The organism is Citrobacter sp. W9 (genome assembly GCF_026719375.1).
In the GTDB taxonomy this organism is placed as follows: domain Bacteria; phylum Pseudomonadota; class Gammaproteobacteria; order Enterobacterales; family Enterobacteriaceae; genus Citrobacter; species Citrobacter werkmanii.
Genome location: NZ_JAPPTE010000020.1, coordinates 1 through 57,018, shown reverse-complemented (window position 1 = coordinate 57,018; position 57,018 = coordinate 1). Strand labels below are relative to the sequence as shown.

Sequence of the window (57,018 nt, the reverse complement as noted above, 5' to 3'; positions counted from 1 at the left end):
AATATGCTCGATGACAGCCATATTGATCAGCACAACAAGGTCGTTCTGGAGCAGTTCCGTGGTTTTCTGCGTAGCCTGATGATGCACGCAGGCGTCGGTACGGCGTTAGGCGGCGTAATGACCATGGTTGGTGAACCGCAAAACCTGATTATCGCCAAAGCAGCTGGCTGGCACTTTGGCGACTTCTTCCTGCGCATGTCACCAGTCACCGTTCCGGTGCTGATTTGCGGTCTGCTAACCTGCGTGCTGGTCGAGAAATTACGTTGGTTCGGCTATGGCGAAACGCTGCCGGAGACCGTCCGCGATGTCCTGCAAAAATTTGACGATCAGAGCCGTCAGCAGCGAACCCGCCAGGACAAGATAAAACTGATTATCCAGGCGATTATCGGCGTCTGGCTGGTGGTCGCCCTGGCACTGCATCTGGCGGAAGTGGGATTAATTGGTCTGTCAGTGATTATTCTGGCAACGTCGTTAACCGGCGTTACCGACGAACATGCTATAGGCAAAGCCTTTACCGAGTCGCTGCCCTTCACCGCCCTGCTGACCGTGTTCTTCTCTGTTGTTGCGGTGATCATCGATCAGCAGCTCTTTTCGCCGATTATTCAGTTCGTTTTACAAGCCTCTGAACACGCGCAATTAACGCTGTTCTATCTGTTTAATGGTCTGCTGTCGTCTATTTCTGATAACGTCTTTGTCGGCACTATCTACATCAACGAAGCCAAAGCGGCCCTGGAACAGGGGACTATCAGCCTTAATCAGTATGAACTGTTAGCGGTGGCGATTAACACCGGGACCAACTTGCCTTCCGTGGCCACACCAAACGGGCAGGCGGCGTTCCTGTTTCTGCTGACTTCCGCCCTGGCACCATTGATTCGCCTCTCTTATGGTCGCATGGTATGGATGGCTCTGCCTTATACCCTTGTCCTGACACTCGTCGGGTTGCTTTGCGTGGAGTTCACACTTGTTCCAATGACCGAATGGATGACCCAGTCGGGCTGGTTAGCTACACTTTCATAACAATTAGCCGGGCAAATCACTGCCCGGTTTGACTTTTTGCATGATAATTATCCGATTACGCAAATTTTCAATTCCCGCTAGTGGCGCATAAAGTGAATTGGTTTAAACTGCGGTCTCTACGCATGTTGCAGGGAAATTATTATGTTGCGATTTTTAAACCAGTGTTCCCGTGGTCGTGGAGCGTGGTTATTGTTGGCGTTTACCGCCTTTGCGCTGGAACTCGTCGCGTTGTGGTTCCAGCACGTCATGCTGCTAAAACCTTGCGTGTTGTGTATTTATGAACGTAGCGCATTATTTGGCGTGATGGGTGCGGGACTGGTGGGGGCTATCGCGCCAAAAACACCGCTGCGCTATGTGGCAATGGTTATCTGGATTTACAGCGCCTGGCGCGGTCTTCAGTTAGCGTATGAACACACCATGATTCAGCTTCACCCGTCACCATTTATGACCTGTGATTTTGCCGCGCGCTTTCCGAGCTGGTTACCGCTGGATAAATGGCTGCCGCAGGTGTTTGTGGCATCAGGCGACTGCGCTGAGCGTCAGTGGTCGTTTTTAACCCTCGAAATGCCGCAGTGGCTGCTCGGGATCTTCGCCGCATATCTTGTTGTGGCGATACTGGTCGTCATAGCACAACCGTTTAAACCGAAAAAACGTGACCTTTTCGGTCGCTAACAGAGACGCTCCTTCGGGAGCGTTTTTTTTGGCTTAAATTCATTGCCTGCTGGCATCTATAAGATGTATATTAAATACATCTTATAGATGCCACACGAAGGAGATGTCTTATGTCCCATTTACGCATCCCGGCAAACTGGAAAGTTAAACGCTCTACTCCCTTCTTTACGAAAGACAATGTTCCTGCGGCACTGCTCTCCCACCACAACACCGCTGCGGGGGTGTTTGGACAACTCTGCGTGATGGAAGGAACGGTGACGTATTATGGCTTTGCCAATGAAGACGCAAAAGAACCCGAAGTGAAAGTAGTGATTAATGCCGGCCAGTTCGCGACCAGCCCACCACAATACTGGCATCGCGTTGAATTAAGTGACGATGCGCAATTCAACATCAATTTCTGGGTTGAAGACGACAACCATGGAGATGAGATGTATCAGGCGAAAAAATCTTAACCCTTAACGCCTGCTAATCGATGGGCGGATCAGTCCGCCCATGAAGGTTTGTTCAGGATATGATCCTGCCAGTCGCGCACTTCTGATTCTTTTACCGCAATATGACGTACCGAAATACGTTCGCCATGCATTGCCGCTTTCGACCCGGTCAGCAACGGATGCCATTCTGGCAACCCTTTTCCTTCCGCCAGCAGACGATAGGCGCAGGTCATCGGCAACCATTCAAAGGTAGGCAGATTATCACGCGTGAGTTTGATGCAGTCCGGCTCGTATTCGAATCGACGTTCGTAGTTACGGCACTGGCAGGTTTTAATATTGAGCTGCTTACAGGCGACGTTGGTAAAATAGATTTCGTCAGTATCTTCATCCATCAGCTTATGCAGGCAGCATTGACCACACCCATCACATAATGACTCCCACTCGGCATCGGTCATTTCATCAAGGGTTTTACTTTGCCAGAAAGGTATGTCGCTCATCAGGGTATCCGCTATCGTAATAAAGCTGCACCTTATAACCAGTCTGGCACGCTGATGCAAGTTTTGCCGCCCGAAAAGGCGGCAAGCAGAGATTACAGCACTCGGGTGGTCAGTGTTTGTCCATGGAAACTGATAGCCAGTTCATCACCACTACTTAACGGTCCAACCCCTGCTGGCGTACCCGTCAGCACAACATCGCCCGCTTTGAGCGTAAAGAAACGGCTCATATAGGCAATCAAAGGAACAATGGGATGGATCATATCTGCCGTCGAGCCGTGCTGACGCGTTTCGCCGTTTACCGTCAAGCCGAGCATTGTATCCTGCGGATCACCATCAAATTCCGCCACCGGGATAAATCCTGACAGCGGGCATGAATTATCAAAGCCCTTGGCTTTTTCCCACGGCTGACCGGCTTTCTTCATTTTGCCCTGAATATCGCGCAGGGTTAGATCCAGCGCTACGCCATAGCCAGCGATGGCTTTACGCACATGTTCTTCTGTCGCCTGGCGTAAGGTTGCGCCAATCAGTACCGCCAGCTCAACCTCATGGTGAACCGACCCCATATCGGATGGGATCGCCAGCGGCTGGCGCAAATCACACAGCGCAGTTTCCGGTTTGATAAACAGTACCGGCTCTTCCGGGGTGGTTCCCCCCATCTCTTTTATATGGTTGGCATAGTTACTGCCTACGCAAACCACCTTACTCACCGGATAATCCAGCAGAGCACCATGCCAGTTGTGATGTTGATACATTACTTTCCCCTAACGTAGTCATAGATTTCAGGTACTGCATCGATGGAACGTGCTGCTGCCGGATGCAGTTTAACGTTTAGCGTCTGATGTATTTTGTTTGGCCGCTGCCAGATGCTGTTTGAGCAAATCTTCTGGCGGTGGCGGTATTTGTAAATAATAGCCCTGCTCGATTAGCGCCTGTTTTACTTTTTCAAGATCGGCATTAACCAGTTTTTTTCGACCATCAAGCGGTAACATCATTGCCAGCGTTGGCTGACCAAATCCTTTCATCAGTTCTTCAGGAACTCGCGAGAAATCGTCTTTTTTTTCGACATATAAATAAGTCTGGTCACGTTTGCTGCTTCGGTAGATCACACAAAACATATCTTTTACTCTGAATTCACGGAATGGTGGCTTGCCTCAATATAATACTGACTATAACATGCCTTATAGTCTTCGGAATATCACCCCGCGCTGGGGATGATAAATAGCAAATTGAGTAAGGCCAGGATGTCAAACACGCCAATCGAGCTTAAAGGCAGTAGCTTCACCTTATCAGTGGTTCATTTACATGAAGCAGAACCCGAGGTTATTCGTCAGGCGTTGGAAGACAAAATCGCGCAGGCCCCTGCATTTTTAAAACATGCGCCCGTAGTGGTTAACGTGAGTGGTCTTGAAAGCCCGGTAAACTGGTCGGCGCTGCAGGAAGTTGTCGCGTCTACCGGCTTGCGCATTATCGGCGTTAGCGGATGCAAAGACGCTCGATTAAAGGCTGAAATTGACGAAATGGGACTTCCTTTACTGACTGAAGGTAAAGAAAAAGCGCTTCGTCCCGCGCCTGTTGAGGCTCCAGTTCCCGTCCCGCCGCCGCAAAACGTTACTCCCATCACAAAAACACGATTAATAAATGTACCGGTTCGTTCCGGTCAGCGCATTTATGCTCCACAATGTGATCTGATTGTTACAAGCCACGTCAGTGCGGGCGCAGAGCTTATCGCTGATGGCAATATTCATGTATATGGGATGATGAGAGGTCGAGCGCTGGCAGGCGCAAGCGGTGACCGGGAAGCGCAAATTTTTTGTACCCACCTGACGGCAGAACTGGTGTCTATCGCAGGTGTTTATTGGCTGAGTGATAAAATCCCAGCAGAATTTTATGGCAAAGCGGCACGCCTGCAATTAGCAGAGAACGCTTTGACAGTTCAACCGTTGAATTGATCCCTTTTTAACAAGGAATTTCTATGGCACGCATTATTGTTGTTACTTCGGGTAAAGGGGGCGTTGGCAAAACCACCTCCAGCGCGGCCATCGCTACAGGTTTGGCCCAGAAGGGAAAGAAAACTGTCGTTATTGATTTTGATATCGGCCTGCGTAACCTTGATCTGATTATGGGTTGTGAACGCCGCGTCGTTTACGACTTCGTCAACGTTATTCAGGGCGATGCGTCGTTAAATCAGGCGTTAATCAAAGATAAGCGTACCGAGAATCTCTTTATTCTTCCGGCCTCACAGACCCGCGATAAAGACGCGCTGACGCGTGAAGGCGTCGCAAAAGTTCTGGACGATCTGAAAGCGATGGACTTTGACTTCATCGTCTGCGATTCCCCGGCGGGTATCGAAACCGGCGCGCTGATGGCCCTGTATTTTGCTGATGAAGCCATCATCACCACAAACCCGGAAGTCTCTTCTGTACGCGACTCAGACCGTATTCTGGGTATTCTGGCGTCGAAATCCCGCCGTGCAGAAAACGGTGAAGAGCCGATTAAAGAGCATCTGTTGCTTACGCGCTACAACCCTGGCCGCGTAAATAAAGGTGACATGCTGAGCATGGAAGACGTACTGGAAATTCTGCGAATCAAGCTGGTTGGCGTGATTCCTGAAGATCAGTCAGTCCTGCGCGCGTCTAACCAGGGTGAGCCGGTTATTCTCGACATCAATGCTGATGCCGGTAAAGCCTATGCTGATACCGTAGACCGTCTGTTGGGAGAAGAACGTCCTTTCCGCTTCATTGAAGAAGAGAAGAAAGGTTTCCTCAAACGCCTGTTCGGAGGATAAGTTATGGCATTACTGGATTTTTTTCTCTCGCGGAAAAAGAGCACAGCGAACATCGCTAAAGAGCGACTGCAGATTATTGTTGCGGAACGTCGTCGTAGTGACGCCGAGCCACATTATTTACCGCAGCTAAGGAAGGATATTCTCGACGTTATCTGCAAGTATGTACAAATTGATCCAGAAATGGTCACCGTACAGCTTGAACAAAAAGACGGCGATATTTCGATCCTCGAGCTGAACGTAACATTACCTGAAGCAGAAGAGTCTAAATAACCTTTTGTGTAAATGCGTCATGGTTGCAAAAAAGGCAGATTATTCTGCCTTTTTTAATTTTCGTCCTTTGCCAATCTGCAACACATTTATTCCAACGTAAACTTCGGGTAGTTTTCGGCAAAATAGCGGCGCAAATACTCAACGGTAATACGGATTTTTGCCGACGTCGCCAGGCGTGAAACATAAACCGCCCAAATATTTGCTGGTTGATAATACTCAGGCAATATGTGTATCAGATGTCCGCTGGCAATGTTGCCACAGACATCCCACCACGAACGCAGAGCAATTCCCTGGCCGTCAAGACACCATTGATGCACCACTTCGCCATGATTAGATGACAGAGGTCCGGTCACTTTAATTGAGTGAGTCCCCTCTTTATTGCGCATTTGCCAGATACCAAACGGATGGTCACGCTCTTTAATGACCAGACAGGGAAAAGTAGAGAGATCGTTCAGTTGCTTCGGCATTCCATGCTGCGCCACAAACTCCGGCGAGGCGCAAAGAATACGATAGTTAGTCGCCAGTTTACGGGCAATCAGATTAGGTGCGATATCATCCCCGATACGAATATCGAGATCGACGCCCTCATTCACCAGGTCCACCAGACGGTCTTCAACATCGAATCTCAGCTCCAGCTGTGGGTACTCTTTCGCCAGCGCAGACAACGCAGGAGCCACCACCCGGCGGCCAAAACCAAAACTGCTGATAATACGTAACATCCCTTGCGGGATCTGCCTGACATCGGACAGCTCGTCCATCATCTGATCGACATCATGCAGGATCCGCTGCGCCCATTCGTATATCCGCTCCCCCTCTTCCGTTATGGTCACCCGCCGTGTTGTCCGGTGTAATAGCACCACGTTCAGCGTCTGCTCCAGGAGGGCTACACGCTTACTGATATAAGCCGGTGATACGCCCAACTCTTCGGCAACGGCGGCAAAACCCGCGCGGCGCGCAACCAGCATAAAGACGCGCAAATCATTTAACAGCGGCAGATTATTCATGATCTGTGTTTTATGTTTCACCAGTTAGGGGGATTAACTATCGTCCAGTCAATTATAGGATGAGGGGAAAGTCAATTTTGATGGCGTACAAGTGAGAGCTGCTATGAAGAAAACCTATCGTATTGCCGCTATCCCCGGAGATGGCATTGGTAAAGAAGTCCTGCCTGAAGGCATTCATGTGTTACAGGCAGCCGCCGAACGCTGGGGCCTGTCGCTTAACTTTGAACAAATAGAGTGGGCCAGTTGCGAATACTACGCCCATCACGGCAAGATAATGCCGGATGACTGGCGTGAACAGCTGCAATCCTTCGATGCTATCTATTTTGGTGCCGTGGGCTGGCCGGACACCGTCCCGGACCACATTTCACTATGGGGTTCGCTGCTTAAGTTTCGCCGCGAATTCGATCAGTACGTTAACCTGCGCCCGGTGCGGCTGTTTCCCGGCGTCCCATGTCCGCTGGCGGGCAAACAGCCGGGTGACATTGATTTCTACGTCGTGCGTGAGAACACCGAGGGGGAGTACTCTTCCCTCGGCGGACGCGTGAGCGAAGGTACCGAACACGAGATGGTGATCCAGGAGTCGGTTTTCACCCGTCGTGGTGTCGACCGTATATTGCGTTACGCCTTTGAACTGGCGCAAAGCCGCCCGCGCAAAACGCTAACCTCAGCGACTAAATCAAACGGTCTTGCCATCAGTATGCCCTACTGGGACGAGCGCGTCGAAGCGATGGCGGCCAACTATCCAGAGATCCGCTGGGATAAACAGCATATTGATATTCTCTGCGCCCGCTTTGTGATGCAGCCGGAACGTTTTGACGTCGTGGTCGCTTCCAATCTGTTTGGCGATATTCTCTCCGATCTCGGTCCGGCCTGTACCGGTACAATTGGCATTGCGCCATCTGCCAACTTAAACCCGGAACGCACCTTCCCGTCCCTGTTCGAGCCGGTACACGGTTCAGCCCCCGATATCTACGGTAAAAATATCGCTAACCCAATCGCGACAATCTGGGCTGGCGCGATGATGCTCGACTTCCTTGGTCACGGTGATGCCAACTATAAGGCCGCCCACGACGGCATTCTGGCGGCAATTGAGCAAGTTATTGCCAGCGGCCCGAAAACGCCAGATATGAAAGGTAACGCCACCACACAGCAGGTTGGTGAGGCCATTAGTCGGGCATTGCGCCTTTAAGCTTCGTGCCATTAAAAACGGGAGCACCCGGCTCTAATACCGATCAGTTAAGCATGTATGGAGAACATGTGATTCTTACTCAGGATTCCGTTCACCTCAGCGCTGTCATTTCTTGAAACGCAGTTACCCGTGAACGGGCAAGGGAGGCTCACCGCCTCCTCCCTTGCAACCCAGGCTCCCGGCGGGATTGTAAAGGGCGTGGCGGAGAACGCCCTTTACACGCTCACAGGAATCAGTGTCTCAGAGAAACGATGAACATGAGGTGAACGGAACCCTTTCTCTGATATTGCATGTTCATTACTTCCGCTAATACTGGTTGATGCTTTCTGATACTGAGACGCTAACTGACTAGCATTAAAGCACCCGGCTCCCTTTTTAGCTTGCTTACTGCGGATACTCCAACAACAGCGCGTTGAGACGCTCAGCCATCAGTTCGCCACGCCAGCCGGAAATCAGCTCAGGCAGGGATTGCTGCGGCTTTAATTTCCAGTGCCAGTTGAGCAACTGGTTGATCTGGCGGCGTGAAGCCAGCAGCTCGACGCTGAGATTTTGCTCCGCACTGACTTCGGCAACCAGCGCCTTAATGGCTTTGAACGCCTTGCGGTAGCCTGGCATATCCATCAGATTCAGTAGCGGTTGCGGCAGCGACGCCTCCGGTAAAGCCTGCGCTTTCTCGACAAGGGAAATCAGCGTCTTGCCGTGGAAGCGAATTTCGCTGCCGGAAAGCCCCAGGCTGTCCAGTTCGCCCAGACTACCCGGCATATAACGCGCCACCGCCCATAAGTGTTCCTCACGCACCACGAAGTTTACCGCCAGATCGCGCTCGCGCGCTTTACGCAGTCGCCAGTCGGCAAGCAGTTGCAGACAGGCCAACTGACGGGTACGCAGTTGCCAGGCATTGGTGATCTCGCGCCAGGCATCCTCGGGCGCCAGAATCTCCTGGCGACGCTGCTGCATTAAGCGACATTCGTCCAGCGCGGCGGGCAGCCAGCCGCTGGCTTCGGTTTCAGCCATCAGCGTTGTGGTGATCGGTAACAAATACCAGACGTCAGCCGCCGCGTATTCACACTGACGCTCGGTCAGCGGCCTGGCCAGCCAGTCGGTACGGGATTCGCTTTTGTCCAGGGCTATGCCAGTAAACTCTTCCACCATCGCGGCAAACCCCCACGACAGCGGACGACCGCAAAAAGCGGCGAGGATTTGTGTGTCAATCAACGGCTGAGGGAGTTCACCAAAGGCATTGAGAAACACCTCCAGATCTTCACTACTGGCATGCAGAAACTTGGTTATCGCCGTATCACGTAAAATATCGCGTAGTGGCGACCAGTCAGTGATCCCCTGTGGGTCAATCAGAGCAACGTGTTTGCCATCAAACAGCTGGATCAACCCCAACTGCGGATAATAGGTACGCGTGCGAACAAATTCGGTATCCAGGGCTATCGCCGGAAATTCACGGACGGCTTCGCACAGCGTGGCCAACGCGTCGTCCGTAGTGATCATTTGATAATTCAAATCGTGCTCTCTTAGGTTTACGCCAAAAAAAACGCCGGATTACCCGGCGTTTTCTGCTGGCTGACTTAACGCTCAGCCTTTATTGTCCACTTTGGCACGTGCTTCGTCACGTAATTCTCGTCGCAAAATCTTTCCAACGTTAGATTTTGGCAACTCATCACGAAACTCCACCAGCTTCGGTACTTTATAGCCCGTCAGATGACGACGACAAAAAGTGACCAGCGCTTCTTCGGTTAATGAGGCATCTTTCTTCACCACGAAGATTTTTACCGCCTCACCGCTGCTGCCCGATGGAACGCCAACCGCAGCGACTTCCTGTACGCCAGAATGTTGCATCACCACGTCTTCAATTTCATTCGGATAAACGTTAAAGCCGGACACCAGGATCATATCTTTCTTACGATCGACAATCCGCAGGAAGCCTTCATCATCCATCACCGCAATATCGCCAGTGTGCAACCAGCCGTCTTTGACGATTTCATCAGTCGCATCCGGTCGCTGCCAGTAACCCAGCATCACCTGCGGACCTTTCACGCACAGTTCGCCCGGCTCTCCCGGCGGCACTTCGTTATCGTCGTCATCCACCAGCTTGACCTCGGTGGAAGGAACCGGTAAACCGATACTGCCGCTGTGGTAGTCGATATCGTGAGGGTTGACGCTCACCAGCGGAGCGCACTCCGTCAGGCCATAGCCTTCCAGCAGATACTGACCCGTCAGCTTCACCCAACGCTCGGCCACCGCCTGTTGAACCGGCATGCCGCCGCCTGCCGAAAGATGCAGTGAGGAGAAATCCAGTTGCTGGAACTCTTTGTTATTCAGCAGCGCGTTAAACAGCGTGTTGACGCCAGTCATTGCGGTGAAGGGGTATTTCGCCAGCTCTTTGACCAGTCCCGGAATATCGCGCGGATTCGTAATCAGCAGGTTTTGACCGCCCAGCTCAATAAACAGCAGGCAGTTCATTGTCAGCGCGAAAATGTGATACAGCGGTAAGGCCGTTACCACCAGCTCTTTACCCGGATGCAGCAACGGTCCGTAGGTGGCGTTAACCTGCTCAAGGTTAGCCAGCATGTTGCGGTGCGTGAGCATCGCGCCTTTCGCCACACCGGTTGTCCCACCGGTATATTGCAGAAACGCCAAATCTTCCGACACCACTTCAGGCTTCACATACTGCATGCGATAACCGTTTTGCAGCGCACTGCGAAACGAGATGGCATCCGGCAGGTGATATTTTGGCACCAGGCGCTTAATGTACTTCACGACAAAGTTAACCAGCGTCCCTTTGGCGGTAGAAAGTTGATCGCCCATACGCGTCAGGATCACGTGTTGCACCGACGTTTTATCGACCACCTTCTCCAGCGTGTGAGCAAAGTTAGACACGATGACAATCGCCGACGCGCCGCTGTCATTGAGCTGGTGTTCCAGCTCGCGAGGCGTGTACAGGGGGTTCACGTTCACGACGATCATGCCAGCACGTAAAATCCCAAACAGGGCGACCGGATATTGCAGCAGGTTCGGCATCATCAGCGCGACGCGATCGCCCTTTTTCAGCCCGAGCCCTTGTTGCAAATAGGCCGCAAACGCCCGGCTGCGCTCTTCAAGCTTGCGGAAGGTCATCACCTCCCCCATGTTTACAAACGCGGGCTGATCGGCATAGCGCCTTACTGAGTGTTCAAAGAGTTCCACCAGGGATTGATAACGGTCAGGATTGATCTCCGCAGGGACACCAGCGGGATAACGGTTAAGCCAAACCTTTTTCAATACATCACCTCTAAAATGCATATTCGTCGTCATCACAACCCCAGGCAATAAACAAACTGTTAACATAATATTAACTCAGCGTACCAGTTTGTTTATTACACAACGACAAGGTTGCGAAGCACGTCACTATTTATTTTTCTTATATCCACATTAATGCAGAAACAGCGGACGAGCCGCTGTTTCTTTTACTAATAAAACAAAGAGTTACTCAGTTACTATGGTCTGAACCTGTGCCGGACCGGGATTGTACCATCCCCATCCGCCGTAGCCACCGTAAGGCCAGCCACGCGCGCCGTAGAACCAGGGGTCGATCGGCTGAGGCGGCATAACAATCTGCTGAGTAATATGCCAGCGTTTATAACCGGTTACCTGCATCAGCATGAATTTATACGGCGTACTGCCAATTTTTCCGTCCACTGTTCCGCTAATCGGACCGACGACGGTAACCAGTTGACCACGAAAATCCACCGGGTCGAGAAAGCCGTTTACATCGGCAAAAATTCGTCCGCGAGAGGCTTCGCCCAGCACGGGGCGCGCCCCGCTATCGAGAGGAACCGTGGCAATTTCCAGACGGGATTTCCCCTGCTGGTTCTGAATATCCACCACTTTGCCGCCGAAACGCGCTTCCTGTCCGACATAAAGCTGCGGCGCATTCATCACCCGCACCAGATCCTGCTGTGGCGTAGGGCTTGAGCCTTTAATCGCATCCGGGATGGTAACGCAGCCGCTTAGCATTAACGCCAATACGCCCGCCAACACACCTTTCACTACCTGCTTTTGCACCGCCATATTGCGACTCCCTCTTCTTAGCGCCTGCCCCGGAAAATTCACCGATGCGGGTCACTGACGACTGCGCGAATTAACCGGGGATGTACTACTAAGATTCATTCTTTACCGGGAAGTTTCTTCCACGCCACGGTGTTACGTAAATAAACCGGTTCAGCATGTTCAACGGCCACAGTCTTACCGGCAGCCAGCAATTGCGTGGCGACAGGCAGCATGTCTTCAGCCGCCGGCAGCAGAACAGCGCCATCGCTCAGCGTCAGGCCGCTGTCTTTACCCAGTTCAGGCCAGGCAGGCCACCCAGTTCCGACAGTGACCCATTCGCCAGACAGTTGCAGCAAGCGTTCATGTACTTGTTCAGGCGTTAACACAGCTTCGGTTTCTTCACCGCGCCAGATGCCATTTTCATCACGCTGGTATTCGGCCCAGTAAACCTCGCCCATTCGCGCATCAATCGCCGCAAGCACGCGGGTGGCGCCAGACTTACGCCAGGCCCCCTGCGCCATGGTCGCCAGGGTAGAGACGCCGATCATCGGCAAATTCGCGCCTAACGCCAACCCCTGAGCAATGCCAATCCCGATGCGTACGCCGGTGAAACTGCCTGGGCCGCGACCAAACGCCAGGGCGTCGATATCGGATAAGGCTAATTCGCCAGCGGCCAGGATCTCCTGGACCATCGGTAAAATTCGTTGGGTATGTTCTCGTGGGCAAAGCTCGAAATGAGCTTTGATAGTACCGTCATTCCACAGGGCAACAGAGCACGCCTCTGTGGCGGTATCGATAGCCAGAATTCGCATGGGTGTTTGTGATCAGATCAATAAATTTGGCGCGCATCTTACCACACTCCGTAACAAATTACTCAGTCGATGGTATGGCAAGAAAACGGACAGCACGCGCAATGTCACGCGTGCGCGGCGCAGGCGGAAGACTCGCCAGGAAGGTAGCGCCGTAGGGTCGCATCACCAGGCGGTTGTCGCAAATGACCAGCACGCCGCGATCGTCTGCGTCACGAATCAGTCGTCCTACGCCCTGTTTCAGGGTGATTACTGCATCCGGGAGTTGAACCTCGTCGAAGGGATCGCCGCCGCGCAGGCGACAGTCTTCCATCCGGGCTTTTAACAGCGGGTCATCCGGCGAAGTGAACGGCAGTTTATCGATAATGACCAGCGACAGCGTATCGCCACGGACGTCTACCCCTTCCCAGAAGCTGCTGGTAGCAACCAGTAACGCATTACCTGCGCTGACAAACTGCTGTAACAGTTGCCCTTTACTGGTTTCGCCCTGCAACAGGACCGGCAGCGTCATGGTGGCGCGGAATTGTTCTGCCAGATCGCGCATCATCGCGTGTGAGGTACACAGCATAAAGCAGCGACCGTTGTTTGCTTCAATAATGGGACGCAGCATTGACGCTAACTGGCGCGCGGCTCCCGGCTGGTTGGTTTGCGGGAGATTACGCGGCACGCAGAGCAGCGCCTGACGCGTGTAATCAAAAGGACTCGGCAACAGCATCGACTCGGCGTCATCTATGCCCAGCCGCGCGGTGAAATGATGAAGGTCATCGTTTACCGACAGCGTCGCGGAGGTAAAAATCCAACAGCCCGGCTTTTGTTCCATCACTTCTTTGAATTTATCCGCCACGGTAAGCGGCGTCAGCGCAAGAGTGAAATGGCGGGAGGTGCATTCATACCAATAGCTGAAGCCTGGCTGGTTAATCTCTTTCAGGCGCTTCAAACGGGCGCGATAAAGCGTGGCACGCTCAAACGCAGCATCCAACAACGCCGAACGTCCAAGAGACAGTTTCGCCACGTCGTAACACAGCTCCAGCGTGTCATCGAGCAACAAAAACGCGCGCTGCACACGCTGGTCAGCCAGCAGTTCGCGCAGATTGCCGCGATAGCCCGGCTCGCCAAGTTGCAGGCGGAAGTCCTGCGCGCTTTGCGCCAGGCGATCGGCGCACTTCTGCAACTGCTGAGTGTCTTTCAGCTCGGTGCGATAGGCAATGGTGATGTCTTTCGCCAGGTCTAACAACTGACGACTGGAGAGCGATTGACCAAAGTACTGGCTGGCGATATCCGGTAGCTGATGCGCTTCATCGAAGATCATCACTTCAGCTTCGGGGATCAGTTCGCCAAACCCGCTCTCTTTCACCACCATATCAGCGAGAAACAGATGGTGGTTGACCACAACCACATCTGCCTCCATCGCTTTTTTACGCGCTTTAACGACAAAACACTCTTTGTACAGCGGGCAGTCGCTGCCCAGACAATTGTCGTTGGTGCTGGTGACCAGCGGCCAGGCCTGAGAATCTTCCGCCACGCTGACGCAGGTACTGATGTCGCCATCAAGGGTTTGATTTGACCAGGAGCGCAGCAGAATGACGTCGCTTAAGGTTTGTACCGGCAGGTCGCCGCCCGCCAGCGCCTGCTGTTCAAGGCGTTCCAGACACAAATAGTTGGAGCGCCCTTTCAGCAGCGCCAGTTTGCCGGTGAATTCCAGCGCCTTTGCGACGGTCGGGAGATCGCGGCTATAAAGCTGATCCTGCAATGCTTTCGAACCAGTAGAGACGATGACTTTTTTACCCGCACGCAACGCAGGTGCCAGATAAGCGTAGGTTTTACCCGTTCCGGTTCCGGCTTCTACAACAAGCGGCTGTGATTTTTCAATGGCATGGCTAACGGCGAAGGCCATCTGCCGCTGTGGTTCACGCGGTTTAAAACCCGGTATCGCTTTAGCCAACTGACCGTCTGCTGCAAAATCGTCCGTCACACTGCCCCCTGTTCATTTGAACAGGGATTATGTCAGGCCAGCGGGTCTTTCGCCAGTTGAAGAGGTGACGTAGGCACAACATTATGGCAGTCTTGGCGCAACCTGAAGCCATTATGAAAAACGTAAATGAGGAATGATTTATGACAATTGTGCGCATTGATGCCGAAGCGCGTTGGTCCGACGTGGTTATCCATAACAACACGTTGTATTACACCGGTGTACCGGAAAACCTGGATGCAGACGCCTTTGAACAAACGGCGAATACGCTGGCGCAAATTGACGCAGTTCTGGAAAAACAGGGCAGCAACAAGTCACGTATTCTTGATGCCACCCTTTTTCTGGCAGATAAAAGTGACTTTGCCGCGATGAACAAAGCCTGGGACGCGTGGGTCGTCGCCGGTCACGCGCCGGTACGTTGTACGGTCCAGGCCGGGTTGATGAACCCGAAATACAAAGTTGAGATCAAGATTATCGCTGCGGTGTAAGCGACGTTACTCGTCTTCATCTTCGAAACGCGCCACGATCCGCTCGCCGGTATGGCTGGCGCGTAACTCTTCAGCAACCAGAGCAATCGCTTGTCCGCTGCTCATCCCTTGCGACATCAGTTCCTGAATACGCTCGACCGCTTTTTGCTGCTGCTCATGACTGAGTGAAGGTAAACCTGCAAACATTGTTAACTCCTGCTAAATTGTCTGCGCTAATTATTTCATGCTACCAGGCAGTTAGCCAGTAGAGTAGCAACGAGTCAGGACAGATGAAGACGTTATCTCCCGCAGTAATCACATTACCCTGGCGTCAGGACGCCGCTGAACGCTATTTTTCGACCTTAAGCCATCTCCCCTGGGCGATGCTGTTGCATTCGGGTCATGCTGACCATCCACATAACCGTTTTGATATTCTGGTGGCGGATCCCGTCGCCACGCTGGTTACGCGCGCAGAAGAAACCGTTGTCTATGACGGACACGCAACTGTACGCACGCTTGATGACCCAATGACGGTATTACATTCAGCGCTCAGCGCACGGGGGATTCACCCGAGCTATCACCCCAATCTGCCGTTTCAGGGCGGCGCGTTAGGTCTGTTTGGCTACGATCTTGGCAGAAGATTTGAATCGCTACCCACGATTGCCACGCGCGATATTGCCCTGCCGGATATGGCCGTCGGCATTTACGACTGGGCGCTGATTGTCGATCATCAGCTGCAGACCGTATCCCTGCTCAGCCATACCGATGTCGAAGCGCGGCTGCAATGGCTCAACGCGCAACAATCATCAAAACGTGAGCCATTTACATTAACCTCGGCGTGGCAGTCCAATATGAGCCGTGCCCAGTACGGCGAAAAATTTCGCCAGGTCCAGAGTTATCTGCACAGCGGCGACTGTTATCAGGTCAACCTTGCTCAACGTTTTCAGGCGCATTATCAGGGCGATGAGTGGCAGGCATTTGTACGACTCAATCACGCTAATCGTGCGCCGTTTAGCGCGTTCATTCGTCTTGAGGAAGGCGCAATCCTCAGCCTTTCACCCGAACGGTTTATTCTGTTGGAAAACCAGCACATCCAGACGCGTCCTATTAAAGGGACGCTGCCAAGACGTGAAGAGGCTGATGCCGATCGTGAGCAGGCCCAACTGCTGGCGAACTCACCGAAGGATCGTGCGGAAAACCTGATGATCGTCGATTTAATGCGCAATGACATCGGTCGCGTTGCCGTGCCGGGTTCGGTACAGGTTCCGGAGCTGTTTGTAGTCGAGCCGTTCCCTGCCGTTCATCATTTAGTCAGCACCATTACCGCACGTTTGCCGGAATCTTTGCACGCTACCGACCTGCTGCGCGCCGCCTTCCCCGGCGGCTCCATTACCGGCGCGCCGAAAGTGCGGGCGATGGAAATTATAGATGAGCTGGAGCCGCACCGACGTAATGCCTGGTGTGGCAGCATTGGTTACCTGAGCTTTTGCGGCAATATGGACACCAGCATCACCATTCGCACACTGACGGCCACAAACGGACACATTTATTGTTCCGCAGGCGGCGGCATTGTGGCGGACAGTCAGGAAGACGCGGAGTATCAGGAAACATTTGATAAAGTGAATCGTATTTTGCACCAACTGGAGAACTGACACGTGGAATACAGCAGCCTGACGCTTGATGATTTTTTATCGCGCTTCCAACTCCTGCGCCCGCAGGTCAACCATGCCGCGTTAAACCAGCGCCAGGCAGCCGTACTGATCCCCGTCGTCCGCCGACCACAGCCGGGGCTGCTGCTAACCCAGCGATCCGTTCATCTACGCAAACATGCCAGCCAGGTCGCCTTTCCCGGCGGCGCGGTGGACAGCACCGATGCCTCGTTGATCGCCGCAGCCCTTCGCGAGGCGCATGAAGAAGTGGCCATTCCGCCGTCATGCGTTGAGGTGATCGGCGTACTGCCGCCGGTCGACAGCGTCACCGGTTTCCAGGTTACCCCGGTCGTCGGCATTATCCCGCCTAATCTGCCGTATCGCGCCAGTGAAGATGAGGTTTCCGCGGTGTTTGAAATGCCGCTGGCGCAGGCGTTACATTTGGGGCGTTACCATCCGCTCGATATTTATCGTCGCGGTGATTCTCATCGCGTGTGGCTTTCGTGGTATGAGCAATATTTCGTCTGGGGAATGACCGCCGGGATAATTCGTGAGCTGGCTCTGCAAATTGGCGTCAAGCCCTGACTATACTTATCTTTACGCACGCCATAGACAACTTGAAACTCAGGTCACAACATTAGTAAAACCGCGGTTATCTATTAGTTTAATTCATGTGAATAGTTAAGCCGATCGCCGCGTTCCCTCTTACACTATGCGCAGTTATAACATCGTTACTGGAAAGCCCAGTCGCCCTGTAGGAGTATTATCGTGATTAGTCTATTCGACATGTTTAAGGTGGGGATTGGTCCCTCATCTTCCCATACCGTAGGGCCTATGAAGGCGGGTAAACAGTTCGTCGATGACCTGGTCGAAAAAGGATTACTGGACAGCGTTACTCGTGTCGCCGTCGACGTGTATGGTTCACTGTCGCTCACGGGTAAAGGTCACCACACCGATATCGCCATTATTATGGGTCTGGCGGGCAACGAGCCTGCTACCGTAAACATTGACAGCATTCCCGGATTTATCCGCGATGTAGAAGCGCGTGGACGCCTGCTGCTTGCACAGGGTCAGCACGAAGTGGATTTCCCGCAGAATGATGGAATGCGTTTTCATAACGGCAACCTGCCGCTGCATGAAAACGGCATGCAGATCCATGCGTATAATGGCGAAACCGTCATTTACAGCAAAACGTACTACTCAATCGGCGGTGGATTCATCGTTGATGAAGAACATTTTGGTCAGGATACCGCCAATGAGGTCAGCGTACCTTATCCGTTCAAATCCGCCACTGAAATGCTGGAATACTGCAACAGCACCGGCCTGTCCCTCTCTGGCATGGTGATGCAGAACGAACTTGCTCTGCACAGCAAAAAAGAGATTGAAGAGTACTTTGGCAACGTCTGGCAAACCATGCAGGCCTGTATCGATCGTGGGATGAACACCGAAGGCGTCCTGCCTGGGCCGCTGCGCGTTCCGCGTCGCGCCTCTGCCCTGCGTCGTATGTTGGTCTCCAGCGACAAGCTCTCCAACGATCCGATGAACGTGATCGACTGGGTGAACATGTTTGCGCTGGCCGTTAACGAAGAAAACGCCGCGGGTGGTCGCGTTGTCACAGCGCCAACTAACGGTGCCTGCGGTATCGTGCCTGCGGTCCTGGCCTATTACGATCATTTCATTGAGTCCGTCAGCCCGGATATCTACACCCGCTATTTCCTGGCGGCCGGCGCGATTGGCGCGCTGTACAAAATGAACGCATCTATCTCCGGTGCTGAAGTCGGCTGTCAGGGTGAAGTTGGCGTGGCTTGTTCTATGGCGGCTGCCGGTCTGGCTGAGCTACTGGGTGCAAGTCCTGAACAGGTGTGTGTTGCGGCAGAAATCGGTATGGAGCATAACCTCGGTTTAACCTGTGACCCGGTTGCCGGTCAGGTACAGGTTCCGTGCATCGAACGTAACGCCATTGCTTCCGTAAAAGCTATCAATGCCGCACGCATGGCAATGCGCCGAACCAGTGCGCCACGCGTTTCACTGGATAAAGTCATTGAGACCATGTACGAAACGGGTAAAGACATGAACGCCAAATACCGCGAAACGTCCCGTGGTGGTCTGGCAATCAAAGTTCAGTGTGACTAATACTTAATTTTCGCCCATCTGCGACGGATGGGCGAATTTATCTCCCCTTCCTCGTCTACTGTAATTTTCCCCACTACACTTGCTCTGTTGCTTTTGGCTTTTGTGACCAACGGCTTATCGGGCGGCCCGCATGCATACAGCACAACGGATCATTAAAAACTATCGTCGGAATCGCTTATTTGTTTGCACCCTATGTGCCCTGGTAACGCTTATCCTCACGTTAACGGTCCGATTTATTTCGGAGCGTAATTTAAATCATAGAAATACCGTAACCTTTGCCAACCACGCGGTTGAAGAGTTGGATCACGTGCTTTTGCCCCTTCAGGCCGGACGAGATGTGCTGTTGCCGTTGATTGGTCTCCCCTGTTCAGTCGCGCGTTTACCGTTGAGCAAGCATGCTGCCAGGCTGCAAACGGTACGCTCTGTCAACCTGGTTAAAGATGGGATTCTGTATTGCTCCAGCATTTTTGGTTATCGCAATGAGCCTGTTCGTCGACTGGAGCCTGAATTACCAAGCCAGGAGTCGCTACTGCTGTTATCAACCGACCATTCGATAATTAAAGGCAGTCCGATTCTGACACAATGGTATCCATCCTCTGCCGATGGTGAAGATGGCGTGCTGGAAATCGTCAACATTGAGTTATTATCATCCATGTTGCTTGAGCCACAACTGCCGCAGATCACCCATGCCAGCTTAAGCGTCGGCAATCGCCATCTGCTCTACGGACAAGGTGTTGTCGATACGCTACCTGAACTAAAGAATGAAAAACGCTACCAGCTCTCATCACAGCATTTCCCGTTTACTATCAGCGTTACCGGTCCGGGCGCCAGTGAACTGGCGATTAAACATCTGCCAACACAACTGCCGCTGGCGGTGATCCTCAGTCTGTTAGTGGGGTACCTGGCGTGGCTGGCAACCGCCAACAGAATGAGTTTCTCCTGGGAGATAAATCTGGCCCTTGCCGCCCGGGAATTCGAGCTGTTCTGCCAGCCGCTGCTCAATGCGCAAACGCAGCAATGCATGGGGGTGGAAATCCTGTTACGCTGGAATAATCCGCGTCAGGGTTGGATCTCTCCCGAAGTGTTTATTCCCATCGCCGAGGAGCACAACCTGATCGTGCCCCTGACGCGTCATGTCATCGCAGAAACCATTCAGCAACGACACGTCTTCCCCATGAGCAGTCAGTTTCATATCGGGATCAATGTCGCCGCCAGCCATTTTCGCCATGGCACGCTGTTAAAAGATCTCAACCAGTATTGGTTTAGCCAGCATCCCATTCAGCAGTTAGTCATCGAACTTACCGAACGTGATGCGTTACTGGATGTGGATTATCGGGTTGTACGAGAGCTAAATCGCCTTGGCGTAAAACTGGCGATTGACGATTTTGGCACCGGCAACAGCTCGCTCTCCTGGCTGGAAAAACTCCGCCCGGATGTACTAAAAATTGATAAATCATTTACTTCTGCGATCGGTACCGATGCCGTGAACTCAACCGTTACAGACATCATCATCGCGCTGGGAAAAAGACTGAATATCGAACTGGTGGCGGAAGGGGTTGAAACGCAGGCGCAGGCACAGCATTTGCGCCGGCACGGTGTACATTTATTGCAAGGTTTTCTGTATGCGAAGCCAATGCCGCTACGCGATTTTCCAAAATGGCTGGCGGGCAGCACGCCGCCGCCCACCCGGCATAACGGGCGACATAGTATGCCCGTTATGCCATTTCGCTAAACCCGATTACTCGTCTTCATCGTGAGCAGATTGTTCTTTAACAATGCGAACTAAATCCACACGATAGTCATTCGCTTCGACAATCGTAATACTCAGCGGCGCAACCTCGATAACATCGCCGACGCGTGGAATATGACCGTTAGCCGCGATGACTAAACCTGCCACCGTCGCGATATCTTCGTCTTCATCCACCAGCGTATCCACGTCCAGCGCCTGCTGCAATGCATGCAGGTCGGTTCCGCCTTTCACCAACCAGCCGCCCGCATCAGCAATAATTTCAGGCGTTTCATCGGCATCGGGGAACTCACCGGCGATAGCTTCTAATACGTCCAGCGGTGTAACCAGCCCCTGCACGACACCAAATTCGTTAGTAACGATCACGAAACTGCCGCGGGCACGACGCAGAACGCCCAACAGATTGATCGGGTCCAGCGTTTCCGGGACCACAATAGCCGGAGAGGCTGAGGCAATCGCCGCTACATCCACACCCTCTTCCAGCGCCACCAGCAGTTCTTTGGCACGGACGATACCGATAATTTCGTCCAGTTCACCGCGACATACCGGGAACAGGCTGTGCGGTGACGAAAGCAATTGCTCGCGAATTTCCGCTACGCTCAGGTCCGCATCAACCCAACTAATCTCGCCACGAGGCGTCATAATGCCACGTAATGAACGCGAGGCCAGGGAGAGTACGCCGTTGATCATATAGCGTTCTTCTTCCACAAATGCGCCTTCCGGAACGGGCACAGGTACCGGATTGTCGGATTCCATCTGCGCGCTGGCCTGACGTTTACCGCCCATCAGACGCAGGATTGCATCCGCAGTTCGCGCACGCAGCGGCAGGGTCGACTGGTGGCGAATAAAGTTACGACGGGCAATCTGGTTAAACAACTCGATAATGATCGAGAAGCCAATCGCCGCATACAGATAACCTTTCGGAATGTGGAAGCCAAACCCTTCGGCAACCAGACTCAGACCAATCATCAACAGGAAGCTCAGACACAGCACCACCACCGTCGGATGCTGGTTCACAAATCGCGTCAACGGCTTGGAAGCCAGCAGCATCACGGCCATAGCTATCACGACGGCCGCCATCATGACCGGCAGATGGTTGACCATACCGACCGCAGTAATCACCGCATCCAGCGAGAACACCGCATCAAGGATGACAATCTGCGTCACCACAACCCAAAAGCTCGCATAGCCTTTCGTCTGCCCGGTATCATGTTCACGGTTTTCCAGCCGCTCATGCAGCTCTGTCGTTGCCTTGAACAAGAGGAAGATACCGCCCAGCAGCATTATCAGATCGCGCCCCGAGAACGCATAGTCCATTACCGTAAACAGCGGCTTTGTCAGCGTCACCATCCACGAAATCACGGACAACAAGCCCAGACGCATAATCAGTGCCAGTGATAAACCGATTAAACGCGCTTTATCTCGCTGTTTCGGCGGCAGCTTATCAGCCAGGATCGCAATGAAGACCAGGTTATCAATACCCAGAACAATTTCGAGAACGACAAGCGTGAGCAAACCCACCCAAATCTGCGGGTCCATTAATAATTCCATGACAAGCTCCTGCTTAAGGAATGACCAAACTGCGCGCTGAGGATCTCAGGCGTTAAAGCATTATGCAGAGAAAATTTGTGGCAAAAAGTGCCAATCTGACAGGCGCAAAGCGGCCTGAGGGTGAAATGACGTCGGTGACGATCCATATGGTGGGCTACTGCCCTATACTCCTGAGTAATTAAACAGATGCTAAACATAACAGAGACAACCGGTTTTTAGCAAAGATTTACCTTCCTTTGCAATAAGTTGTTTCGGAGATATTTTACCCTTCGAAATTTCTTTTCATCGGAAGTTAAATTACGGATCTTCATCACATAAAATATTTTTTTCGATATCTAAAATAATTCACGAAAATCATAGGTTTTTCTTTGTAACCCTTATCTGAATCGATTCGATTGCGGACGACGATTCAAATACATCTTTACGTTGATGTGTTAACGATAATAAAGGAGGTAGCAAGTGACCATTGCTATTGTAATAGGCACACATGGTTGGGCTGCAGAGCAGTTACTTAAGACAGCAGAGATGCTGTTAGGCGAGCAGGAAAACGTCGGCTGGATCGATTTCGTTCCAGGCGAAAATGCCGAAACGCTGATCGAAAAGTACAACGCTCAGTTGGCAAAACTCGATACCAGTAAAGGCGTGCTGTTTCTCGTTGACACATGGGGAGGCAGCCCGTTTAACGCTGCGAGCCGCATTGTCGTCGATAAAGAGCATTACGAAGTTATCGCCGGTGTGAACATTCCCATGCTGGTTGAAACCTTCATGGCGCGTGATGACAACCCGAGCTTTGATGAATTAGTGGCACTGGCCGTTGAAACCGGTAGCGAAGGCGTGAAAGCGTTGAAAGCGAAACCGGTGGAAAAGGCCGCTCCTGCCCCCGTTGCGGCACCAAAAGCAGCAGCACCGGCGAAACCGATGGGCCCGAACGATTATATGCAGATCGGTCTGGCGCGTATCGATGACCGTTTAATTCATGGTCAGGTAGCCACTCGCTGGACCAAAGAAACCAACGTAACGCGCATTATCGTCGTCAGCGATGAAGTTGCCGCCGATACCGTGCGTAAAACGCTGCTGACTCAGGTAGCACCTCCGGGTGTGACGGCGCATGTGGTTGATGTCGCGAAAATGATCCGCGTCTACAACAACCCGAAATATGCAGGCGAGCGTGTGATGCTGTTGTTCACCAACCCGACCGATGTGGAACGTATCGTTGAAGGTGGTGTGAAAATTACCTCTGTAAACATTGGCGGTATGGCTTTCCGTCAGGGTAAAACACAGGTAAACAACGCAATTTCTGTTGATGAAAAAGACATCGAAGCCTTCAAAAAACTCAACGAACGCGGTATTGAGCTCGAAGCGCGTAAAGTTTCGACCGATCAGAAACTGAAAATGATGGATTTGATTGCCAAGGCGAAATAATTCCCTGGCATTTACTTAGTTTTCACACTTAAGTCTGTATAGCAATAGGAGAAGTACAATGGAGATTACCACTCTTCAGATTGTGCTGGTGTTCATCGTCGCATGTATCGCGGGTATGGAGTCGGTACTCGATGAATTTCAGTTCCACCGTCCGTTGGTGGCCTGTACGCTTATTGGCGCCGTTCTCGGGGATATGAAAACCGGTATTATCATCGGTGGTACCCTGGAAATGATCGCCCTTGGCTGGATGAACATCGGTGCTGCGGTTGCACCAGATGCCGCACTGGCGTCAATTATCTCTACCGTTCTGGTTATCGCGGGTCACCAAAGCATTGGTGCCGGTATCGCGCTGGCTATCCCGCTGGCAGCAGCAGGTCAGGTTCTGACCATCATCGTTCGTACTATCACCGTAGCATTCCAGCACGCAGCGGATAAGGCGGCCGAAAACGGCAACCTGACGGCGCTCTCCTGGCTGCACGTGTCCTCACTGTTCCTGCAGGCTATGCGTATCGCTATCCCGGCGGTAATCGTGGCGATTTCTGTAGGTACCAGTGAAGTTCAGAGCATGCTCAACGCCATTCCGGAAGTCGTCACCGGCGGCCTGAACATCGCAGGCGGTATGATCGTAGTGGTTGGTTATGCGATGGTCATCAATATGATGCGCGCGGGCTACCTGATGCCGTTCTTCTACCTCGGCTTCGTCACCGCGGCATTTACTAACTTCAACCTGGTTGCTCTGGGTGTGATTGGCGCAGTGATGGCAATCCTCTACATTCAGCTGAGCCCGAAATATAACCGCGTCGCCGGTGCGCCAGTTCAGGCAGCTGGTAACAACGATCTTGATAACGAACTGGACTAGCAGGTGAGCGAAATGGTTGATATGACTAAAACTACCACCGAGAAAAAACTCACTCCGAGTGACATTCGTGGCGTGTTCATTCGTTCTAACCTGTTTCAGGGTTCATGGAACTTCGAACGTATGCAGGCGCTGGGTTTTTGTTTCTCCATGGTACCGGCTATCCGCCGTTTGTACCCGGAAAACGACGACGCACGTAAGCAGGCTATTAAGCGTCACCTGGAATTCTTTAACACCCATCCGTACGTAGCCGCACCTGTGCTGGGCGTTACGCTGGCGATGGAAGAGCAGCGTGCCAACGGCGCAGAGATTGACGATGGTGCTATCAACGGTATCAAAGTTGGTCTGATGGGACCGCTGGCAGGCGTCGGCGACCCCATCTTCTGGGGTACGGTACGTCCGGTATTTGCTGCGCTTGGCGCTGGTATCGCGATGAGCGGCAGCCTGCTTGGACCACTGTTGTTCTTCATTCTGTTTAACCTGGTGCGTCTGGCAACCCGTTACTACGGTGTGGCATACGGCTACCGTAAAGGGGTCGATATCGTTAAGGATATGGGCGGTGGCTTCCTGCAGAAACTGACTGAGGGGGCGTCAATCCTCGGCCTGTTTGTCATGGGGGCATTGGTTAACAAGTGGACGCACGTGAATATCCCGTTGGTGGTCTCCACTATCACCGGTCAGGATGGTCAGACTCGCGTCACCACCGTGCAGACTATCCTTGACCAGCTGATGCCGGGCCTGGTTCCTCTGCTGCTGACTTTCGCTTGTATGTGGCTGCTGCGTAAGAAAGTGAACCCGCTGTGGATTATCGTTGGCTTCTTCATCATCGGTATCGCGGGCTACGCTGTCGGCCTGCTTGGCCTGTAAGACTGTTGTACACCACCGGGGGCTTGCCCCCGGTTTTTCTATTCAGAGGATTGAGGATTCATGACTATCACGGACCTGGTGCTGGTTCTTTTTATTTTTTCGCTGCTGGCGTATGCCATTTACGATCAGTTCATCATGCCCCGCCGTAATGGCCTTACTCTGCTGACGGTCGCCCTGCTTCCTCGCAGCCGTGTTGACAGTGTTATCTTCATTGGCCTGGTAGCTATTCTTATTTACAACAACGTCACCAGCCACGGGGCGCAATTCACCACGTGGTTATTATGCGCACTGATATTGATGGGGTTGTATCTGTTCTGGATCCGTACGCCGAAAATCATCTTCAAGCAAAAAGGGTTTTTCTTTGCCAACGTCTGGATTGAATATAACCGCATTAAAGAGATGAATTTATCAGAGGACGGCGTGCTGGTGATGCAATTAGAACAGCGGAGATTGCTGGTTCGCGTACGAAATATAGACGATCTTGAAAAAATATATAAGCTTCTCATTTCAAATCAGTGAATTAGAAAGATAGCCTGAACTATGTTTTTTATATATTTTTGAAAACAAAACATAGCTAAGGCTATATTACAACGTCCGTAATGTTATTTATTTTAACGTTCTGTTTATAAATAAATCTAAATGAAAATCGTTTTCAATTAGAAGTCAAATATTATTTCCCTGTTTCTTGTTTTATATTCTCAATATATGTTAAGGTTGCGCCCGTCGTTGGGGAGTAGCCGATTTCCAGACTCCGGAAATGTACGTGTCAACATACTCGTTGAAAAACGTGGCGCGTACGGACTGAACATACAGCTTCAGTCAGGCGAGACCATAGGCACATCAACTGCAATGCATACCTGAATGGCACGATATATTTCGTGATTTTAATCTGTGTGCATGGTTACTGGGGGCAGTGATGTGTTTTATGGATACCCCGGTCAGGACGCTGTTATGAATCTCACCGCTACTGTACTTCTCGCTTTCGGCATGTCGATGGATGCTTTCGCTGCATCAATTGGCAAAGGCGCCACCCTGCATAAACCCAAATTTTCTGAAGCTCTGCGCACCGGTCTCATTTTCGGCGCAGTTGAAACCCTGACGCCGCTGATTGGCTGGGGTATGGGCATGCTGGCAAGCAAATTCGTGCTGGAGTGGAACCACTGGATCGCTTTCATTCTGCTGATTTTCTTAGGTGGGCGAATGATAATCGAAGGTTTTCGCGACAACGGTGATGAAGATGAAGAACCGCCGTGCCGCCACGGATTCTGGCTGCTGGTCACCACCGCTATCGCCACCAGTCTCGACGCGATGGCCGTCGGGGTGGGTCTGGCGTTCCTGCAGGTTAACATCATTGCGACTGCGCTGGCCATCGGCTGCGCCACGTTGATGATGTCCACGCTCGGCATGATGATCGGTCGTTTTATTGGTCCGATGCTGGGCAAACGAGCTGAAATCCTGGGCGGGGTGGTACTGATTGGTATCGGCGCCCAGATCCTCTGGGCGCACTTCCACGGTTAATTCTGGCGCTGCCAGATGTGAATACTAAAATCTGTCTGGCAGTCAAACGTCGTTTTTCCTGCCAGCGTTTCCCACACTTCCGGTTTTGCCCGCCAGGCGAACGGCGTCATTTGCAGTAATGCAACGGCCTCGCTGCCCTTGAGCTGCATCTGATAGCCCAGCGCAATACTTTGCTGCAGAACAAAACCTTCCAGTTGTTCGGTATGTGGCGCATGCAAACGCACCTCATCATAAATCAGCCCTTTCAGCTCCATTAAATGACGCGGCCCAGGCGTGGCGGTGATTACCCATCCTCCCGGTTTCACCACGCGAGCCAGCTCTTGCGCTTTACAAGGCGCGTAGATCCTGATGATGGCATCCATGGACGCATCGGCAAACGGCAGACGATGGCTGGAAGCCACGCAAAAGGTGACCTGCGGATAACGACGGGCTGCGGCCTTAATCGCCACTTTAGAAACGTCGAGGCCAACGGTCTTGCCGCCAGTCAGCGTATCGGCAAAGGCATGGGTGTAATACCCTTCTCCACAGCCGATATCCAGAATCGCCGCGTTCTCTGAACTCAGCGTCTGCGCAAGCACATTCACAATCGCGTCACGCAGCGGTTGATAGTGTCCGGCATCAAGAAACGCCCGGCGCGCCTGCATCATCTCAGCGCTGTCACCCGGATCGCGCGACCGCTTATGCTGAACCGGCAGTAAGTTGACATACCCTTCTTTCGCCACATCAAACTGGTGCCGCTCAGGGCAAATAAAACTGTTTTTCGTTTGAGTAAGAGGCTGGTGGCAAAGAGGACAGGAAAACGACATGACAACTCCGGCAGGTGATTTGAGGGCGCAAGTGTAACGCGAATTGCGCCCCGGGAAAATAACTTACAGCGTCGGCGAGGATACGCTGTCACCATGCATCACCAGCAGGTGATCGGAGTCGGCAGGCATGCCGTCTGGTTTAACATTTTCCAGGCGTAAAACATCTCCCATAATCTGGCTGAATACCGGCGCGGAGACGGCGCCCCCATAGTAAGCACCGTTTTGTGGATTATTAATAACCACGACTAAGGCGAATTTCGGGTCGCTCGCTGGCGCAACGCCTGCCGTATAAGCCACGTATTTATCAACATATTTACCATCATCGCCAATTTTTTTCGCCGTCCCGGTCTTCACCGCAACCCGATAATCCCTGACCGCGGCCTTGGTTCCCCCACCGCCGGGTAACGCGACGCTTTCCATCATATGTTCAACCTGATGAACCAGCGCCTCCGGCATCACCCGCGTCCCTATTACCGGCGGATCAATACGCGTGATAGAAAGGGGGCGATAGATGCCAAAACTACCGATGGTGGCATAGACATGCGCCAACTGGAGCGGCGTCACCATGAGCCCATAACCGAATGCAAAGGTGGCGCGATCCAAATCGCTCCAGTAGCGGCGTTGAGGCATTAAACCACTGCTTTCGCCGGTTAATCCCAACCCGGTTGGGTCGCCAAAGCCAAAACGTTTATAGGTATCCAGCAATTTCTGCACCGGCATAGCTAACGACAAGTGCGAAACGCCCGTGTCGCTCGATTTCTGCAAAATGCCGGTCAGCGACAGCTCCGGGTAAAATCCGACGTCGCGAATACGATGCCCGTCGACATTAAAAGGATGGGTATCAATTACGCTGTCCGGTTGCACAATCCCCTGCTGGAGCGCGGTCATGATCACCAGCGGCTTAACGGTTGAACCGGGTTCAAAGGTGTCGCTAATGGCACGGTTACGAAAATCATCCAGTACCGCGCCGTCTCGATTGTTGGGGTTAAAGTCGGGGAAGCTTGCCATGGAGAGAATTTCGCCGGTGTCAATATTAACCAGTACCGCGGCCCCGGATTCCGCTTTATTCCATGTAACGGCATTGTCCAGCGCGTCTTCGGTGACCGTCTGCAAACGCTCATCAATACTGAGTTGTAACTCATGTGCAGGCACCGGCATCACTTCGGTGATATTTTCGATGACATGGCCAAATTTGTCTTTACGGACCAGGCGGGAGCCGGGTTTGCCCATCAACTGGCTATTGAAGCTTTTCTCCAGGCCTTCAATACCCTGGCCATCAATATTGGTGAAACCAATGAGATTAGCCGCAACATGTCCGGCGGGATAAAAGCGGCGTGATTCTTCACGCAGATTGATTCCCGGAAGATTAAGGTTATCGATCCATTCAGCCTGCTGAGGAGAGATCTGGCGCGCCAGATAAATAAAGCGTCCCGCAGGATTACTGTTAACACGCTCAGCCAGAGAACTGAGCGAAATGTTCAGAGTCTTTGCTAACGCCTGCCAACGTTCGTTGTAGCCCACGCCTCCCTTGCTGATAATGGTTTTAGGGTCTGCCCAGACGGCATTCACCGGGACACTTACCGCCAGCGGTCGCCCTTCTCTGTCGGTAATCATTCCGCGTGGCGAGGCAATGGTAACCTCGCGTAACGAACGCATATCTTCCTGTTTTACCAAAGTTGTCGGCGTGACAATTTGTAGCCACGCCACGCGCCCCAGCAGCAATCCCAGGCTTAATAATATCGCCACACAAAGCAGGGCAAAACGTACGGGAGTAAAATTGCGCGCATCTATGTCGTTTTTCTTTTTCACCTGGACTCCCGCATGATAGTTTTTCAGGTGTCTGATTTAACGAGAAATGCCGCGAGAATGCGGGGAAAACTATGCTACGAACATCACGCCTTTGCAACAAAGCGCTAATGGATGGGCTTTCAGAAATATTTTGACGTAATTTGAATTAAAAAGCCCCGCATAAGCGAGGCTTTATATCTGAGATGGTTGCGCAAAAGCGCATCAAATCAGTGGTGTCGATCAGATAGCTGTTACGTTTACAGCAGCCGGACCTTTCTGGCCGTCCTGAATTTCGAACTCAACGTTCTGGCCTTCAGCCAGAGTTTTGAAACCGTTACCCTGGATAGCGGAGAAGTGTACGAACACGTCTTTGCTGCCATCAGCCGGAGTAATGAAGCCAAAACCTTTAGACTCGTTGAACCACTTAACTTGACCTTTAATCTTTGCCATTTGCAAAATTCCTTAGAGTATTTTCTTCGCCCGCGGGCATAACATAGATAAAACTGAGACATTACTGCTTGAGGCACTAATATAAGGTTCGGCAGAGAAGCGGTATTCAACGTCAACGTGTTTACTCAGGACTTCTTTACTGAAAATGCCACACATAAACAGAACTGTACCTCGTTTAACCCAAAACGTGTTATCACATACAACGTAAATAATGGCAAGCCATTTTTAAACGTGTCTCGATCGGTCGCACAAATCCTGTTGTTCATCAAACAACCACTGCACAGTTATGCGCCAGACCGAGCAGAGTTATATTCTCACTTCTCTCCCCTTGCCCCGTCAGGCTTGCACCGTCACAGGGACATTTCAACCATAGCTCAATAGCTTCGGTTGTTCCAGGTTATCTGTCACAGGGGCTGGTGGATATCATTTTTTATGCTTAGTAATGCATAAAATGTCACAAGCGTAAAAATGAGATCCGCCTTCTGGTTTTGCACTAAAATAATGAAAGAATGATGACAATGCACAAAAAAAGTAAGAGAAACGTTTCGCTGTGAATAAGACGATCGCTATCACAAAAATGACATAATCATATTTTTAACGTATGGGAAAATATATTTAGATCAGACCGTACGTAAGATATTAATTGGTTAGAGTATCTGAAAATACTCAGGTGACAGGCGACGCCGAACGCTAATTACGCGGCGAGAGCAGAAGAAAATGATCTGACATGTTGACGACAGGATGAGGTATCTGCGAACCGCATCAGCAGACCTTCACCCTGCTATACTGTTTTTAGCGCTCAGCTACCAGGCGGATGATGTCGTCATCTTCATCCTTCGCAGCAACCGCTGCAGGTTCTGCCGTTTTTTCGGGTTCGTTAGCTTCACAAAGGCGACGGAGCAATGCGTTCTGTCTTTTTTGCTGGTCTAACAATGCTTCAAGCAGTTCTATCTGCTCGTTAGTACGCGAACTTGCCCGATTGACGAAAAACCACAACACAAGCCCAACAACCAAAACCACCACCGATACCGCTAAAGACGCAAAACTCAACGCGCCAGAATTCAAAACTTCGTTCATTTCACCACCTCAATGTAGACAGCGTAGTTTACCACTGCCGCACAAGAAGGTAATCAACTGTTGTAAAAATGCGCTTACCAGGGAATAAATTTATTGATGGCACAAATACCGCTGAGAAATTGTACGTCCTGATCGCACATGATGTTAAACACCTGCGCCCACATCAATATGCATACCAGCACGATAACAATCAGTACCACCCAGCGTATTTTTTTCACTCCAGCTCCACTCTTCAACTCTACATCTTATGACTATAAATTATCATGCGTTACCTAAACCCAGCGTTAACTGTAACGGCATTCCATCTTTTTAGGAATGATTGACTTGTTTCATCCCGTGTACAGGCTAATCTACTAATAACGAGAAAAGATAAGAGGTTGTAATGCGTCTGATTATCCGCGCTATTGTGTTGTTAGCTCTGGTTTGGATCGGTTTATTACTCAGCGGCTATGGCATTTTGATTGGGAGTAAAGAGAATGCGGCCGGTCTGGGTCTGCAATGCCAATATCTGACCGCTCGCGGGACCAGCACCGCACAATATGTCCACTCAAACAGCGGCCTTATTGGCCTTTCAGATTGCCCTGTATTGCGGAAAAGTACTGTCGTTATCGATAACGGTTAAGATAGAAGCAATACATTCTCAATGCTATTTGCGCAAAACAGCGTTAATTTTATTCATTAAAAAACCCCAGGTACGCAATACCTGGGGTTTTACACTTAGCGCTATTGCTGCGGATTAGAACGGATAGTCGTTATAGCCCATTTGTTCAGAAATCTTACGCGCTGCCGTATGCAGCATCGCCACATATTCGTGTAAACGCTCTTCGGAAAAGCGCAGCGTCGGGAATGAGATACTCAAGCCCGCAATCACCACGCCAAAACGGTCAAACACTGGAACACCGATGCAGCGCAGGCCTTCTTCCTGCTCTTCGTTATCTTCGCCGTATCCCTGTTCACGTACTTTATCTAACAATACCAGCAATTCATCAGTATTTGTGATAGTACGGTCGGTGCTGCGTTTATACTCGATGCCGTCAAGAATTTCCTTCACTTCATCGCGGTCACGCCATGCCAGAAGAACTTTACCGATAGCCGTGCTGTACAATGGGTTACGACGACCGACGCGGGAATACATACGCAGATTGTACATGGAGTCGATTTTATGAATGTAGACGATGCTGTCTTCATCCAGCGCACCAAGGTGTACGGTCTCTTTGGTCAAACGTGAAAGTTCACGCATCTGGATGTCAGCACTACGGATCAGATCAACGTTTTGTAACGCGCGCGCACCCAGTTCGAATAATTTCAGGGTCAGGGAGTATTTCTCTGACTCCCCTTCTTGTGCCACATAACCCAGCGTTTTCATGGTCTGCAAAAAGCGATAAACGGTGCTTTTCGACATCATGACGCGTTGCGACAGCTCGGTAATACCAATTTCGCGCTCTTCACCCAGCGCCTGCAGGATGCCAAAAACTTTCAGCACGGAAGATACAGAATCAGGTTGTTTATCCAGATCTGCGATTGCCATTTATCACCTCATTACGAGTGTTTTATAAAAATCAGAACCGGTTTTTATTATAATTTCGCGGACCTGCCCTCGCAATCGCTCTTTGCTTACTTAGTTACAAATCTGCGACCTAACGCCTGTATATCAATGCTAAGATTATTATTCTCATCATAATTCCCGATAAAATGACCCCTTATGGAAAAAATTCAGGCTGATGGCCTGCCATTGCCCCAGCGATATGGTGCAATTTTAACCATTGTTATTGGCATCTCTATGGCAGTACTCGACGGCGCAATAGCTAACGTGGCACTTCCGACGATTGCTACCGACCTTCAGGCGTCACCCGCCAGTTCAATCTGGATCGTTAACGCCTATCAAATCGCCATTGTCGTTTCACTGCTGTCACTCTCATTTTTGGGTGATATGTTTGGCTATCGACGCATTTATAAATGTGGTCTCGTCGTATTCCTGCTTGCCTCGCTGTTCTGTGCTTTATCAGACTCGCTACAAATGTTAACTCTGGCCCGCGTGGCCCAGGGGTTTGGCGGCGCGGCGCTGATGAGTGTAAATACAGCATTAATTAGACTTATTTATCCCCAGCGTCAGCTTGGTCGGGGGATGGGAATTAACTCCTTCATCGTGGCGGTATCCTCAGCGGCAGGCCCCACCATTGCCGCGGCGATCCTCTCTATCTCGTCATGGAAATGGCTGTTTCTGATTAACGTCCCGCTGGGAATAATTGCCCTGCTGCTGGCTATGCGCTTTTTGCCACCTAATTCGTCCCGCAGCAATAAACCACGCTTTGACCTGCCAAGTGCGGTAATGAATGCCTTAACGTTTGGCTTGTTAATTACCGCGCTCAGTGGATTTGCGCAAGGGCAGTCGCTAAAATTGATTGGCACCGAGCTTGTGGCGCTTATCGTGGTCGGTTTTTTCTTTATCCGCCGCCAGTTGGCGTTGCCGGTACCCTTATTACCGGTTGACCTGCTGCGCATTCCGCTGTTTTCACTCTCGATTTGCACGTCAATCTGTTCATTTAGCGCGCAAATGCTGGCGATGGTTTCTCTGCCCTTCTTTCTTCAAACCGTGCTCGGTCGTAGCGAAGTCGAAACGGGCCTGCTATTGACCCCATGGCCGCTGGCAACCATGGTGATGGCGCCGCTGGCCGGATATCTTATCGAACGCGTCCACGCGGGGCTATTAGGTGCACTGGGTATGGCCGTGATGGCAAGCGGATTATTTGCCCTGGTGTTGCTTCCCTCTGCGCCCTCCGATTTTAATATCATCTGGCCGATGATATTGTGCGGCGCGGGTTTTGGTCTATTTCAGTCACCGAATAACCACACCATCATCACCTCCGCACCGCGTGAACGCAGCGGCGGGGCGAGCGGGATGCTGGGGACTGCGCGCTTGTTAGGGCAAAGTACCGGCGCGGCACTGGTGGCGTTAATGCTCAATCAGTTTGGTGACAGCGGGACACATATGTCGCTGATAACTGCGGGTGTACTGGCAACGGCTGCCGCCATAGTGAGCGGCTTACGTATCACGCAGCCGCGCGTTCAGGCATAAAAAAAGCGCGTCTGACGACGCGCTTTTTCTTCCAGACTTCTTCGGGTTACTTCAGGTATTCCCCACTACGCAGCGCTTCAATACGCTTATCCAACGGCGGGTGAGTCATAAACAGCTCACTCAACGATTTGGATTTACCGTTGATACAGAACGCCATCATGCTGGTGGCTTCCTGCGGTTCATAGCTTGTTTTCAGACGCTGCAACGCGGCGATCATCTTCTCACGGCCGACCAGTTTGGCAGAACCGGCATCCGCATGGAATTCACGGTGGCGTGAGAACCACATGGTAATAATGCTGGCCAGAATACCAAACACCAGTTCCAGCACCGTCGCCACCGCAAAGTAGATTAATGGGTTACCGTTGCTGCCCTCGCCCTCATCGCGGTTACCGCCCATAAATCCGGCGGCAATTTGCGCCAGAATACGGGAGATAAAGATAACGAAGGTGTTGACCACCCCCTGAATGAGGGTCATGGTCACCATATCGCCATTAGCAATGTGGCTGATCTCGTGCGCGATAACTGCTTCGGCTTCGTCCGGGCTCATGTTTTGCAACAGGCCAGTACTCACAGCCACCAGCGAAGCATCCCGGCGAGCACCGGTAGCAAACGCGTTAATATCTGGCGCATGGTAGATTGCAACCTGCGGCATAGCGATACCCGCCTGACGGGCCTGATTCGCTACCGTATTCATCAGCCAGCGTTCTCTTTCATTACGGGGCTGTTCGATCACTTCCCCGCCAACGGACTTTAACGCCATCCATTTGGACATCAGCAGCGAAATGAAGGAACCACCAAAACCAAACAGCAGTGCCATGATCAACAAGCCTTGAACGCTGCTTGACTGAATCCCTGTCAGGCTCAATACCAGCCCGAAAACGACCATCACAGCCAGGTTCGTCAGCAGGAAGAGCGCGATTCGCATCATAATTTTCTTTTAACCTCAATTTAACAAAACGCACTATGCGATTACCCATATCGTATGGGTCTTATGGCTATTTTCAAGCATCCATAGGTGCTAAGTCACCAGAAAGACACAACTTTACATTTTATCGTATCAGACTGACGTCTTCATGCGGTTGTTAAAAAAACAGGCACAATTTCTTGTGCCTGTTGGAGGTTATTGACTGGTTGCGGGCTGTTCCGCTGGCTTCTCTTTTTCAAGATGCGCCAGGTCGAGCGCTATTTTTACCGTTTCATCCAGATACGGATCCGGTTCCTGGTAATCTTTCGGCAGATCGTCCAGTTTCTTCAACAACGGTTTGCCTTCACGCTTAAACCGATCGTTGATGCGCGCCAGACGCAGTGCATCATCTTCGTTATTCTCTTTCTCACGCTGAGCGTAATTCAGAGAAGCAATGCTGCGCTTATCCTTCATCGCATTAAATCGCGCAATGTCCTTCATGATGTACTGGAACTCAGGATCGTTCGCAATACGTGCATTGTGCTCTTTTAGCAATTCAGGTCCAAATGGCGTCAGGTTATCAGACTTTGTATAGGTTGCCGCATCAATGCTATCCCACGGCAGTGCGTTATCTTCAAACTTTTCACCGGTTTCAGTTTCTTCATTACCTGTCGGCATGATGATATCCGGCGTAACACCCTTACGCTGCGTACTGCCACCATTTACACGGTAGAATTTCTGGATCGTGTACTGAACGGAACCCAGCGCTGGCCATTCCGGACGCAGCATCTGATCATAAATACGGTTCAGAGAACGATACTGCTGTACGGTGCCCTTCCCAAAGGTCGGTTCACCGACGATCAGCGCACGCCCATAATCCTGCATTGCCGCGGCAAAAATTTCCGATGCCGAGGCACTGAAGCGATCGACTAACACCACCAGCGGACCTTTGTAATACACAACACCGTCGGTATCGCTGTCTTCACGCACTTTGCCGTTATTGTCACGAACCTGAACCACCGGGCCGGAAGGAATGAACAGACCAGAAAGCGAGACCGCTTCGGTCAGTGCGCCACCACCGTTAGTACGCAGATCGATAATCACGCTGCTGACATTCTGTTTTTCCAGTTTCTGCAGCTGAACTTTTACGTCATCCGTCAGGCCAACATAGAAACCAGGAATATCCAGTACGCCGACCTTTTCTTTGCCAACGGTTTTCACAGACATTTTAACCGCGCGGTCTTCGAGACGAATGCGTTCACGCGTTAGCGTGACAATGCGCGTCTTGGTGCCTTTACCAGCAGGCAGGATTTCGAGGCGAACTTTGCTGCCTTTAGGTCCTTTGATCAGCGCCACAACATCATCCAGACGCCAGCCAATCACATCGACCATGCCTTTTCCGGTCTGGCCCACGCCGACAATACGGTCGCCAACGCTTATCGCTTTGCTCTTGGCTGCCGGGCCGCCTGCCACCATGGAGTTAATGACGGTGTAGTCATCATCCATTTGCAGAACTGCGCCAATACCTTCCAGAGACAAGCTCATTTCAGTATTAAACTGTTCTGTGTTGCGCGGAGAAAGATAGTTAGTATGCGGGTCTATTTCACGAGCAAAAGCCGTCATCGCCAGTGAGAACACATCTTCACTGTTCGTCTGCGCCAGGCGGCGAATGGCAAATTTATAGCGACGTGTCAGCGTTTCGCGAATTTCCGCATCGGTTTTACCGGTCAGCTTCAGGCTGAGTTCGTCAAATTTTACTTTGCCGTCCCACAGCGCATTGAGCTCTGCTTCGCTCTTCGGCCAGGGAGCTTTGCTCCGGTCGAGGTTAAAGGTGTCAGTCCCGGTAAAATCCATTGGACGCGCCAGCACGCTTAGCGCGTACTGATATCGTTCAAATCGGCGTTTTTGCGCCAGATTATAAAGATCGTAAAAGACATCCAGCTTGCCCGTGCGCAGTTCATCGCCGAGGACAGTTTTCTTTTTTGCATACTGTTCGATATCGCTCGCCAACAGCACGTTATGGCTGTAGTCGAGCAGATTCAGATAGCGGTCAAAAATTTTTGCCGAAAACGCCTGATCCAGATCGAACTGGCGATAGTGTGAACGTGTAAAACGTGAAGTTACACGTTCACTCACCGTCGCATGCTGGGTTTCTTCCTTTAAAACGGGGATTTGATCGGCACGCGTGATGTCTTCTACAGCAAGTGCCTGGCCTGCTAATGCAAGCAGACCAGCTAACGCAGTAAGCCTAAAAAAAGTGTTCATGCCAGGCCTGGCCTCCGTTTCAGAACACCAGGTGTTCTGCGCGTACAATCAAAGACATACCCGAATTCAGCTGTACACGGACGCCATCTTTGGTGATTTCTAATACGGTGGCATCCATCGCATTATTACCTGCTTTCACCTTCAAGGACTGCCCTACCGTCAGCACTGAAATATCAGATACCGGGGTATGCTGTTCTTCACGAGGAGCACGCGGTGCTTTTGCTGCTGGTTTTTCAGCGCGAGGTTTACGTTCAGCCCCTTCTTTACGACGCGGAGCAGGACGCGGCTTACGCTCGCGACGCGGTGCGTCTTCTTTTTCGCCGGCAGCAGCGGCCGCTTCGCGTTTTTTCGCCTGTTGCTCTGCACGTTGCGCCTGAACGCGAGCTTTAGCTTCTTCCAGCTGTTTGCGAGCATGTTCAACATGTTGCTCATCCAACTCACCACATGGGTTGCCGTCGAGATCAACACGCGTTGCGCCCAATTTAACGCCATACAGATAGCGCCAGCTTGAAGTATAGAGACGTAAGGCAGAACGGAGCTGTGTCTTGCTGAGGTTCATTTCGCCCTCAACACGCTCTACCAAATCCTGAAAAATGCCAATTTTCAGTGGGCGCGCTTCGCCTTCAGCACTAAAACACTGCGGGAAGCGTTCGGCCAGAAACGCGATGACTTCTTTACTGCTATTCAACTTAGGTTGATTTTCCATGAAATTTCCTGATTACAACGGACGTAGCCAACAAGCGCAGGCATGAACAGGCGACATTATAATGACGTCATCAGTAATTGCTACGTTATCCGTTGATTATCCTGCGACGCTCGCAAAGAATTTTTTGTAATCCGTCGTTGCAAGCACGGTTTCAAGCTGTGCCACAAGCGTACGCAGCCCCTGTTCGTCTTCTTCAGTGAAGCGACCAAACGCAGTGCTATCAATATCCAGCACGCCGATTATCTGATTTTCAACGGTGACAGGCAGAACGATTTCCGCGTTGCTGGCGGCATCGCATGCGATGTGCCCGTCAAACGCGTGCACGTCTTCGATACGCTGCACCTGATTGCGCGCCACCGCGGTACCGCATACACCACGCCCTACCGGGATCCGCACACAGGCAATTTTGCCCTGGAAAGGGCCAAGTACCAGAGTCTCGCCCTCAAGCAGGTAAAAACCGGCCCAGTTTACTTGTGCAAGACGCTCGTACAACAATGCGCTGGTATTTGCCAGCGTTGCCAGAAAACTGGTTTCACCTGCCATTAATGCCTGAAAATCACGGTTCAGATCCGTGTATAGCTCTGATTTGTTCATTATGTAATCACTTAGTTGTCTTACTTAAAACTGCAGCCTACTAAAATAAACATTAAATGCGTTAATGCTCAAGATCATTCCCGTCATGAGTTAAGATAACATTACTTCAACATTTTGATACGCGATACATGGCCCTTACGACATCACGCATCACGCCAACTAAAAAAATAGCCATCAGGTCTATCGGCGAGGCACTACCACGTGCACATTATCATCGTTGTCCTGAATGCGACCTGATATTTAGCTTGCCTAAAATGCGCTCGCACCAAAGCGCATTCTGCCCACGCTGTCAGGCAAAAATCCGTGACGGACGCGACTGGTCCTTAACGCGGCTGGCAGCAATGGCTGTCACCATGTTGCTGCTGATGCCCTTCGCCTGGGGAGAGCCGCTGTTACATATTTTTTTGCTCGGTGTACGCATTGACGCCAATGTGATGCAGGGTATCTGGCAAATGACCCGCCAGGGTGACCCACTCACCGCATCTTTCGTGCTATTTTGCGTTGCAGGCGCGCCGATTATTCTCGTTACCTCAATCGCTTATCTGTGGTTTGGTAATATTCTCGGGATGAACCTGCGTCCGGTGCTACTGATGCTGGAAAGGCTCAAAGAGTGGGTGATGCTCGATATCTATCTTGTGGGTATCGGCGTCGCGTCAATTAAAGTTCAGGACTATGCTTATTTGCAACCTGGGGTGGGACTGTTTGCTTTTATTGCGCTGGTGATCCTCAGTATTTTGACGTTATCGCACCTCAACGTAGAACAGCTTTGGGACCGTTTTTACCCACAAAGGCCTGCTCGTCGGCCCGATGAAAAGCTTCGCGTTTGCCTTGGTTGCCACTTTACAGGGTATCCGGACGCCCGCGGTCGCTGCCCTCGTTGCCACATACCGTTGCGCTGGCGCAGAAATCAAAGTATTCAAAAATGTTGGGCTGCTCTGCTGGCCTCGATTGTCCTGCTGCTGCCTGCTAACCTCCTGCCTATCTCGATTATTTATGTCAATGGCTCCCGGCAGGAAGACACGATCATGTCAGGCATACTGTCTCTGGCGAACAGTAATATCGGCGTGGCGGCGATCGTGTTTATTGCCAGTATTCTGGTGCCATTCACCAAAGTGATTGTGATGTTTACGTTGCTCATCAGCATTCATTTTAAATGTGAGCAAGGATTGCGTACCCGCATCAAACTGCTGCGCATAGTGACCTGGATTGGTCGCTGGTCAATGCTGGATCTTTTTGTTATCGCTTTAACCATGTCGCTGATTAATCGCGATCAGATACTTGCTTTTACTATGGGACCGGCTGCGTTTTATTTCGGCGCAGCGGTAATATTGACTATTCTTGCAGTGGAATGGCTGGACAGCCGCTTACTTTGGGATGCACATGAGTCAGGAAACGCCCGCTTCGCAGACTGAAGCGCAGATTAAAACAAAACGTCGTATCTCCCCGTTCTGGCTGCTGCCGTTCATCGCATTGATGATTGCAGGATGGCTTATCTGGGGAAGCTATGAAGATCGCGGTAATACCGTAACCATTGACTTTATGTCGGCGGACGGCATTGTGCCTGGCCGTACCCCTGTTCGCTATCAGGGCGTCGAAGTGGGCACGGTGCAGGACATCAACCTCAGCAAAGACCTGCGTAAAATTGAAGTCCGCGTCAGCATCAAATCAAATATGAAAGATGCACTGCGCAAAGATACCCAGTTCTGGCTGGTCACACCGAAAGCGTCGCTGGCGGGGGTTTCCGGCCTGGATGCGTTAGTTGGCGGCAACTATATCGGCATGATGCCCGGAACCGGCGAGCCAGAGGATCATTTCGTCGCGCTCGATACGCAGCCGAAATACCGTCTGAACAATGGCGATTTGATGCTGCACCTGCGGGCCCCCGACCTCGGTTCGCTTAATAGCGGCTCGCTGGTTTATTTCCGCAAAATCCCGGTAGGTCGGGTCTATGACTACACCATTAATCCAAATAATCAGGGCGTAACCATCGACGTACTGATTGAACGTCGCTTTACCAATCTGGTGAAAAAAGGCAGCCGTTTCTGGAACGTATCAGGGGTAGACGCGGATGTCAGCCTCAGCGGCGCCAAAGTGAAACTGGAGAGTCTGGCTGCGCTGGTAAATGGCGCCATTGCCTTTGACTCACCGGAAGATTCGCAACCCGCCGTTGCCGACGACACGTTTGGTTTGTATCAGGATCTCGCACACAGCCAGCGCGGCGTGATCGTTAAGCTCGACTTACCCAGCGGCGACGGACTGAAAGCAGGCTCAACTTCGCTGATGTATCAAGGATTGGAAGTCGGTCAACTGACCAAACTGGATTTAAATCCGGGCGGGAAAGTCACGGGCGAGATGACGGTCGATCCCAGCGTCGTCACGCTATTGCGCGACAACACGCGTATTGAATTACACAGCCCTAAATTATCATTAAGCGATGCGAATCTCAGTTCGCTGCTGACGGGCAAAACATTCGAACTGATACCTGGCGAGGGCGAGCCGCGTAACCAGTTTGCGGTGATTCCTGCGGAGCAATCATTGTTACACGATCCGGGCGTCATGACGCTGACGCTGACCGCGCCGGAAAGTTACGGTATTGATGCCGGCCAACCGCTGATTCTTCACGGCGTACAGGTCGGTCAGGTGATTGAGCGCACGCTGTCCAGCAAAGGCGTTTCGTTTACCGTCGCCATCGAACCGCAGCATCGCGCGCTGGTGCAAGGTGACAGTAAGTTTGTGGTCAACAGTCGGGTCGATGTCAAAGTTGGGCTTGATGGCGTGGAGTTTCTTGGCGCCAGCGCCAGTGAGTGGATCAGCGGCGGCATTCGTATTTTGCCTGGTACAAAAGGTGAAATGAAAAAAAGCTACCCGCTGTATGCCAACCTGGAAAAAGCGATTGAGAACAGCCTGAGCGATCTGCCAACCACCACGGTCAGCCTGAGTGCCGAGACGCTGCCCGATGTGCAGGCCGGTTCGGTGGTTTTATATCGTAAATTCGAAGTCGGTGAAGTGATTAGCGTTCGTCCACGCGCCGATGCGTTTGATATCGATCTGCATATCAAACCGGAATATCGCAACCTGCTGACCAGTAACAGTGTGTTCTGGGCCGAGGGCGGCGCCAAGGTTCAGCTTAACGGCAGCGGTTTAACCGTTCAGGCTTCTCCCCTGTCGCGAGCGATTAAAGGCGCAATAAGCTTCGATAACCTGAGCGGCGCCAGCGCCAGCCAACGCAAAGGCGACAAGCGGATTCTGTATGCGTCAGAAACCGCTGCCCGTGCGGTGGGCGGCCAGATAACCCTGCACGCCTTCGATGCCGGTAAACTGGCGGCCGGGATGCCGATTCGCTACCTGGGAATCGATATTGGCCAGATCCAGACGCTTGAGCTGATCACTGCCCGTAACGAAGTTCAGGCCAAAGCGGTACTGTATCCGGAGTACGTACAGACCTTTGCGCGGAGCGGCACACGCTTCTCCGTGATTACCCCGCAAATCTCAGCAGCCGGCGTGGAGCATTTAGATACCATCTTACAGCCGTATATCAACGTTGAACCTGGCCGCGGTAACCCGCGCCGTGATTTTGAGCTGCAGGAAGCTACTATCACCGACTCTCGTTACCTCGATGGTCTGAGTATTGTGGTGGAAGCACCGGAAGCGGGTTCATTGAACATCGGTACGCCAGTTCTGTTCAGAGGTATTGAAGTCGGGACCGTCACCGGGTTGACGCTCGGCTCCCTTTCCGATCGCGTGATGATCGCTATGCGCATCAGCCAGCGCTATCAGCATCTGGTGCGTAACAACTCTGTATTCTGGCTGGCATCCGGCTACAGTCTCGACTTCGGCCTGACCGGCGGCGTCGTGAAGACCGGTACCTTTAATCAGTTCATTCGCGGTGGGATCGCCTTTGCAACCCCGCCGGGTACGCCACTGGCCCCGAAAGCACAGGCTGGTAAACACTTCCTGTTGCAGGAAAGCGAACCGAAAGAGTGGCGTGAATGGGGAACCGCCCTGCCACGATAACCTCTCCCTTTGCTCCGGCGTACTCGCGCCGGAGCACTTATGCTACACTGCGCTCCTGTTTTTTTGCCGGTGGTACCAAGTGGCTTATTTTCCCGACGCCTTTCTGACACAAATGCGTGAAGCAATGCCTTCCACGCTCTCATTCGATGATTTTCTCGCTGCCTGCCAGCGTCCGCTGCGCCGTAGCATCCGCGTCAATACGCTGAAAATCTCTGTTGCCGATTTCCTCACTCTGACAGCGCCATATAACTGGTCGCTCACCCCTGTTCCATGGTGTGCTGAAGGCTTCTGGATTGAACGCGATGATGAAACGTCACTGCCGCTCGGCAGCACCGCAGAACATTTAAGCGGCCTGTTTTATATTCAGGAAGCCAGCTCAATGTTGCCAGTCGCCGCGCTGTTTGCCGATGGCAATACCCCGGAACGCGTAATGGATGTCGCGGCAGCTCCCGGCTCCAAAACCACGCAAATTGCCGCCAAAATGAATAATCAGGGCGCGATTCTGGCAAATGAGTTTTCCGCCAGTCGCGTCAAAGTCCTGCATGCCAATATCAGCCGTTGCGGTATCAACAATGTCGCCCTGACCCATTTTGACGGGCGGGTATTCGGCGCGGCATTACCAGAAACATTCGATGCCATATTGCTGGATGCTCCATGTTCCGGCGAAGGCGTGGTACGTAAAGATCCCGATGCGCTGAAAAACTGGTCCATAGAAAGTAATCTGGAAATTGCCGCAACCCAGCGCGAGCTCCTCGACAGCGCATTTCACGCTCTGCGTCCCGGCGGCACATTGGTTTATTCAACCTGTACGCTGAACCGTGACGAAAACGAAGCCATTATGCAGTGGTTGATTGAAACCTACCCGGATGCCGTTGAATTTTTACCGTTGGGCGATTTATTCCCGGAGGCTGAACGCGCCCTGACGCCGGAAGGATTCCTGCATGTGTTCCCGCAGATCTACGATTGTGAAGGTTTCTTCGTCGCGCGTTTGCGCAAAACGGCCGCCATTCCTGCGCTACCCTCACCGAAATATAAAGTGGGTAACTTCCCGTTCAGCCCGCTGAAAGGACGTGAATCCGCGCTTGTTACCCAGGCCGCTAACGCCTGCGGATTACAATGGGCAGACAATTTACGCCTGTGGCAGCGCGATAAAGAGATCTGGTTATTTCCGACAGAGATTGAACCCCTGATTGGCAAAGTTCGTTTTTCCCGCCTCGGGGTTAAACTGGCTGAGACCCACAACAAAGGGTATCGTTGGCAGCATGAAGCCGTCATCGCCCTCGCCGATCCAGGCCACAGCCATGCGTTCGAACTGAGCCTTGCCGAAGCGGAAGAGTGGTATCGCGGTAGAGATGTTTATCCGCAAACTTCACCCACAACTGACGACGTGTTGGTTACCTTCCAGCATCAGCCGATCGGCCTGGCAAAACGTATTGGATCGCGATTGAAAAATAGCTATCCACGCGATCTTGTCCGGGATGGCAAACTCTTTACAGGATAACGCACGTTTTGACTGGCGCTTTTGCTAACGTTGACTACGCTGAAAAATGGACGACCTAACTGGTCGTACCACAATCAGCAGATAAACGGAGAGCACGATGATGAAAACCAGTGTGCGCATTGGCGCTTTTGAAATCGACGACGCCGAGTTGCATGGCGAATCGCCGGGGGACCGAACGTTAACCATTCCATGTAAATCCGATCCGGATTTATGTATGCAACTGGACGCCTGGGATGCCGACACCAGCGTCCCGGCCCTTCTGAATGGAGAACATTCTGTTCTGTTTCGCGAGCACTACGATCGTAAGTCAGATGCCTGGATCATGCGCCTTGCCTGATTCAAAAAGAACCCGTCGCCAGACGGGTTATTTCCTGGCTAATTTCCCTCATCTATCAACATCTTCTACACTAGAGGTATGGCTTTACCATTAGAGGATGGAATGTTCACGCTGGTTCTTTTTGTGTGCTACCTTGACGGCGGTTGTGAAGATATCGTGGTTGATGTCTACAAAACTGAGCAGCAATGCCTTGTATCGATGGACGATCAGCGCATCCGTAACGGCGGATGTTTGCCTGCGGACGATTATATCGACAGCTTCTGGCGTCCGGCCCAGGAATACAGTGATTTCTGATTATTGCAGTTGCACCAGCGTTAATTCGCCGCCAAATACCGCACCGGTATCAATATAGTGCAGATTGTCGCGATCCAACCGATGCCGCAGCGGCGTATGTCCAAACCAAAAGTGATCCGCGCCGCGTATGCCGTTACCATTGTTCATCAACCGTGCTCGATCCCACAGTACCCGCTGTAAATCGACCTCTTTTTGCCACTGGTAATCATCATCCGGGTAATCAGCATGAGCAACAACGTGTATACCACTCCGGCAGCGTAGTTCCAGAATCCAGGGTAACTTTCGGCACGCTTCCAGTGCTAACCTCGCCGCGGGCTGATCCGCGTGAGCAAACCACGCGCCGCCGTTCATAAACCACGACAGTTGCTCCCCCGTCGCCAGTGCATCCAACGCCATCTGCTCATGATTGCCCCTGACTGCCACAATCCAGCTTTTACGCATCAGGCGCAGGCAACGGAGACTGTCAGGGCCACGGTCGATAACATCGCCCACTGAAACCAACAGATCCTGCCAGGGATCAAAATGGCACTGGCGCAGTTTAGCCATCAATAAAGAGAAGCAACCGTGGAGATCCCCAACGACCCAGACGTGTCGCCAGTTTGTTGCTGCGATCCGCTGGTAGATATTGTCAGGCTGTCCCATTTGACCTCCTGCATACAAATATTACCCTTCACTTAATTAAACCATAGCAGCAAAATTCCGAACGATGCTGGTGTCACGACCCTATGTGATCAGCCCGCCTAACAGGCACCTGGGCAACAGCTTCCAGCTCTTCTTCCAGTTCTGTAACAATAGATTGCAGGTCATAAGTGGGTGCATTTCGCGTGCTGGCTCTTTCTTCTCTTTTATGTTTGCTTGTTATTTTTATATAAAAATCAATAACCTCAGGTATGTCTGCTGTGATTTTTTTCACGTCATTATCATGGTAAAAGAGCAGTGGCGGCCCACCCTGGGTATTAAATGCAACGGCCTTTAATGGTGTCAGCTCCATAGCTTCAATAAATCCTTTATCACAGCTTAAAATTCCAGGAAAAAAATACCGTTGGTCATTTCCGGTATTGAAGGTAATAGCTTGTTCTAAATATCTGCAATGAGTAAGGTCCCATGCCATCCCATGTAAAGCTGGCCACATATTTTTTGATTTTTTATGTATCTTGTTAAAAAATCTAAATTGAGTTCCTCTTTTAAAGAACTCACTTGCAAGAATCAGCTCTCTTGTGGCCAGAAAACCGACTTTGTTGTGTGCAAAAATTAACAGATCGATAAGTTTATTCTTTAGCGACCTGGCGGGTGATTTGATTTGGATGATACTCATCATTAGAAGGTAAGCATATATACTATCATGTCGATCTCGTAGCGCACGCCTGAACTCAGAATCCTTGTGTTTAGCAAGCATAGAATTAAAATGTCTGTCAGTTTTAAGTAAAAGCTCACTTTGTGATATTTTTGATGTCAATTTCCCGGTATTTCCCGTTTTGATGAAATCTACATCCTTTATAAACTCGTAACCTAACAATTTATCAAATATTTTATGATGGTTTTCTTTTACATCTAAATTGTTAAGATTCTCCAGTTCATACAGTACAGAATCTACCTGAGTATTTTTATGGGAAATAAAATTGAATATTTCTTCAATGTCATCATCTAAACCTGAGACCTTTCCGTTAATATAAGGCCGCAAATAACTTAATGCCTGGCTATCAAGGGATATTGAGTAGTCTATTTTAAAAGTAGAGCAGCGTTTATCACTAAACATTTCTTCTATCGTTTGAGGATCCATGACGAACACATTTTCATCATTGAATAAAGAACGAATAGATGCTCCGTTTTCGAACTTTTTGTTAGTTTGAAAGCCCGGATATGGACCTTTAGGAGACGAAAATACAAATTTATATTCAGGTATTAACTGATAGACATTAGTGTAGAGATTTAATGAGGAAGAGAGATCGTCTGCATTACCAATTTCCATCACCAGCCATTCTTTAAACTTATCCATTTCTTCTGTCTCTTTACTGTGAGTCTAAGTCCCGAGTCAGTGGTGAGAACTTCACCTATTGATGAAGAAGTATACCGCTATCGGTACAAGCGAGTCCAAACGTCTGAGGGAACAAGAACCCACTGAAAACACTGACACATACGTCATGCACACTCTAGGATACGAGGAAAAACAGCGCCCATCCCTGTTCTTTTTCTCTGCAAATACACTGTGAATGTTAAAAACTGTGTGGTATAACGAAGCAATCCCAAATACTGATATGTGGACAAATTTCGGAAATTTTTGGACATGACGTTCTAACTTATTGAAATGAAATCCGCATAAAAAGAGACCGAATACGATTCCTGTTTTTTCCAAAATTATTTTTTATCCTTTATTTTCAACGCAATAACAAACCATTAGAACAAAAAACACACAATTAAAGGTGTGTTTTCAGGTACTAAAAATCATATAGTTAGCCAAAATTTCGGACATATTCGGACCGGTTTCGGACAGTTTTTCCTTCCAAAATTGAATGCGTTGACGCCAGCAAGCATAAAATAGAACAGATAAGCCGTACTGTTCAGGAAATGTTTGAAGAGGCTGATATGTGGCTGGTTTCAGATTAAACACATTGATTCGTCATATTGCTTAAGTACAATCCGTCGCGACCGGGAACCAACCAATACTCGCTATATTGTAAGGCCACCAGTCGGCCGCAGTTACGTTCTTGCATACGACGTGACTGCGGCACCTCCCTGTTTTAAGGCTTTATATCCTGCTGGTTATCCTCACGCTCCCGTTCAGCTTTTTCCATGGCTTCCCGTATTGCCAGTTGCTTCTGATTCCAGAGACTGTCCTCCGACATCTGAACACGCACATCAACCCACCGACCTGCAGGAATATCAACCGGCTCGCCATCCAGCACCGTTTCAGTAAACGAACCGTCGTTATTCTTTTTGCCAATCAGGTTTCGTGCGAATTCCGGCGCGCTTGGGTGGGTCCGGTGATACGTTTTCAGCACTATATCGCCGTCTGGCTCCACACAAAAATCAGCCCAGACCAGCGGCTGGTTGTTGATATCTGTCGGTATCACTACACCACCATCAATACCTCCCCAGAGCGGATCCGCATTCAGTCCCGTAACACCAGATAGCAGATACACACCAGTTGACACGCGTTTTACAGTAACGCCTTCTGACTCGTCATTGAGTTCCACAGACCCGTTACCAAATATTTTAACAATCGGGGATGCCGGTTTCAGAGCGCCGTTGGCATCAATGGTGGTGTTGGATGCGCCCCACTGTTTAATCCAGGGAGTATCTACTATTCCGTTTTCAGTGCTGGATGTCGTTCGCAGGTAAATCTCATTGGTATCAGCAATAAATATCCAGCGATTTACTTGCCCGAGCGTAAAATTATTTAATTCATTTCCTGAGTTATTCAGGCTTAACAGACCGCCATAAGGTTTAGGCGTCCAGGTATTACCCGCTGCCTGCCAATAGCCGCAGCGAGGGGCGTACTGTGCTCCACTGATATTCTTTTCAATAATATTTGAAGACAAAGAGTTCCAGATGCTTGCTGCCTGTATATTTCCCCGTGCTCCGGCGGCATTATCTGAGCCCATACCTCCCTGCTTCAGGCTAAGCGGCGTGGTCAGACCCGTTATGCTGGTTATATCGGAGTTTACTCCACTCCCCGCCTTCCCTTTCAGGGCCTGGTTAATGTTATTCAGAGTGCTCGCTATTCCTCCCCATGCAGGCCCGGTAAAAGAACTACCATCGGGAAGTTTTACTGTCACATCCCCACTACTACTGAATATCAGTTGCCAGTTCTGTTTGTCGTAATTCAGACCGCGCAGAGCTTCTGCACTCTGTGCAACCAGAGCTGCGGTGACAAGGTTCAAAGCCATCCGGGGAACCGCATACCAGGCCAGTCCACTTTGAGTTGGCCCCGTGTAGGGACTGACAAGAGAAAGCCCCGCATTATCGTCAATGGTTTCTACGGGTAACGTATACGTGACGCCACCTACCACGGAGACAATAAAATCACCGGCTTTTAAATCTGCCGTAAATGCCGTGCCTGTTCCGGTGACATAACGGTCATTATTCGTCAGGGTTAATGTTCCTGCTGACATAGTTTTTCCTCAGTACATGTTCGGAAGAATAAGAATGGGCATGGCAATATTCCTGTTACGGGTCATATCCCATGCACCAGAATTGCGGTCCGCAAATACTTTGTTGTAGGCTGACCTGACGCTACCGCCTGACATGACAACGCCTTTGGTTCTGATATTTCCCCATCCGCCTATCATTCGTACCTGAACGCCGGTATAGACTATCTGGCAGAACCCGCCGCCAATATCCTGAAAGGCATCGGTAATCTGGATTTGACGGTCATATACAAACGGGCGTTTCAGCGTGGAGAACGTGACCTGACCTGCGGCGTTGGTCATCGTGATACCGTCGCCGCCGACAGGTGCGGTCTGATTGAATATCACCAGGTCTATCGTCGCCGTTCCGGCCACATCGTCCCGCCCTGTGTAGGAAATATCGCGCACGATGATATTGCCACCATCAAACCCCACCGACACATTCGGGTTATCCCATTTGCCGAAAGGAATACCGCTCACCGGAAGCGGCGCGCTGCCGTTAACCGTAATGCGCCCGGAATAAGCGCAGGTCATCAGCGCGGCCTGATTGGAGATGGAGGTGAAGTCAGTCGAGTTTGAAACCAGTAATCCTTCGTTATACGTCGCCGCAGGGAGCAGTTCCATAACGTAGCCAGACCAGTCAGGGACAAGACTTTTTCCACCGATTGTCTCAGCCCCGATAATCACCCCGGAATCTCCGTTTCGGGTGACGCTGGTCATAATGGCCACATCAAATTCAGCAAAGGAATAGATGTAAATGGGGTTAGTTGGCACCACGATAGCCTGTGAGCCAGGAACGAGTGGCGTATTGACAGGGTACTGCATGAACTGGGATGACCAGCCTGAGAACGATGTGCAAAAACTCGGGGCACGAAGCCCCGCAGTAATCGCCATCACCGGACGGCCATCGTTATAGTCGATTAATATCCCTTCCGGCATTATGACCACCTCCCGACGACAACACGACCACCGCCAGATAAATTGACAGTCAGGCCATTCCCGTTGATGACAACAGTGTTATTAACGCCGTTAAATGCAAACTCACCACTATCGGCATATAACCTCCCATGGAATTCCGGGCTGGCATTCTTGGGTAAGTTCCAGCCTCTTACGCCGGGAATGAAATTCGACGATTGCAGAGAATCGGTAATTTTACCAAAATCAATGGACGCTTCCTGGATGAGCACACTGCGAATAAATACCTGCCCGTTATAGACAAAGAATGCAGCCTGCCAGTTACCTGGATTGTTACCGGAGTAAATTCCGAACTGATCGGCGGCAAAGACAACCGTGGATTTATAGCTGTTTCCATCAGGTTCGATGGACATACCGAAACCCGTGTTGTACTTAACACCATTTCTTACGATACCCATGTTCAGCGTGTAGGAGGCTTTGGCTGTTCCGTCGCTGTTCACCACCGCAGTCATTTTCTGGTTTACAGCAGAGGTCAGACTACCATCAGGTCCTATTTGAGCCTGGACATAAGTGGATAAGTCAGCGAGCCCCTGCTCAGCAGTAGCCACCGTGGTTTTTACAACCAGAATATCAGCGCGTACCTCACCATACTGTTGATACTGATGCTCAACGGTGCCATGATTCGCCAGCGCATTTTCCATAATACCTTCCAGGTTAGTATCAACCCCGGCCTTAATATTCTGGAACGCGTCAGAGTTCTGAATCTGATCATCTATGATGTCAATCAGCCCGCCCGTATCCATAGAGCACAACGCCGGAACCTCGATAAAACCGGATGCACCAAAGGCGTTAACCGTTCTGATGTACCAGTAATAGGTATGTCCAACCTGTAGCTGATTGCTTGTCCATGTGGTTCCCATGCCTTCGCGGCTTGCATTCCCTTCCACGGTCGCTGTTGAGGTATCAGGTAGTTTCGTTTCACCTGACGTCCAGAAATCGAACTGCGTGGAAACATTAGTGATCGCCGCCAGACGCGGGATCAGCGTGACGGCAAAGAATCCCTGCTCAATATCAACATGGGAAGGTGCTGGCGGGGCTTCAATGCTGAATTCCAGATACCCTTCTGGCGATTCTGCCCCCATCTGGTTTACGGCAATAACGTGGGCTGTGTAAGTATTTTTCGGTAACCCGGTAAGACGCGTGAACGTCCCCGGAACCTGGACGGACATGACCATCTGACCATTGCGGCGAATGACCACTTTGTTGTAGACCACCTGCCCGATGTTCTGCCATGACAGAATGCCCTGTACAACCTGTCCAATTTCCTCCACGGTGTATTTCAGATTCTGCGGCTGCGCCACTCCACCGGATGGCAACTGAGTGAACGGCGGTCGCTCAATCGGTTTACCAACGGCGTCGCCCCAGACATCTGCTGTTTCCTGCTTCAGCGTCAGTTGCACGCCATTCTGAACGCCGAACTTCCAGTCAGTTACCCGCATCTCAACATTCACGATACCGATAGATGGGAAATTCACCTTCACGTACATTCCCGGGCGGTAACGGTATCCGCTCAGGTTCAACGTAACGTTCATGGTTCTGGCGATGCGGGTGCGCTTTAACTTCACGTCAGCCAGTCGCTGGGCCTGAAATTCAGAGGTCACAAATCGCAGCTTCATATCCTGCGATATTTCTACGCCGTCTTCTGTCACCCATTCACTGACAGACACAGAGGGGAAATCCGCTTCGGTATAACCCTGCTGTGGATCGACAAATGTCCCCTTGATGGTGTTAACGCGCTCCGCCTGAGAGACTTCCGGCATGATTTCGATATCACCGGCTAGTTGGCTCTCAGTGATCACCTCTGTCGCAGGACCATAATAAGCCCCGACCAGAAGGCCATGTTTGCCCGCGGTATACGTTACATCCCCGGCGCATGCTGCCAGCATCCCTTCAAGAATACTGACCTTGTTTTCACTGAGATCGAACTCACCGTTGATGGTATAGCGCTTCTCAACGGTATTACCGCCAGTAATCACATCTTCATCACAGATATTCGCCGCGTCCTTAAACTGGTCCCAGAGAATATCGGTGTCGGGCACTTTCAGGTAATTGCGGTAATAGTCCAGGATAACCAGCGCCGCATTGTTGCTGTAACCCGTCAACCCGGTACGCGGGTCATAAACGGCACGCCCCTGTTTTTCGACCTTGATGTTAGGGATACCTGCCGGGAATTTTTCAGCGTTGAACTTCAGGGATACGCGCAGCCAGGTGATCCCTTTCCCGATCATGTCTTCTTTCCATGACGGGCAGTTTTCCAGCATGTACGGGTCCGCCGTCTGGCGATTGGTGTGCAGCTCGAAAAAGGCATGCTCAGGATAGCTACTGATCGGCTCATCACCCAGCCAGACAGTCTGAACGCCGGATAACGGGTGTCCCGCCAGGGCAATAGCCAGATGCAGCATTTCGCCATCATCCTGTTCGCCAGCCTGCTCTTCGGAAAAGAACAAAGTGCCCGCCGACGTTGAGCGACCATAAACAACGGTTTTGGCGCTGGCCGCTGCACGCAGAACCTGTTTGCGTTCAGACGTATCACGGTAGGAATTCAGCGACGGGGTCTTGGTCAGAGCCTGAGTGGCAATCTGTGCGGCGACGGTGATAACCATCGCAATGGCATACATTTCATTTGCCGCTGCCACACCTGCGGCAATGGTGGCAACAATAGGAACAGCAGCAGGCATTAACGCACCCTCCAGACACTCAACGGTTTAACCCGAAGACTGACAAGACCATTTTCTCCAGGAACCCATACAACGCCGGAATACACCACCCCGGCGCATCGCGCCCCGGCATTTTCAACAACGGCAATATCCCCACGCTGCGCCAGTTTCACCGGTACTTCGTCGAGATAACGGGCCAGCACCTTTTCAAGCGAACCGCCACCGCGCAATATCGCCTTTTTTGCCCCATGCTCACTGTCGTATGTTCCGCGCCAGTCTGCCGCAAAATCCTCGCCGCACATGGCCTGAGCGCAGTCTGCCGCGAACAGGCAGCAGTCATGACTGCCCCATAAAAAAGGCCGCTTTTCAGCGGCCCTTATTACGGTAATTAATCTGTTATGCCAGTCCGGATGCTTCATGCTTCCTCACTTATAGGTAAATCCTGGTGCATCTTTTTTACTGCCCCAGTAAATCGAACGTTCAGACATCTGCGCCACATACCGGAATATGCGGTCTCCGGGATAAGCGGCCTGCTGCGATTCATCGGTATAGCGATCGGGGAAAGGACGCTGCCAGTCTTCAAAAATATTACTGATGGTGTACTGCAGGGCGTTCGTCCCGCCAGCGGTCGCCCCCGTACTGGATACCCTCCCTTTGAACAGGAGATCGGCAACCTGGACAACACCGTTATCATCCATGGCCACCAGATAGATTTCGGCATTTCTGCCCACGCATCGCTCATTCAGCGTGGTAGCAAAGAGGGCCATATCCAGACCAGAGAGGGTCATTTTGACCTGCGTCGGACTGGTCGTGCTGGTTTCACTGGCATCATCAACAGACCCCATGCGGCCCATGCCATAATAGACATAACCACCAATAACCAGTGTCCCGGTACCGGAATGCACATAGACGGTGCCGGATTCAAACTGAATATTGGCGGCGATCGCAACCGTCACCCTGTCGCGGGATAACCAGTCCACCATCGAATCCGAAAAGGGGGAATACAGCATTAAAATGCCTCCTCAAGCTCCAGCGTGTAACTGGTAAAGACACCCGGCATACGGTTACCGGCACCCTGCTGGTTATCCTTCAGTTTGAAAATGCCGTAGGGTTTCGCGACCTCAATGACAGCATTAGCCGGTGGCGAACTACGCAACATCGGCGCAAAGGCAATCATTGCGGTACCGTTCGCCGCGCTCGTCACGTCGGCTGTAACCATCTTTAGCTCATCGTTAACAGTGAAATAATCGCCCTGTCTGAGCACCAATGTTCCCGGCGTCCAGCCCTTACTCTGAAGCTGGGTTCCCGTCTGATCTGCCCCATCAACAACGGGCGCACCAGCAGGCGCTCTGCCACTTCTGCCCCAGTCACGGACTTTTACCCTTCCATACTCACCATCAAGCGAAGCCACCAGAGCATCAATACGTCTGGATTTTTCGTCAGTAAGGTTATTAAAGGTCAGGGAACATACCCAGCGGGTACCGGGGAAGCGTGCTGTCTGCGATGCCCCATTGAAGGGGGAACGGAAGGTTTTGGTATTACTTTCTGTTCGCCAGGTCAGCGACGCGGGGCAGACATCTTCGGGCCATTCGAATACAGCCATAGATTCTCCTGCATTATTCTGCGCACGGCGGCGCTACTGATCATTTGTCAGGATGTTACTGATTGATATCCATAGTTAAAATACGTGTTCAGCCCGTCAGTGGTTGGACACTGGCGTATTCTGGTAATGAGGGATGGCTGATTACCTCTAAGAAAGGGTTAAAATGGATATTGAAGTATTAAAAAGAAGCCTTGACCGAACAGATGCTCTTGAGTCGGTCGTTAGAGAACTAATAAGTGTGCTCACACCTGAGCAACTATCTGCTTTTCAAAGCAACACAAAAAAGACATGGGAGTTAGCTGAAAAAAATGCTCCGTCTGAACTCGCTGAAACAATATCCAGAACTAAAGCTTTAGCTCTGAAATTGTCTGGTATTGAAAAGTAAATTTTGCTTTGCGTTATCTAATGCAGCATTAATATTTGAATTAAATGCGGCCTGATTCCGGGCCGCTTCAATAATATTTACGACAACATTTTGGGCATGTTCTTTCGCCCGCTGATTGTACCCTTCCAGCGTAAGTTCTGGCGTTAAGTCTTCGCTGTACTGAATGGTAGCGACATTTTCTTTGCCAATTTTCACCGACACGTTACTGCCAATGCGCTGTGTAGATGACATGGCCAAATTTTCTCCGAAAGAAATTCTTACTCCATTTTCTTTCGGAAACCCTACTTTAAATTCAAGTGACTCAACTCGTTGTTCTAAAGTCATAACTGTCTCCCGCCTTTCGGCTAAATGAAAATTAATAATGGTTACACGCCAAGCAATCGTCTTGCCTGACCTCTATTAGAGAAGTCCTGCAAGATATCCTGACGCGCCTGCTTCGCACCGTCATTTGCTCCCTGTCGCGCAGCTTCCTGCATAGCCTGCTTCAGTGCAGCGTCTCCGTTACCGGATATGTTGAAGTGCTGATGAATAATCGTATCACCGCCGCCTGATGTAGAGCCTGGAGTGCCAACCATGCGAACACCCAGCGAACCATCAGCTGATCGTGTCAATGGCATAATGGCTTCCGGCCCCGCCTCCCCCATAAGCCCGGCACCTTTTGCAAAAGCAAAATATGTCGGTGTGCTAACAATGCTGTTGCTGTAAGCGCTCAGACTTTCAGAGGCATATGCACCACCTTTTGCATTCAGCTTTATGCCAGATGCGGCAGAGTTATAAGCGCCTGAAGGAGTGCTGCCAGATGCAGCGCCAGCACCCACCCCAAACATGCCGCCGATTGAACTGAAAAAACCGCTGTTACTGGCAGACCGTAAAGAATCCACCAGCATCGCATTGAGGATAATTTTCTGCATAGACTGAAGCACCGAACTAGCCCAGTCTTCCCAGTCAACCTTATTACCGGCCAGTGCATCAGAAATGTTACCCACCAGCCCGGACATTGCGTTATTCACCAGGTCAGCAGACTGAGATGCGTAATCAGAAGCAGTGTCAGCCCAGTTCGCAAAACCTTCACGCATACCCGTTGTCCAGTCACTGCGCTGGGCATCAGAGGCCGAGTAATAAGCTTCCTGATCTCGTAACCGTTCATCGAGATAACGTTTATTTAGTTCCAGTTCCTGACGGTATAGGTCTTCAGAAATATCACCTGACTGGTACTGCCGCTGAAGATCAATGTTCTTCTGCTGAAATTCCTCCCGGATGCGTAGCATTTCCTGCATACGTTCACGCATTCGGCTTCCCTGTCCATATCCGGTAAGTTCTGCCTGGTTAGATGCTCGCGCGCTGGCGTTTGAGTCAGCGAGGTTGGCTTCATACGCCGCTAATTGTTCGCGGATTTTCTGCTGATCAATCAACGCGGCATTCTGCAACAGGGTTTGTTTTTGTGCCTCGGTAAGAGACGTAAGCTCACCCTGGCTAACCTGGTATTTCAGTTTTGCCAGTTCGGTATTCTGACCAGCCAGAGCGATTTGCTCTTTCTGCTGCTTAATGAGTTTGTCGTAAGTATCCGCCGTTTTTTCGGCTTCAGTTTTTCCACCTTTTGCTTTCGGCTTGTTAGCCTGATTATTTCTCCACTCCTCTAAACCATTATTAATTAACTCCTGACGGCTGGTTTGGTAACGAGGATCGTTAGAAGCGAAGCCAAGATCATCAGCAGAATAACTTAATCGTAAGCGTTCTCTCTCCTCGCCTTTACGGCGAGATAATTCAAGTTCACGCCTACTTTTTTCAATCGCATCCACCTGTTTAGTATTAAGCTCAGCCTGAGGTGACCGTAACGGAGAGTTAACCAGTCCCTGACGAGACATAAGCAGTGCATTTCCCAACCCTAGCAGACGATTAAACTCTGTATGCTGGCCGTTCATAATTAATAATGACTGATAGGCTGAATTCTGTTCTGCTGCCTGCTGACGAATAAGCGCAATACGACGATGCTCTACCCCCTCAAGAACCTCCTGAATAGACTGCGATTTAGCCTGCATCTGTGCCAAGCGTTCTTGCTCAATAGTTAAAGCATTAGTGGCATCAGAAAGACCTCGAGTAGCGTCATCTATGCTCTTAAGATGGTTAACCATGTAACCAGCAACTGTAGGACCAGGGTTAGCCAACATATGCTGGTAACCGGAAATTTCTTCCCGTAACTGCCTAACCTTTTTCGCCTGCTCATCAATAAGCCGGTTTTGCTCGTCTAATGCCTGTCTAGTCTTGGCTTCATTATCTGAAGCTTCAGGTAATGACATGGTTTTTGTTTTAGAGCGTATCTGATCAATGGTATTTGCATAGTCTTGTGCGGATCGACGAGCTTGCTCCTGATTCTGGTACATGGTGTACCATGCACCTGCTCCCAACATAACCAGACCAGGAATCCCGCCAACCAACCCAAGTGTTACCAACGGTGCAAAACTGATCCACCCCAGCGGTTGAAAATTGATCCAGGGGTTAATCTGCTCCTCTGAATACAGGGGAGCTTATGATCACTTTTGAGATTCGTATGGAAATTAAAGTCCTGCA

58 protein-coding genes and 1 pseudogene (1 of these 59 only partly in view) are annotated in these 57,018 nt (G+C 51.1%); 26 read left to right on the top strand and 33 right to left on the bottom strand.

Annotated features, from left to right (window positions below; all coding sequences use genetic code 11):
* From nhaB to OOJ59_RS22335, 3 genes are all read left to right on the top strand, one after another.
* Positions 1 to 1,017: the 3' portion of a Na(+)/H(+) antiporter NhaB gene (gene nhaB / locus OOJ59_RS22345; protein WP_038641231.1), read on the top strand. 528 nt of this gene lie to the left of the window's left edge; only the last 1,017 of its 1,545 coding nucleotides appear in the window; its start codon lies beyond the left edge, outside the window; its stop codon occupies positions 1,015 to 1,017.
* A 141-nt stretch (positions 1,018 to 1,158) separates the two neighbouring features.
* Entirely contained in the window at positions 1,159 to 1,689 is a 531-nt protein-coding gene (gene dsbB, locus OOJ59_RS22340; RefSeq protein WP_042307884.1) for a disulfide bond formation protein DsbB, read from the top strand.
* A 110-nt stretch (positions 1,690 to 1,799) separates the two neighbouring features.
* Positions 1,800 to 2,141 (top strand): DUF1971 domain-containing protein, encoded by a 342-nt coding sequence (locus OOJ59_RS22335; protein WP_003020940.1) that lies wholly within the window; start codon positions 1,800 to 1,802, stop codon positions 2,139 to 2,141.
* A gap of 29 nt (positions 2,142 to 2,170) precedes the next feature.
* Here the strand turns inward: OOJ59_RS22335 and OOJ59_RS22330 are convergent, their stop codons facing one another.
* From OOJ59_RS22330 to OOJ59_RS22320, 3 genes are all read right to left on the bottom strand, one after another.
* Positions 2,171 to 2,617: a YcgN family cysteine cluster protein gene (locus tag OOJ59_RS22330; RefSeq protein WP_003020944.1), complete on the bottom strand. Its 447-nt coding sequence runs from the start codon at positions 2,615 to 2,617 to the stop codon at positions 2,171 to 2,173.
* 92 nt (positions 2,618 to 2,709) lie between these two features.
* On the bottom strand, positions 2,710 to 3,369 hold the full coding sequence (locus OOJ59_RS22325) for a fumarylacetoacetate hydrolase family protein (RefSeq protein ID WP_038641240.1): 660 nt from the start codon (positions 3,367 to 3,369) through the stop codon (positions 2,710 to 2,712).
* Between the two features lie 69 nt (positions 3,370 to 3,438).
* A complete protein-coding gene (locus OOJ59_RS22320; RefSeq protein ID WP_038641242.1) occupies positions 3,439 to 3,732 on the bottom strand; it encodes a YcgL domain-containing protein in 294 nt (97 codons plus the stop codon).
* Between the two features lie 126 nt (positions 3,733 to 3,858).
* Between OOJ59_RS22320 and minC the strand changes: the two genes are divergently transcribed.
* The 3 genes from minC to minE are packed head-to-tail and all read left to right on the top strand — an operon-like array spanning position 3,859 to position 5,672.
* Complete coding sequence (gene minC, locus OOJ59_RS22315; protein ID WP_038641244.1) at positions 3,859 to 4,566, top strand: septum site-determining protein MinC; 708 nt, start codon at positions 3,859 to 3,861, stop codon at positions 4,564 to 4,566.
* A 23-nt stretch (positions 4,567 to 4,589) separates the two neighbouring features.
* On the top strand, positions 4,590 to 5,402 hold the full coding sequence (minD, locus tag OOJ59_RS22310) for a septum site-determining protein MinD (protein WP_038641246.1): 813 nt from the start codon (positions 4,590 to 4,592) through the stop codon (positions 5,400 to 5,402).
* Between the two features lie 3 nt (positions 5,403 to 5,405).
* A complete protein-coding gene (gene minE / locus OOJ59_RS22305; RefSeq protein WP_003833739.1) occupies positions 5,406 to 5,672 on the top strand; it encodes a cell division topological specificity factor MinE in 267 nt (88 codons plus the stop codon).
* 86 nt (positions 5,673 to 5,758) lie between these two features.
* On the opposite strand, the gene OOJ59_RS22300 is transcribed toward minE, so the two are convergent.
* Complete coding sequence (locus OOJ59_RS22300; RefSeq protein WP_038641248.1) at positions 5,759 to 6,676, bottom strand: LysR family transcriptional regulator; 918 nt, start codon at positions 6,674 to 6,676, stop codon at positions 5,759 to 5,761.
* Positions 6,677 to 6,779: 103 nt separating this feature from the next.
* Here OOJ59_RS22300 and OOJ59_RS22295 point away from each other — a divergent pair, with 103 nt between their 5' ends.
* Positions 6,780 to 7,865 carry a tartrate dehydrogenase gene (locus tag OOJ59_RS22295; protein WP_160955561.1) on the top strand — a complete coding sequence of 362 codons (1,086 nt, stop codon included), beginning with the start codon at positions 6,780 to 6,782 and terminating at the stop codon, positions 7,863 to 7,865.
* Between the two features lie 384 nt (positions 7,866 to 8,249).
* Here OOJ59_RS22295 and rnd read toward each other — a convergent pair whose 3' ends face one another.
* The 5 genes from rnd to OOJ59_RS22270 all read right to left on the bottom strand — a co-directional run bounded on the left by rnd (position 8,250) and on the right by OOJ59_RS22270 (position 14,684).
* The gene (gene rnd / locus OOJ59_RS22290; RefSeq protein ID WP_160955560.1) at positions 8,250 to 9,365 is read right to left on the bottom strand and encodes a ribonuclease D; all 1,116 of its coding nucleotides are present in this window, start codon (positions 9,363 to 9,365) and stop codon (positions 8,250 to 8,252) included.
* Positions 9,366 to 9,449: 84 nt separating this feature from the next.
* The gene (gene fadD, locus OOJ59_RS22285; protein ID WP_123261005.1) at positions 9,450 to 11,135 is read right to left on the bottom strand and encodes a long-chain-fatty-acid--CoA ligase FadD; all 1,686 of its coding nucleotides are present in this window, start codon (positions 11,133 to 11,135) and stop codon (positions 9,450 to 9,452) included.
* A gap of 204 nt (positions 11,136 to 11,339) precedes the next feature.
* Positions 11,340 to 11,924 (bottom strand): Slp family lipoprotein, encoded by a 585-nt coding sequence (locus OOJ59_RS22280; protein WP_038641259.1) that lies wholly within the window; start codon positions 11,922 to 11,924, stop codon positions 11,340 to 11,342.
* Between the two features lie 95 nt (positions 11,925 to 12,019).
* Complete coding sequence (tsaB, locus tag OOJ59_RS22275; protein ID WP_038641261.1) at positions 12,020 to 12,715, bottom strand: tRNA (adenosine(37)-N6)-threonylcarbamoyltransferase complex dimerization subunit type 1 TsaB; 696 nt, start codon at positions 12,713 to 12,715, stop codon at positions 12,020 to 12,022.
* Between the two features lie 58 nt (positions 12,716 to 12,773).
* On the bottom strand, positions 12,774 to 14,684 hold the full coding sequence (locus tag OOJ59_RS22270) for an ATP-dependent DNA helicase (protein WP_038641263.1): 1,911 nt from the start codon (positions 14,682 to 14,684) through the stop codon (positions 12,774 to 12,776).
* Positions 14,685 to 14,824: 140 nt separating this feature from the next.
* Between OOJ59_RS22270 and OOJ59_RS22265 the strand changes: the two genes are divergently transcribed.
* Positions 14,825 to 15,169 (top strand): RidA family protein, encoded by a 345-nt coding sequence (locus tag OOJ59_RS22265; RefSeq protein ID WP_042307863.1) that lies wholly within the window; start codon positions 14,825 to 14,827, stop codon positions 15,167 to 15,169.
* Positions 15,170 to 15,175: 6 nt separating this feature from the next.
* Here the strand turns inward: OOJ59_RS22265 and OOJ59_RS22260 are convergent, their stop codons facing one another.
* Positions 15,176 to 15,355 (bottom strand): YoaH family protein, encoded by a 180-nt coding sequence (locus OOJ59_RS22260; RefSeq protein WP_003020986.1) that lies wholly within the window; start codon positions 15,353 to 15,355, stop codon positions 15,176 to 15,178.
* An 83-nt stretch (positions 15,356 to 15,438) separates the two neighbouring features.
* Between OOJ59_RS22260 and pabB the strand changes: the two genes are divergently transcribed.
* The 4 genes from pabB (at position 15,439) to OOJ59_RS22240 (ending at position 20,662) form a co-directional block, all read left to right on the top strand.
* Positions 15,439 to 16,800, top strand: coding sequence for an aminodeoxychorismate synthase component 1 (gene pabB, locus OOJ59_RS22255; protein ID WP_160955559.1), 1,362 nt, complete (start codon positions 15,439 to 15,441; stop codon positions 16,798 to 16,800).
* 3 nt (positions 16,801 to 16,803) lie between these two features.
* Positions 16,804 to 17,382 carry a CoA pyrophosphatase gene (locus OOJ59_RS22250; protein WP_160955558.1) on the top strand — a complete coding sequence of 193 codons (579 nt, stop codon included), beginning with the start codon at positions 16,804 to 16,806 and terminating at the stop codon, positions 17,380 to 17,382.
* Between the two features lie 183 nt (positions 17,383 to 17,565).
* Entirely contained in the window at positions 17,566 to 18,930 is a 1,365-nt protein-coding gene (gene sdaA / locus OOJ59_RS22245; RefSeq protein WP_038641271.1) for an L-serine ammonia-lyase, read from the top strand.
* A gap of 130 nt (positions 18,931 to 19,060) precedes the next feature.
* Positions 19,061 to 20,662, top strand: a complete 1,602-nt coding sequence (locus OOJ59_RS22240; RefSeq protein WP_160955557.1) for an EAL domain-containing protein — start codon at positions 19,061 to 19,063, stop codon at positions 20,660 to 20,662.
* Positions 20,663 to 20,668: 6 nt separating this feature from the next.
* On the opposite strand, the gene yoaE is transcribed toward OOJ59_RS22240, so the two are convergent.
* Complete coding sequence (gene yoaE, locus OOJ59_RS22235; protein ID WP_087856066.1) at positions 20,669 to 22,228, bottom strand: CNNM family cation transport protein YoaE; 1,560 nt, start codon at positions 22,226 to 22,228, stop codon at positions 20,669 to 20,671.
* On the bottom strand, positions 22,216 to 22,374 hold the full coding sequence (locus OOJ59_RS28280) for a protein YoaL (RefSeq protein ID WP_371924024.1): 159 nt from the start codon (positions 22,372 to 22,374) through the stop codon (positions 22,216 to 22,218). The genes yoaE and OOJ59_RS28280 overlap by 13 nt, the downstream gene beginning before the upstream one ends.
* Before the next feature lie 313 nt (positions 22,375 to 22,687).
* Between OOJ59_RS28280 and manX the strand changes: the two genes are divergently transcribed.
* The 5 genes from manX to mntP all read left to right on the top strand — a co-directional run bounded on the left by manX (position 22,688) and on the right by mntP (position 26,891).
* Positions 22,688 to 23,650: a PTS mannose transporter subunit IIAB gene (gene manX, locus OOJ59_RS22230; protein WP_005122176.1), complete on the top strand. Its 963-nt coding sequence runs from the start codon at positions 22,688 to 22,690 to the stop codon at positions 23,648 to 23,650.
* Between the two features lie 58 nt (positions 23,651 to 23,708).
* Positions 23,709 to 24,509 (top strand): PTS mannose/fructose/sorbose transporter subunit IIC, encoded by an 801-nt coding sequence (locus OOJ59_RS22225; protein WP_005122174.1) that lies wholly within the window; start codon positions 23,709 to 23,711, stop codon positions 24,507 to 24,509.
* Between the two features lie 12 nt (positions 24,510 to 24,521).
* Complete coding sequence (locus tag OOJ59_RS22220) at positions 24,522 to 25,373, top strand: PTS mannose transporter subunit IID (RefSeq protein WP_268063487.1); 852 nt, start codon at positions 24,522 to 24,524, stop codon at positions 25,371 to 25,373.
* A gap of 60 nt (positions 25,374 to 25,433) precedes the next feature.
* Positions 25,434 to 25,892, top strand: coding sequence for a DUF986 family protein (locus tag OOJ59_RS22215; protein WP_038641277.1), 459 nt, complete (start codon positions 25,434 to 25,436; stop codon positions 25,890 to 25,892).
* 432 nt (positions 25,893 to 26,324) lie between these two features.
* On the top strand, positions 26,325 to 26,891 hold the full coding sequence (mntP, locus tag OOJ59_RS22210; protein WP_160956428.1) for a manganese efflux pump MntP: 567 nt from the start codon (positions 26,325 to 26,327) through the stop codon (positions 26,889 to 26,891).
* Here the strand turns inward: mntP and rlmA are convergent.
* From rlmA to mgrB, 6 genes are all read right to left on the bottom strand, one after another.
* Entirely contained in the window at positions 26,888 to 27,697 is an 810-nt protein-coding gene (rlmA, locus tag OOJ59_RS22205; RefSeq protein WP_087856064.1) for a 23S rRNA (guanine(745)-N(1))-methyltransferase, read from the bottom strand. The two genes, mntP and rlmA, sit on opposite strands and share 4 nt — an antisense overlap.
* A gap of 63 nt (positions 27,698 to 27,760) precedes the next feature.
* Positions 27,761 to 29,506: a peptidoglycan glycosyltransferase FtsI gene (ftsI, locus tag OOJ59_RS22200; RefSeq protein WP_038641283.1), complete on the bottom strand. Its 1,746-nt coding sequence runs from the start codon at positions 29,504 to 29,506 to the stop codon at positions 27,761 to 27,763.
* Between the two features lie 219 nt (positions 29,507 to 29,725).
* On the bottom strand, positions 29,726 to 29,935 hold the full coding sequence (gene cspE, locus OOJ59_RS22195) for a transcription antiterminator/RNA stability regulator CspE (protein ID WP_001062678.1): 210 nt from the start codon (positions 29,933 to 29,935) through the stop codon (positions 29,726 to 29,728).
* A gap of 12 nt (positions 29,936 to 29,947) precedes the next feature.
* On the bottom strand, positions 29,948 to 30,091 hold the full coding sequence (locus OOJ59_RS22190) for a DUF2627 domain-containing protein (protein ID WP_006684179.1): 144 nt from the start codon (positions 30,089 to 30,091) through the stop codon (positions 29,948 to 29,950).
* Between the two features lie 636 nt (positions 30,092 to 30,727).
* On the bottom strand, positions 30,728 to 31,012 hold the full coding sequence (locus tag OOJ59_RS22185; protein WP_069324695.1) for a YebO family protein: 285 nt from the start codon (positions 31,010 to 31,012) through the stop codon (positions 30,728 to 30,730).
* Between the two features lie 74 nt (positions 31,013 to 31,086).
* Positions 31,087 to 31,230, bottom strand: a complete 144-nt coding sequence (gene mgrB, locus OOJ59_RS22180; protein ID WP_268063486.1) for a PhoP/PhoQ regulator MgrB — start codon at positions 31,228 to 31,230, stop codon at positions 31,087 to 31,089.
* Positions 31,231 to 31,394: 164 nt separating this feature from the next.
* Between mgrB and OOJ59_RS22175 the strand changes: the two genes are divergently transcribed.
* Positions 31,395 to 31,634 (top strand): YobH family protein, encoded by a 240-nt coding sequence (locus tag OOJ59_RS22175; protein ID WP_038641292.1) that lies wholly within the window; start codon positions 31,395 to 31,397, stop codon positions 31,632 to 31,634.
* A 114-nt stretch (positions 31,635 to 31,748) separates the two neighbouring features.
* Here the strand turns inward: OOJ59_RS22175 and kdgR are convergent, their stop codons facing one another.
* Positions 31,749 to 32,540, bottom strand: coding sequence for a DNA-binding transcriptional regulator KdgR (kdgR, locus tag OOJ59_RS22170; RefSeq protein ID WP_006684175.1), 792 nt, complete (start codon positions 32,538 to 32,540; stop codon positions 31,749 to 31,751).
* 174 nt (positions 32,541 to 32,714) lie between these two features.
* Between kdgR and OOJ59_RS22165 the strand changes: the two genes are divergently transcribed.
* Positions 32,715 to 34,088 (top strand): MFS transporter, encoded by a 1,374-nt coding sequence (locus tag OOJ59_RS22165; protein ID WP_160956427.1) that lies wholly within the window; start codon positions 32,715 to 32,717, stop codon positions 34,086 to 34,088.
* A 46-nt stretch (positions 34,089 to 34,134) separates the two neighbouring features.
* On the opposite strand, the gene htpX is transcribed toward OOJ59_RS22165, so the two are convergent.
* From htpX to OOJ59_RS22145, 4 genes are all read right to left on the bottom strand, one after another.
* Entirely contained in the window at positions 34,135 to 35,016 is an 882-nt protein-coding gene (gene htpX / locus OOJ59_RS22160; protein ID WP_003034964.1) for a protease HtpX, read from the bottom strand.
* Positions 35,017 to 35,208: 192 nt separating this feature from the next.
* Positions 35,209 to 37,257, bottom strand: a complete 2,049-nt coding sequence (gene prc, locus OOJ59_RS22155) for a carboxy terminal-processing peptidase (RefSeq protein WP_069324696.1) — start codon at positions 37,255 to 37,257, stop codon at positions 35,209 to 35,211.
* Between the two features lie 19 nt (positions 37,258 to 37,276).
* Positions 37,277 to 37,963, bottom strand: a complete 687-nt coding sequence (proQ, locus tag OOJ59_RS22150; protein ID WP_003833781.1) for an RNA chaperone ProQ — start codon at positions 37,961 to 37,963, stop codon at positions 37,277 to 37,279.
* A 96-nt stretch (positions 37,964 to 38,059) separates the two neighbouring features.
* Positions 38,060 to 38,557 (bottom strand): GAF domain-containing protein, encoded by a 498-nt coding sequence (locus OOJ59_RS22145; RefSeq protein ID WP_038641301.1) that lies wholly within the window; start codon positions 38,555 to 38,557, stop codon positions 38,060 to 38,062.
* Between the two features lie 128 nt (positions 38,558 to 38,685).
* Here OOJ59_RS22145 and yebS point away from each other — a divergent pair, with 128 nt between their 5' ends.
* The 5 genes from yebS (at position 38,686) to OOJ59_RS22120 (ending at position 44,703) form a co-directional block, all read left to right on the top strand.
* Entirely contained in the window at positions 38,686 to 39,969 is a 1,284-nt protein-coding gene (yebS, locus tag OOJ59_RS22140) for a membrane integrity lipid transport subunit YebS (protein ID WP_038641303.1), read from the top strand.
* Entirely contained in the window at positions 39,938 to 42,571 is a 2,634-nt protein-coding gene (locus OOJ59_RS22135; RefSeq protein ID WP_038641305.1) for a PqiB family protein, read from the top strand. The genes yebS and OOJ59_RS22135 overlap by 32 nt, the downstream gene beginning before the upstream one ends.
* Positions 42,572 to 42,650: 79 nt before the next feature.
* Positions 42,651 to 44,072: a 16S rRNA (cytosine(1407)-C(5))-methyltransferase RsmF gene (gene rsmF / locus OOJ59_RS22130; protein ID WP_160956426.1), complete on the top strand. Its 1,422-nt coding sequence runs from the start codon at positions 42,651 to 42,653 to the stop codon at positions 44,070 to 44,072.
* A 100-nt stretch (positions 44,073 to 44,172) separates the two neighbouring features.
* Positions 44,173 to 44,409 (top strand): YebV family protein, encoded by a 237-nt coding sequence (locus tag OOJ59_RS22125; RefSeq protein WP_029139506.1) that lies wholly within the window; start codon positions 44,173 to 44,175, stop codon positions 44,407 to 44,409.
* A gap of 102 nt (positions 44,410 to 44,511) precedes the next feature.
* Positions 44,512 to 44,703: a YebW family protein gene (locus OOJ59_RS22120; protein WP_032939629.1), complete on the top strand. Its 192-nt coding sequence runs from the start codon at positions 44,512 to 44,514 to the stop codon at positions 44,701 to 44,703.
* Here the strand turns inward: OOJ59_RS22120 and pphA are convergent, their stop codons facing one another.
* Together pphA and OOJ59_RS22110 are read right to left on the bottom strand one after the other, a co-directional pair.
* Positions 44,704 to 45,345 (bottom strand): protein-serine/threonine phosphatase, encoded by a 642-nt coding sequence (pphA, locus tag OOJ59_RS22115; protein WP_087856062.1) that lies wholly within the window; start codon positions 45,343 to 45,345, stop codon positions 44,704 to 44,706.
* Between the two features lie 73 nt (positions 45,346 to 45,418).
* A complete protein-coding gene (locus OOJ59_RS22110) occupies positions 45,419 to 46,699 on the bottom strand; it encodes a hypothetical protein (RefSeq protein WP_085048049.1) in 1,281 nt (426 codons plus the stop codon).
* A 509-nt stretch (positions 46,700 to 47,208) separates the two neighbouring features.
* Here OOJ59_RS22110 and OOJ59_RS22105 point away from each other — a divergent pair.
* Entirely contained in the window at positions 47,209 to 47,307 is a 99-nt protein-coding gene (locus OOJ59_RS22105) for a DinI-like family protein (RefSeq protein ID WP_075204994.1), read from the top strand.
* Positions 47,308 to 47,441: 134 nt separating this feature from the next.
* Here the strand turns inward: OOJ59_RS22105 and OOJ59_RS22100 are convergent, their stop codons facing one another.
* From OOJ59_RS22100 to OOJ59_RS22075, 6 genes are read right to left on the bottom strand one after another with little or no spacing between them, the layout of a single operon-like run.
* Positions 47,442 to 48,815 (bottom strand): phage tail fiber protein, encoded by a 1,374-nt coding sequence (locus OOJ59_RS22100; RefSeq protein WP_268063485.1) that lies wholly within the window; start codon positions 48,813 to 48,815, stop codon positions 47,442 to 47,444.
* Between the two features lie 9 nt (positions 48,816 to 48,824).
* Positions 48,825 to 49,769 carry a DUF6453 family protein gene (locus OOJ59_RS22095; RefSeq protein ID WP_268063484.1) on the bottom strand — a complete coding sequence of 315 codons (945 nt, stop codon included), beginning with the start codon at positions 49,767 to 49,769 and terminating at the stop codon, positions 48,825 to 48,827.
* Entirely contained in the window at positions 49,769 to 52,483 is a 2,715-nt protein-coding gene (locus OOJ59_RS22090; RefSeq protein WP_268063483.1) for a phage tail tip protein J-related protein, read from the bottom strand. The genes OOJ59_RS22095 and OOJ59_RS22090 overlap by 1 nt, the downstream gene beginning before the upstream one ends.
* Positions 52,483 to 52,881, bottom strand: a complete 399-nt coding sequence (locus tag OOJ59_RS22085; RefSeq protein ID WP_080182734.1) for a DUF6950 family protein — start codon at positions 52,879 to 52,881, stop codon at positions 52,483 to 52,485. The genes OOJ59_RS22090 and OOJ59_RS22085 overlap by 1 nt, the downstream gene beginning before the upstream one ends.
* A gap of 6 nt (positions 52,882 to 52,887) precedes the next feature.
* Positions 52,888 to 53,472 carry a hypothetical protein gene (locus OOJ59_RS22080; protein WP_110248596.1) on the bottom strand — a complete coding sequence of 195 codons (585 nt, stop codon included), beginning with the start codon at positions 53,470 to 53,472 and terminating at the stop codon, positions 52,888 to 52,890.
* Positions 53,472 to 54,065, bottom strand: coding sequence for a hypothetical protein (locus OOJ59_RS22075; protein ID WP_268063482.1), 594 nt, complete (start codon positions 54,063 to 54,065; stop codon positions 53,472 to 53,474). Before OOJ59_RS22075 ends, OOJ59_RS22080 begins: the two co-directional genes overlap by 1 nt.
* A gap of 163 nt (positions 54,066 to 54,228) precedes the next feature.
* Here OOJ59_RS22075 and OOJ59_RS22070 point away from each other — a divergent pair, with 163 nt between their 5' ends.
* On the top strand, positions 54,229 to 54,450 hold the full coding sequence (locus OOJ59_RS22070; RefSeq protein WP_199953464.1) for a hypothetical protein: 222 nt from the start codon (positions 54,229 to 54,231) through the stop codon (positions 54,448 to 54,450).
* Here the strand turns inward: OOJ59_RS22070 and OOJ59_RS22065 are convergent.
* Together OOJ59_RS22065 and OOJ59_RS22060 are read right to left on the bottom strand one after the other, a co-directional pair.
* The gene (locus OOJ59_RS22065; protein ID WP_268063481.1) at positions 54,418 to 54,774 is read right to left on the bottom strand and encodes a hypothetical protein; all 357 of its coding nucleotides are present in this window, start codon (positions 54,772 to 54,774) and stop codon (positions 54,418 to 54,420) included. The two genes, OOJ59_RS22070 and OOJ59_RS22065, sit on opposite strands and share 33 nt — an antisense overlap.
* A gap of 41 nt (positions 54,775 to 54,815) precedes the next feature.
* A pseudogene (locus tag OOJ59_RS22060) lies at positions 54,816 to 56,891 on the bottom strand (phage tail tape measure protein); the annotation flags it as partial.
* Positions 56,892 to 57,018 lie beyond the last annotated feature (127 nt).

Coding starts and splice junctions, on each gene's coding strand:
- OOJ59_RS22265 (WP_042307863.1), top strand. CDS start 14,825: ATGACAATTGTGCGCATTGATGCCGAAGCGCGTTGGTCCGACGTGGTT.
- OOJ59_RS22145 (WP_038641301.1), bottom strand. CDS start 38,557: ATGAACAAATCAGAGCTATACACGGATCTGAACCGTGATTTTCAGGCA.
- OOJ59_RS22325 (WP_038641240.1), bottom strand. CDS start 3,369: ATGTATCAACATCACAACTGGCATGGTGCTCTGCTGGATTATCCGGTG.
- OOJ59_RS22095 (WP_268063484.1), bottom strand. CDS start 49,769: ATGCCGGAAGGGATATTAATCGACTATAACGATGGCCGTCCGGTGATG.
- minE (WP_003833739.1), top strand. CDS start 5,406: ATGGCATTACTGGATTTTTTTCTCTCGCGGAAAAAGAGCACAGCGAAC.
- OOJ59_RS22085 (WP_080182734.1), bottom strand. CDS start 52,881: ATGAAGCATCCGGACTGGCATAACAGATTAATTACCGTAATAAGGGCC.
- OOJ59_RS22320 (WP_038641242.1), bottom strand. CDS start 3,732: ATGTTTTGTGTGATCTACCGAAGCAGCAAACGTGACCAGACTTATTTA.
- rlmA (WP_087856064.1), bottom strand. CDS start 27,697: ATGTCGTTTTCCTGTCCTCTTTGCCACCAGCCTCTTACTCAAACGAAA.
- OOJ59_RS22110 (WP_085048049.1), bottom strand. CDS start 46,699: ATGGATAAGTTTAAAGAATGGCTGGTGATGGAAATTGGTAATGCAGAC.
- OOJ59_RS22080 (WP_110248596.1), bottom strand. CDS start 53,472: ATGCTGTATTCCCCCTTTTCGGATTCGATGGTGGACTGGTTATCCCGC.
- OOJ59_RS22120 (WP_032939629.1), top strand. CDS start 44,512: ATGTTCACGCTGGTTCTTTTTGTGTGCTACCTTGACGGCGGTTGTGAA.
- minC (WP_038641244.1), top strand. CDS start 3,859: ATGTCAAACACGCCAATCGAGCTTAAAGGCAGTAGCTTCACCTTATCA.
- yoaE (WP_087856066.1), bottom strand. CDS start 22,228: ATGGAATTATTAATGGACCCGCAGATTTGGGTGGGTTTGCTCACGCTT.
- OOJ59_RS22295 (WP_160955561.1), top strand. CDS start 6,780: ATGAAGAAAACCTATCGTATTGCCGCTATCCCCGGAGATGGCATTGGT.
- OOJ59_RS22240 (WP_160955557.1), top strand. CDS start 19,061: ATGCATACAGCACAACGGATCATTAAAAACTATCGTCGGAATCGCTTA.
- OOJ59_RS22075 (WP_268063482.1), bottom strand. CDS start 54,065: ATGGCTGTATTCGAATGGCCCGAAGATGTCTGCCCCGCGTCGCTGACC.
- OOJ59_RS22090 (WP_268063483.1), bottom strand. CDS start 52,483: ATGCCTGCTGCTGTTCCTATTGTTGCCACCATTGCCGCAGGTGTGGCA.
- pabB (WP_160955559.1), top strand. CDS start 15,439: ATGAAGACGTTATCTCCCGCAGTAATCACATTACCCTGGCGTCAGGAC.
- OOJ59_RS22165 (WP_160956427.1), top strand. CDS start 32,715: ATGGAAAAAATTCAGGCTGATGGCCTGCCATTGCCCCAGCGATATGGT.
- OOJ59_RS22300 (WP_038641248.1), bottom strand. CDS start 6,676: ATGAATAATCTGCCGCTGTTAAATGATTTGCGCGTCTTTATGCTGGTT.
- OOJ59_RS22335 (WP_003020940.1), top strand. CDS start 1,800: ATGTCCCATTTACGCATCCCGGCAAACTGGAAAGTTAAACGCTCTACT.
- yebS (WP_038641303.1), top strand. CDS start 38,686: ATGGCCCTTACGACATCACGCATCACGCCAACTAAAAAAATAGCCATC.
- OOJ59_RS22215 (WP_038641277.1), top strand. CDS start 25,434: ATGACTATCACGGACCTGGTGCTGGTTCTTTTTATTTTTTCGCTGCTG.
- OOJ59_RS22065 (WP_268063481.1), bottom strand. CDS start 54,774: ATGACTTTAGAACAACGAGTTGAGTCACTTGAATTTAAAGTAGGGTTT.
- cspE (WP_001062678.1), bottom strand. CDS start 29,935: ATGGCAAAGATTAAAGGTCAAGTTAAGTGGTTCAACGAGTCTAAAGGT.
- rnd (WP_160955560.1), bottom strand. CDS start 9,365: ATGATCACTACGGACGACGCGTTGGCCACGCTGTGCGAAGCCGTCCGT.
- OOJ59_RS22185 (WP_069324695.1), bottom strand. CDS start 31,012: ATGAACGAAGTTTTGAATTCTGGCGCGTTGAGTTTTGCGTCTTTAGCG.
- OOJ59_RS28280 (WP_371924024.1), bottom strand. CDS start 22,374: ATGGATCGTCACCGACGTCATTTCACCCTCAGGCCGCTTTGCGCCTGT.
- OOJ59_RS22280 (WP_038641259.1), bottom strand. CDS start 11,924: ATGGCGGTGCAAAAGCAGGTAGTGAAAGGTGTGTTGGCGGGCGTATTG.
- mntP (WP_160956428.1), top strand. CDS start 26,325: ATGAATCTCACCGCTACTGTACTTCTCGCTTTCGGCATGTCGATGGAT.
- OOJ59_RS22190 (WP_006684179.1), bottom strand. CDS start 30,091: ATGTGTGGCATTTTCAGTAAAGAAGTCCTGAGTAAACACGTTGACGTT.
- OOJ59_RS22175 (WP_038641292.1), top strand. CDS start 31,395: ATGCGTCTGATTATCCGCGCTATTGTGTTGTTAGCTCTGGTTTGGATC.
- OOJ59_RS22330 (WP_003020944.1), bottom strand. CDS start 2,617: ATGAGCGACATACCTTTCTGGCAAAGTAAAACCCTTGATGAAATGACC.
- proQ (WP_003833781.1), bottom strand. CDS start 37,963: ATGGAAAATCAACCTAAGTTGAATAGCAGTAAAGAAGTCATCGCGTTT.
- OOJ59_RS22125 (WP_029139506.1), top strand. CDS start 44,173: ATGAAAACCAGTGTGCGCATTGGCGCTTTTGAAATCGACGACGCCGAG.
- htpX (WP_003034964.1), bottom strand. CDS start 35,016: ATGATGCGAATCGCGCTCTTCCTGCTGACGAACCTGGCTGTGATGGTC.
- OOJ59_RS22070 (WP_199953464.1), top strand. CDS start 54,229: ATGGATATTGAAGTATTAAAAAGAAGCCTTGACCGAACAGATGCTCTT.
- OOJ59_RS22135 (WP_038641305.1), top strand. CDS start 39,938: ATGAGTCAGGAAACGCCCGCTTCGCAGACTGAAGCGCAGATTAAAACA.
- OOJ59_RS22260 (WP_003020986.1), bottom strand. CDS start 15,355: ATGTTTGCAGGTTTACCTTCACTCAGTCATGAGCAGCAGCAAAAAGCG.
- tsaB (WP_038641261.1), bottom strand. CDS start 12,715: ATGCGAATTCTGGCTATCGATACCGCCACAGAGGCGTGCTCTGTTGCC.
- dsbB (WP_042307884.1), top strand. CDS start 1,159: ATGTTGCGATTTTTAAACCAGTGTTCCCGTGGTCGTGGAGCGTGGTTA.
- minD (WP_038641246.1), top strand. CDS start 4,590: ATGGCACGCATTATTGTTGTTACTTCGGGTAAAGGGGGCGTTGGCAAA.
- OOJ59_RS22225 (WP_005122174.1), top strand. CDS start 23,709: ATGGAGATTACCACTCTTCAGATTGTGCTGGTGTTCATCGTCGCATGT.
- OOJ59_RS22220 (WP_268063487.1), top strand. CDS start 24,522: ATGGTTGATATGACTAAAACTACCACCGAGAAAAAACTCACTCCGAGT.
- pphA (WP_087856062.1), bottom strand. CDS start 45,345: ATGGGACAGCCTGACAATATCTACCAGCGGATCGCAGCAACAAACTGG.
- OOJ59_RS22100 (WP_268063485.1), bottom strand. CDS start 48,815: ATGTCAGCAGGAACATTAACCCTGACGAATAATGACCGTTATGTCACC.
- kdgR (WP_006684175.1), bottom strand. CDS start 32,540: ATGGCAATCGCAGATCTGGATAAACAACCTGATTCTGTATCTTCCGTG.
- prc (WP_069324696.1), bottom strand. CDS start 37,257: ATGAACACTTTTTTTAGGCTTACTGCGTTAGCTGGTCTGCTTGCATTA.